Here is a 57,671-nt window from a genome sequence, read left to right as displayed (position 1 = left end):
AATCAATCGTTCAACAGGGTTGATTACTACTGCACGCGAGATGCCTCGGCTGCGCTCGGCATGACGTTCTCACAAGCTCTTTACAAACGTTTGGACAGCTCCTACAAAAAGCCGACAGAAAGCCGCGCTAAAATTGCGGTTTTTAACGCGGAGAATGCGTGGGGCGGGCATGGACTCGCGGCCAGCCAGGCAGGCCATTGGAAGTTTATCGTATGCGGTTTTTTACTGATTATTTGAAGCGGGGCGGGGTAGCGGCGCTGTTTTTTTTCGTGGGCCTGGCCGGGGCCCGGGCCCAGACCGGCAGCGTGCGGGGCACCCTGCTCGACGCCGCCACCCAGCAGCCCGTGCCGTTTGCCGACGTGATACTGCGCCGCGCCGGGGCCGACTCGGCCCTGGTGGCGGGGGCCCAGACCACCGCAACCGGGGCCTTTGCTTTGGAGCGCCTGCCGCTGGGCGCCTACTCGCTGCGGGCCCTGGCCGTTGGCTACCGGCCGGCGCGGATGGCCGTGGCCCTGACGGCCGCCGCGCCCGCCTTGCAGCTGGGGCCCCTGCGGGTGCGGGCCGCGGCCACCCAGCTCAAGGGCGTGGTGGTGACGGCCGAGCGGCCCGCGGTGAGCAACAGCCTCGACAAGCTGGTCGTGGACGTGTCGAAAGACTTGACGGCCACGGGCGGCACGGCCATCGACGCGCTGCAAAACGTGCCCTCCGTGACGGTGGACCAGACCGGGGCCGTGAGCCTGCGGGGCTCGACCAACGTGCAGATTTTCGTGGACGGCAAGCCCACCAACACCACCCTGGACCAGATTCCGGCCAGCAGCATCCAGAGCATCGAAGTAGTCACCAACCCCTCGGCCCGCTACGATGCGGCGGGCTCGGCGGGCCTGCTCAACATCGTGCTGAAGAAGGACCGCCGCGACGGCCTCAACGGCCAGGCCGCCGTGAACGTGGGCACCCAGGACAAGTACAGCACCTCGCTGGGCCTCAACTACCACCGGGGCCGCCTCAACGCGTTTGGCTCGTACGATTTCCGGCAGGACCGCCGCACCAGCTACGGCACCCTCGACCAGACGACGACCTTCGCGCCCACCGACCCCGCCACCGGCCTGCCGGGGGCCCCGCAGACGCTGCTGCTGCACCAGGACCGCAGCGGCGTGGCCTACCAGACCTCGCACGCCGTGCGCCTGGGCCTCGACTTTGAGCTGACGCCCACCCAGACCCTGACGCTGGCCGTGCAGCCGCGCTTCAACCGGCAGGCGGGGGCCGACCAGCTGCTCTCGCGCCAGCAAAACACCGCCGACGGCCGCCCCGTGCTGCTGGGCACCAACGACCGCGCCAACACCAACCAGGGCCACAGCCGCTCGGCCGACGCGACCCTGGACTACCGCCGCACCTGGGGCGACGCGCAGCCCGGCCGCGAGCTGACGGCCAGCGCCACCTACGCCCCGGCGCAGAACGACAACGAAACCAGCGCGCGCATCCGCTACCTGCCCAACGACTCGGCCACCACCCAGCAGCAGCGGCCCACCAACCGCCTGCTCCAGGCCGCCGCGCAGGTCGATTACGTGCACCCGCTGGGCGAGAAGAGCCGCCTCGAAACCGGCCTGCGCAGCACCCTGAACCGCTACGACCTCGACTACTTTTTCCGCAGCGCCACGCCCCTGCGCTTCGACCCCTCGAACCGTTTCGTGTACACCCAGCACGTGCAGGCGGCCTACGCCACCTACGCCGGGGCCCGCGGCAAGCTCCGCTACCAGGGCGGGGTGCGCGCCGAGCTGACGAACCAGGCCGGCGACCAGCAAACCACCGGCGAGCAGTCGGCCCGCCACTACCTCGACCTGTTTCCGAGCGCGGTGCTGGCGTATGACTTTACCGCCGACCGGCAGGTGCGCCTGAGCTATTCGCGGCGCATCCAGCGGCCCGACGCGGGCGAGCTGAACCCCTTCCCCGACCGCTCCGACCAGCTCAACCTCGTGACCGGCAACCCCCTGCTGCTGCCCGAGTACGTGCAGGCCTTTGAGCTGGGCCACCAGCAAACCTTCGCCAGCGGGACTTCACTCAGCTTCAACGGGTTTTACCGGCTCGAATCCAACACCGCCCAGGGCTTCCGCCAGGTGATTACCGACCCGCTCACGGGCTACGTCGTGACCAACACCACCCGCCTGAACCTGGGCACCGAGTACACCGCCGGCCTGGAAGTGGTGGGGGCCACCGCCTTGACGTCGTTCTGGAAGCTGAACGGCAACGCCTCCACGTTCCGGCGCATCATCAAGGGCTCGGGGGCCGGCACGGCCATCAACACCAGCGCCCAGGTGTACACGGCCCGCCTGAACACGGTGCTTACGCCCGTGAAAAAGCTCGACCTGCAGCTGGCCCTCAACTACCGCTCGCCCGTCAACACGCCCCAGGGCCAGCGCCTGGCCTCGTTCAACGTGGACGCGGCGGCCAAGTACACCGTGCTGCACGAGCGGGGCACGATTACGCTGCGCGCCACCGACCTGTTCAACACGCTGCGCTTCGGCTTCGACACGTACAGCCCCGGCTTGACGGCCTTCAACCGGTTCAAGCGCGAGTCGCGCATCGGGTTCCTGGGTTTCAGCTACCGCTTCGGGCAGGCCCAGGCGGGCAAGCCCAAGAAGAACGAGCAGCCCGACGAGGCCGGCGGCGGGTTTGAATAGGCCCCCGGGGATTGGCCGGGTTCTTGTGAAGGGCCCCCGAACCCGGGCGGTAGCCGGCCGTATAGCCTTCGGCCGAACCCGTCCATTCCATCCCTTACCATTTCTTCAACCCACCTTTTTCGATGACTACCAAGCACTTCCTCGCCACCCTCGGCTTCGCTTTCGCCCTCAGCGCGCCGGCTTTTGCCCAAACCACCACCTCGGACGGCGGCGACAAAACCAAAACCGTGGAGGACGGCATGACCACCAAAACCAAGGTGGCCGACGACGGCAAAATGAAGGTGAAGGCCAAAACCGACGCCGGCGACCGGATGAAAGCCACCACCAAGCCCCGCAAAGGCGACATGGCCGGCATGGACATGGGCAAAGGCGTGATGGTGGGCGGGGCCATGATGACCCCCGACAAAGACATCGTGGACAACGCCGTGAACTCGCAGGACCACACCACCCTGGTGGCCGCCGTGAAAGCCGCCGGCCTGGTGGAAACGCTGAAAAGTACCGGCCCCTTCACCGTGTTCGCCCCCACCAACGAGGCCTTCAACAAGCTGCCCGCCGGCACGGTGGACAAGCTGGTGCAGCCCGACATGAAGGACAAGCTCACCACCATCCTCACCTACCACGTGGTGCCCGGCCGCCTTACCGCCGCCGACCTGAAAGACGGCCAGACGCTGACCACCGTGGAAGGCGAAACCCTAAAGGTGTCGAAAAAAGGCAAAAAAGTGATGCTGACCGACGCCAAAGGCGGCACGGCCACCGTTACCATCCCCAACATCATCGACTCGAACGGCGTGACCCACGTCATCGACGCGGTGCTGATGCCGACCAAGTAGGCTGCGGCTTGCCAAGCAATGAAAAGCCCCGCCGGAACCTACCGGCGGGGCTTTTTTGCGTTCGGTGGAGCCCTGATTCAGGCGGCCAGGATATCGACGTACTCGGCGCGGTGGCGCTGGACGAAACCGGCCATGAACTCGCACGAGGTGCGTGCTTTTAGGTGCTGGGCGCGGGCGTAGGCCAGGGCGGCGCGGGCCAGCTCGTCGGCCACGCCCTGGCCGCGCAGGGCCTCGTCGACGAAGGTGTGCACGAAGTCGATAATGTTGGCGGCGGGCAGCTCGTACACCAGTTCGCCGGTGTGGCCGGCCCGGGCAGTGGTGAAGCGGTGGGCGGCGGAGTCGTGGTGGATGGGCATGGGGACGGACTAAAGATTTGGGGATTGGGAGGAAAGCAGTGCCTATTGCCGGCCTTGGGGTGAACGGCCGCGGCCGGTTTGCGTAAGCAAGGGGGCGGCCCGCGCACCGGGCCCACCTTTCGCCTACTTACCCTTCGTTTATATGGATACGCAAAACAACAATCTTTCATCGGCCCCCGACCAGGAGGCCCGCGCCAAGGAAGCCCACCTCAACCCCAACGACCCGGCCAAGGACGCCGAGGCCGGCACGCCCGGCTACGGTGATTTTGGCAAGCCCACCGACGCCAACGCCCCGAAAGGCCGCAGCGGCTCGAACGACAACCCCGACGAGTTCAGCGCCATCCGCGACGAGGCCAAAGCCCAGGACCACCCCGACAACCGGGAGGACCAGCCCGGCCACGTCATGCAAAACCAGGCCACGGAGCTGGTGCGCGAAGTGCAGGCCAGCGGGGCCGAAGCCGAGGAGCTGGACGCCGCCTGGGCCAAAGACGACCCGCGCTACGCCGGCGGCGGCACGCACAACATGCGGACCGCCGGGGCCGACCCCAACCAGGCCAACCGCAACATCGCCGCCGCCGACCAGGCCGCCAGCAAGTAGGGCCCCGGCCCGCCGCGCTTTTTCATTTACCCTTTCCCGAACCCCATGTCCCCCACCACACCCGACGCCAACCACCAGGAGCAGCCCGAGGAAAACGGCCTTTCCACCCCCATGCTCGACGCCGCCACCTACGGCCAGCAGCTCGACAACAACAACTCGTCGGGCCAGGAAATGGCCGACGAGATGGACGACTCGCTGCGCAACGACGAGCAGGAAATGGCCGCCAGCAACCGCGTAAACGGCCAATTCGCGTCGGCGGACCCCGACGAGCTGCCCAAGCAGCTCACCGACCCCAGCGACCGGGCCTTTACGCTGCCCGAAGAGCAGGGCCCCAATTAGGCCCTGGTAGCGCAATGAGCAATGCAGAATGAGCAATTGAAAATGCCCGCCTGAATCACCAGGCGGGCATTTTCAATTGCTCATTCTGCATTGCTCATTTGCTTCAAAAAGCCCAGCCCACCTGGCCGCCGCCGTAGTAGCTGCGGCCCGGCGCGGGCTGGAAGTAGCGGCTCCCGAAGGCATTCAGGTCGTTGCCGAGGCTGTAGCGGCGGTCCTGGGCGTTGTCGAGGCCGGCGAAGAGGTTAAGCTCCAAATGGCCGGCCAGGGTGCGCCGCCAGCCGCCCCGGGCCCCGTACACCCAGTAGCCCGCCGCCGCCGCCGTGTTGGCATCGTTAAGGAAAATACTGGCTTGGTGGCTCAGGTTGGGGCTGAGGTAGAAGCCGGTGCGCTCGCTGAAATCGAGGCCGGCGCTGAGGGTTTGGGGGGCCGTGCCGGGCAGGCGGTTGCCGCTAGCGTCGGCCGCCGGCCCGGCGCAGGAACCGAACCGGAAATCGTTGTAGGCAAAGCTGGCCCAGGCCCGCAGACTCGTGCCGGTGGTTTGCACATCGTCCGTGCCAGGCACTTCCCGCACTTGCCGCCACAGCCAGCCGCTGAGGCCGGCTTCGACGCCGCGCTGGTGGGTGGTGCCGGCGTTGTTGAACACCGCGATGCCCTGGGCCGTGGTGCTGCTGGTAATGGTTTCGCGCAGCTCAAAATCGAACACCGCCACTTCGTAGCGCAAGCGGTTGGCCAGCAAGCTGCCCCGGGCCCCCACCTCGTAGCTCACGCCGCGCTCGGCCTGCAGGCCAGCGTTGAGGCTACCGTCAGAAGGCCGGATTTCATCGACGGTGGGCGGCGAGAAGCCGGCGCTGACGCTGGCGTAGGCCGCCAGGCCCGGGCCAAATTCGCGCAACAGCGCCACGCGGGGCGACACCTCGGGCCGGAAGTCGCGCACGAAGCGGTAGGCGTCGGGCTTGGTCAGCGCGTCGCTCACCCGCTCGATGTTGTAGTGCAGGCGGTTGTAGCTGGCGGCCACCGTGAGGAGCAGGCCGGCGGGCAGCTCGTAGTCGGCCTGCGCGAAGGCGAAGCCGGTGGTGGTCGTGATTTCGTCGTCGTAGCGCAGGGCCCCGGGCGTGCCGCCGTTATTGTCGTAGCTGCGGCCGTCCACAAACCCGAGCTGGTACTCCCCGCCGGCTTGCAGGCGCAGCACCCGCCCGGCCAGGGCGGTGCGGTAGCGCAAGGCCGTGCGCCCGCCCAGCCCCAGCCCGGTGTTGCGCTCGTAATCGACCAGGTAGGGCGTGCGAATGGCCGTGCCATTCGCGTAGAGCGTGGTTTCCAGCCCCAGCGCATCGGTGAACTGGTACGTGTGCGTGAGGCCCAGCAGGGCCGTGCGCGAAGCGTAAAACGCCTGCTGGGCCACCGTGCCGGGCGCGGCGGCGGTGCCCGGCCGGGCCTGGCGCGGGTCGGCCTCGTACTGGGCGCGGGTGAGGCCCCCGGGCAGCTGGTAGTCGATGTCGGTGTAGAGGAAGTGGGCGGCCAGGGTGGCTTTGTCGCCGGTGGTAGTGCGGGCGTCGAGGGCCAGCACGTCGCGGCGCAGGGCGCTTTGCTGGCGGTAGCCGTCGAGCTGCTGGTGGGCGTACTGGGCGCGCACGGCGCTGGTGGGGCCCGCGGCTTCGGCGGTGGCGCCGTAGCGCAGCAGGCCGTAGCTGCCCACGGTGGCCCCGGCGCTGGTGCGGGCGGTGCCGGCCGCCACGGCGGGCGTTTCGAACAGGGCCACGCCGCCGGTGCCGGCCCCGTACACGCTGCCGCCGGGGCCCTTCACCACCTCCAGCCGCCCGATGATGGCGGGGTCGAGCAGGTTGAGCGGGGTGCTGCCGCCGGCCTCCGTGTAGGGGATGCCGTTGTAGTACACCTTCACGTTGCGCACCCCGAAGGGCGAGCGCAGCGTGCTGCCCCGGATGCTGAGGCGGTAGCTGGCCGTGGCCCGCTCCTCCAGCCGCACGCCGGGCAGCGTGTTCACGGCCTGCGTGAGGGCGGCGGGGTTGAAGCGGTCAATCGTCTGGGCGTCAATCACGCCGATGGCGGCGGCGGTGCGGCGCAGCGGCAGCCGCTGGCCGTAGCCGGTCACGGGCACCTCGGCCAGGCGCACGGTGCGAGCGGTGTCGGCGGGGGCCTGGGCGGCGGTTTGGGCCCGGGCCCCCAGCGGGGCCAGCAGCAGCAATAAGGAGTAGCGAGGCATCATGGATGGTTTGTACCGGGGCGGGGGCCGCCTCACCCCCTAGCCCCCTCTCCGAAAAGGAGCGGGGGGAACTAGCGCTAATTCTAGATTTTAGAAGCTAAGACTAGCAGCTAGTTCCCCCTCTCCAACGGAGAGGGGGCTAGGGGGTGAGGCGCTGCATGCGGCGGACCTGGGACGGAAGCCCCTGGGGCCGGTACGGCAATTTTACGCCAACCGCCGCCGTTAGCTTCATTAATTTCACCGCCGGACCCAAAGTTCCTAATTATGCACTTCTACCTGCCGCGCCGCTACCGCCGCCCCCTGCTGTTTCCCCCGGGCCTGCTGGCACTGGCGGGCTTGCTGTGGCTGGGCTGCGTGGCGCTGGGGCCCTGGCGGGAATGGCTGAAATTGAAAAGCGTGATGCAATTGACGATGCCTGTGCTTCCACTTTCTAAACACTCAGAAACTGGGCCTTTTATTCTGCCTTCTTCAGCCAAAGTCCGCTCTATGGGCCCTTGGCGCGATAATTACATTACCGGAAAACCAGAAGGTAAAGCACACGAATATGCTGGTATAACCAATGATGTGCGCACCATGATGGCCGACTCTGCGCATCATGGCGGGGTCCGCGTGCGCTTTGCACCTACGGCCCATTATAAGGATTTGGTCTTCGTATTGGACTTAATGAACCGCGAAAAGAGCAAGCGATATTGGTTAGACATCATTAATAAACCTGTGACTTTTTATACTATTGTTAAGCCCCGTCATCGAGGCGACTATGAATTTGGGTCAGATGTCGTTTGGACTCGGTACACAGCGCCCCAAATTCCATTATGGACTCGTCTTACCGACATAAATAATTGGTGGCCGTTATTTCAAATTCACACCGAGAGCTGGCAAATGCTTTTACAACCCGAGTGGCGCGCCTCCATGTGGTTCCTAGCGGCGATTGTCGCGCTCGGCGGCTGGCGGATAATGGGGCCCCGGCGCAGCACTCAAACGCCGTAATCCGCGTTATTTAGGGCATATTTCCTCCTAGCTGCCTTAATGCCCGCCCTCCCGCCCGACCTGCGCCGAGCCCTGCTCCAACTGCCGCAACGGGAAAAAGACCAGCTCCTCGCCCGCCTCGTGGCGCAGGACGCGGTGCTGACCGAACAGCTCGCCTACCGCCTGCTAGAGGGCCCCGACGCGCTGGACACCCGCCGCGCCGCCCTGCGGGCCCTGGTCGATGACCCGGTGCGGGGCTTCCACCAAACGCCCAACGACTTGCTCGTGGTGCTGCGGCAGGTGCAGGCCCGGCTAGCCTACCACGCCAAGATTACCGAGGATGTATTTGGGGAGGCCGAGCTGAGCTGGCGCCTGCTGGCCAACGTGTTCCGGCACCAGGGCCCCACCGTGGCGCGGCTGCACGGGCCCAGCCAGCCGCTGCTCCAGCACCTGGTGCGCCGCGCCCAGGAGGCCCTCCGGCTCAGCCAGCGCCTGCACGACGATTATCACCTGGAGCTGGCTGCCACTGCCACCGCGGTGCTGGGGGCCCTGTGGCAGTCGGGGGCCGCGCCGCTGGCCCGCGAGGCGGGCCTGCCGCGCACCTGGGGCCCCGGGTAGCGGCGGGCACGTCTTTTCGGGGCCGGCGGCAGTACATTGGTTCTGCCTTTCCCACTCCCCCGCGCCATGTCCAACCCCGCCGCTGCCCCCGCCCCGCACCTTTCCGCCGCCGATTTGCGCCTGGCCCTTGAGGAGTTGGACGCCAAAATCCACACCCTGCGCCAGCGGGCCCACGCCACGGCCGCCGGCTCGCCCGCCACGTACCAGGCCCACGCCGACGCCCTGGAGGCCAAACGCGCCCGCCTCGCCGCCCAACTCACAGAGCACGCCGATGCCGGCGCGGCCGAGCCGGGGACCTGGGCCAGCATCTGGCGCGGTGTTGAGGCGCTGCGCGAGGACTTGCGCAACCTCCTTTAAGCCCCGCCAAGCCCGCCGCGCGGGCCATTTGCCGCGCGGTGCGGCGGGCGGCCCGCGCTTGCCATTACACGTTTCAGAGAAAAAATAGCAGTCCGGCAACAAACGACAAAATATTGCATATTCGCCGGGTGCAGAATTTGCCAACCACTCAAAAAATGCCGTATTTTACCCATAATCAAGGAGTTTAGACGCTTCCTGGTTTTGATAAAATATGGATAAAACATTACGTATCTGCTGGTTGCTATTGCTGCTGTGGGCGCAGGCCGCGCGGGCCGCCGACGGGCCGCCCACCATTCCGGGCCGGCTGGTGGTGAAGCTGCGGCCCGGGGGCGCACCGGCCGCCCTGGCCGGGGCCCTGCGGCAGCTGGGGGCTACCGACTGGCAGCAGAAGTTTCCGCACGCGCTGCCGCAGGACCTGGAGAAGCCCGGGGCCGTGGACCTGCTGGCGGTGTACCAGCTGGCCGTGCCGCCCGGGCTGGCCCTGGCCCGCGCCCGGGCCGTGCTGCTGGGCACCGGGGTGGTGGAGTACGTGGAGCCGCTGTACGTGCGCCAGCCCCTGTACCAGCCCAACGACCCGCTGGCCGACTCGGCCCTGGCCGTCGGGGCCCAGGGCCAGTACTACCTGAAAACCATCCGCGCCTACCGGGCCTGGGACGTGGTGCGCGGCGACAGCACGCTCGTCATCGGCATCACCGACGGCGGGGTGCGCCTCACCCACGAAGACCTGCGCCACCAGGTGAAGCACAACTACGCCGACCCCGTGAACGGCGTCGACGACGACCACGACGGCTACGTGGACAATTTCACCGGCTGGGACCTGGCCGACAACGACAACGACGCGGGTTTCGACCCCGCCATCGACCACGGCTCGCTGGTGGCGGGCGTGGCCACGGCCCAGGCCGACAACGGCCGCGGCATCGCGGGGGCGGGCTTCAACTGCCGGTTCCTGCCCCTGAACATTTACCCGAATACGCCCAATGGCGCGTTCGCCGGCTACGAGGCCATCGTGTACGCTGCCGACCACGGTTGCCAGGTCATCAACATGTCGTGGGGCGGCGCGGGGGGCTACTCCAGGTTCGAGCAGGACGTGTGCACCTACGCCGCCGTGAACCGCGACGCCGTGCTGGTGGCCGCTGCCGGCAACACCAACGCCGATTTGCTCTTTTACCCGGCGTCCTACGACCACGTGCTGTCGGTGTCGGGCGTGGATTACGCGGACCGCAAAAGCCCCAATGCTACCTACTCGCGGCGCCTCGACCTGGTAGCCCCGGGCATTGACATTCTTACCACCTACGGCTACCTGGGCACCAACTCGTCGGGCCCACCCGATGCCGACTACATCGCCGTGGGCGGCACCTCGTTTGCGGCCCCGCTGGTGGGGGCGGCGGCGCTGCTGGTGCGGCAGCGGTTTCCGGCCTACACCGCCGCCCAGGTGGCCGCCCAGCTGCGCCAAACCGCCGACCCCGTGGACGCCGTGCCCGGCAACGCTCCCTACGCCGGCCGCCTGGGCTCCGGCCGCCTGAACGTGTACCGGGCCGTAGTGGCCCCCGCCCGCGAGGTGCGCGTGACGGCTGCCGCCTTCGACCCCGTGCGCCGGGCCTACGCGCCCGGCACGGCCCTGCGCCTGGCGGCCACCGTGCAAAACCTGCTGCTGCCCGTGGCCGACGTCACCGTCACGCTCAGCTCGCTCTCGCCCTACGTGGCCGTCACGCAGGGCTCGTTTGCCGTGGGCAGCCTGGCCACGCTGGCCACCGCCGACAACGCCGCCGCCCCCTTTGCCCTGGCCGTGGCCGCCACCGGCGTGCCGCTGAACACCCTGGCCACCCTGCGCTACCGCATCAGCGGGGCCGGCGGCTACCAAACCGACCAGTACGTGGACCTGCTGCTGAACCCCGACTACGTGACCCTGGACGCCGGCGACCTGCACCTGAGCGTGACCAGCCGCGGCAAGCTGGGCTACGACGACCTCGCCGCCACCCTCGGCGAAGGGGCCTCGTACCAGGACGACGTGCCCCTGCTGAGCGAAGGCGGCCTGTTGCTGGCCACCTCCCCCACCCGCGTGGCCGACCGCCTGCGCAGCACCGGGGCCAACACCCGGCAGTCGTTTTTCAGCACGGCTCAACTGGCCGCCCGCCCGGCCGGGCCCCGCGCCGACCAGCAGTTTCAGGGCACGTTTCAGGACACCGTGCCCGCGGCTGGCGCAGCCGCCCGCTCGGTGGGCGTGCGGGTGCGCCAGCGGGCCTACGCTTGGGCCACGGCCCCCCGCCAAAACTTCGTGGTGCTCGAATACACCTTGCGCAACCTCACCGCCGACACGCTGAAGCCCCTCTGCGCGGGCCTGTTCATGGACTGGGACCTGCCCGGGGCCCCCGGCCGCAACGTGGCCGCCTACGACACGGCCCGGGCCCTGGGCTACTGCTACGACCCCGTGGCGTCCCGCGTATTTGCCGGGGTGCAGCTGCTACGCGGCGGGGCCCCGGCCGTGTACTCGCTCGACAACAACGCCCCCGCCGGCAGCCCCGTGCGCCTGGCCGATGGCTTCTCGCCCGCCGAAAAGTACCTCACCGTGAGCAGCGGCACCGCCCGCGCCCAGCGCACCGCCGGCCTGCCCACCGGGGCCGACGTGTCGCAGGTGGTCGGCACCCGCTTGGCCCACCTGGCCCCCGGCGACTCGGTGGTAGCGGCCTTTGCCGTATTGGCCGCCCGCACTTTACCCGAGCTACAAGCCGCCGCCGACGCGGCCCGCCTCGCCTACGCCACGCTGCTGCCCGCGCGGGCCACGGCCGCCAAGCTTGGCTTCGCCGTGTACCCCAACCCCACCACCGGCCCCCTGCGCGTGGAACTACCTACCGGCTTTGGCCTCACCGAAATCCAGATGCTAAACGCCCTAGGCCAAACGGTGCTGCGCCGCCCCAGCCACGGCGCTTCGACAGACCTGGATTTGACGGACCTGGCCCCAGGTTTCTACACGGTTAGGGCCCTGGGTGTGGGCGGCGTGCTGGCGCGGGGGGTGGTACGGCGGTAGGCAGGCCCAGTTGAACCGAGCCAATGGGTAGCGAAATGATACCGGCCAGGCCGATTATCTTAAGCTATCCTTAAGAACTAGATGAAAGTTTATCCGTTCAAAGGTCTATAATTCATCTAATTATAACCTCAACAATGAAAAAAATCGCCCTCCCCGCTTTGTTAGTTGCCGGCATGTTGTTTGGCACCAGCTGCTCGTCAAAGCCCGATAGCACCGCCACTGCCAAAGACGTGAACGACCAAAAAGTGGACAACGGCACCGTGGCTACCGCCGCCGGCTCTAAAACCGACACCAAGGACGTGACGGACTACATGGTAGACTTGGCCAACACCGGCCGCACCGAATTTGAGCTGAGCCAAGCCGCCGCCACCCGCGCCACCAGCCCCGCCGTGAAACAATACGCTACCCAAACGGTGAGCACTCACGCCAAGGACGAGGCCGCAATGAAGGATGAAGCCGCTAAGCGCAACATCACCCTGCCCCCCACCCTGAACGCCGACAGCCAAGACATGCTGGCCAAGCTTCAGGGCGAAAAAGCCGGTGCGGACTTCGATAAGAAGTACCTCAACGACATGGCCGACGTGAATGACAAGGCCATCAGCAAAGCCCAGGACCTCATCAAAAACTCGCAGGATCCGGCCCTAAAAACCTACGTGCAGAAAATGGTGGACGACGACCAGAAACACATGGCCGAAGCCAAGCAGCTGCTGTCCGCTATGAAGTAAAGAGCCAAACGCTATTATAAGGCCCCCGTTCGTTGCGTCATTCGCAGCGGATGGGGCCTTTTTATTAATTTACAACGCATTGAACATTTCTAAATGCTGCTATTGTAGCCATTGACTCAGATTTTATAATGCCCAACGCCTTAGACAGGTGGTACTGCGCCGCCTCGGAAGCAGCGTTTCGGCGGAGTTATATTTGAGCGGCTTAGCGCCGGCCGTCCACACGGTTAGGGCCCTGGGCACGGGCGGCGTACTGGCGCGGGGGGTGCTGCTGCGGTAGCGCACTCATTACTCTCTTATTATTTACCGTGAGTAAGCCCAATAGTATCAACATTTTTCGCATTCATTGTGATTAAGAACGTCTCACTAAAGCAATCCCGAAGCAATACTTCATTTATCAATTAGTAGATATTAATAAGACACACGCCATTTAGATGCTGTTTCACGATATTTCTCTCGAAAATGACAAAAATTATTAGTTTATCCACTGCAGTTGCTGTCAAGTTATTCTTATTTTAACATTTCCTTGCGTTGGAAAGGCGATGGGCGAAGAGTGCTACTGGCGGCCGGTACGGTAGAAGCAACTCACCGCATCGAGTATTTGCCGCAGGCATTTGCGGTGCACTGGCAGCAACGGAGCAATAACTTGCCATTGCGGGTCAGTAAGAGATTGATGGCATTCAATCTATCATAAAACAAATTGGGGCTCAAGACCTCTGCACGCAACTCACTGATCCTTTTTATTTTACTCTATTTCCTATTTCCCTAAACTTTTCAAGTTACTAACGAGCAATTATAAATATTAATCTTCCATTAAATTTAGGCTAAAGAAGATTGATACCGAAACGCTTCCACAGTGCAAAACGCTCGTGCATGGCCTAATTAGCTGCCACGCCGGGTTGCCAACACGTGACATGAGTTGTTAAATGAAGTTAAAAGTATATCTTTGCAAAAAGATTTTTGAAGTTTTATTTTTATTATTATGAATACAGTTGTTCAGCGCCTAACTTCTAATAAGTATTATATCAAATCTGCTGCATTAGGCAAACTAGCCTTTATCACTGGCAGCATTCAATCGATTATCAGCGCGTTAAGTTTACTAAGCGGAGTTTTGATTATTCGCTTGTTACCAACCAAGGAGTACGCATTATACACCCTCATAAATACCACACTGGGGACCATGCTCATTTTGGCGGACGGGGGAATAACTACAGGAGTATTAGCGCAGGGAGGACAGGTTTGGCAAAGCAAAGAAAAACTCGGTCTGGTAATAGCAACAGGGCTAGATTTAAGGAAAAAATTCGCTATTGGCAGCTTGCTTTTGGCCACCCCTACATTGCTTTATTTGCTACGCTTACATGGAGCAAGCTGGTTAATGTCTGGACTATTAATTTTGGCACTTGTACCTGCATTTATCACATCGCTATCGGACGGCTTGCTTCAAGTAGCGCCTAAATTAAAGCAAGATATTACAAGCGTACAAAAAAATGAATTAGGTGCCAACGTAGGACGCTTAATCATTGTAGTACTAGTCCTGTTCACTTTTCCATTAGCTTTCATGATAATTTTGGCGGCTGGAATACCTCAAATTTGGGTAAACCTAAGGTTACGCAAAATCTCTGCTGGCTATGCCGAAATAAATCAGTACCCTGACCCAGCTATCCGCAAAGAAATTTTAACTTTTGTTAAACGCATACTACCTTATTCCATATACTACTGTGTATCTAGCCAAACAACGATTTGGCTTATTTCAGTTTTTGGCAACACGACTTCTCTGGCGCAAGTTGGGGCTTTAGGAAGGCTGACAATGGTACTTAGTATTTTCACAACTGTGTTCGGAATGGTGATAACTCCCCGGTTCGCAAGACTTGAAAAAAATTCTAAGGACATGCTCCGAAAATTTCTTGCTATTCAAGCGTTATTATTTGCTTTCAGCGCTTGTGTTGTAGGGATAGTTTATTTATTTCCGACGCAAATACTTTGGGTGTTGGGCAAGGGATATGCTGGACTCAGAACAGAACTTCTGTTAAGTGTGATTTCAAGCTGTGGAGCTCTAATTGCTGGTATTTCTTACTCACTTTACACAAGCAGAGGTTGGGCTATCAAACCATTAATTGCGATATCAATTAATATAGCTACTACTATACTAGCTGCCGTTGTATTAAATATTAAAACCTTACGAGGTGTTTTATTCCTAGGTATATCTATCGAGGTAGTCCAAATAGTCATGAATATATTATTTGCAGTGATAAAAATAAAACGCACACTTAAGAATAATCAGTGAGCATTATCTACTTTCACAATAGACCATTCAATTCAGATTACATAATTTTTTATATCGCTTATGAATATTTTGTACCGCATTTATTTTAAATTTGAAAAAATTATAAATAAGAGACGCATGAAGGGCGTCCATGATAAACTTTTATTTTGTGGTACTAACGTAATAATTGACGGTACTTGCCACATAATAATGCCTCAAAGAATGGAAATTGGGGATAACACTTCAATTTCCTCATATACAACTATTTATGCTACTTATGGTGTTAAAATTGGTAAAAATTGCCTAATTTCCAGCAACTGTGGTATTTCTTCTTATAATCATATTATAAACTCTTCTAACAGACACAGAGACGTGGCCGAAGATATTAAATATTCAAAACCGGTGGTGATAGGCGACAACGTTTGGATTGGAATGAATGCTTGCATTTTACCGGGGGTTAAAATCGGTGATGACTCTATCATTGGGTCTGGCAGTGTAGTTACAAAGAATGTTCCGCCCAGAGAAATATGGGCTGGAAATCCAGCTCGTTGCATAAAAAGTATTTAAATATTTATTAACAGATTGACGGTGGTCTATTAAGGAGTAATATTGTGATTTAACACGAGGTTTTTACCCAATATTTATGTACTCGCTGTTGCAGCGCGCATACCCGACGCAACGGCATATAGAGTGGGTAGGCCAAATATTAGTGCAAAGCGTGCCGTTAGCAAGCGCGGTGCATGCCAGTTGCCGTGGCTAAAGCAGTGCAGTAGGCCCGGGTGGCGAAGCTACTGATCGAACGCAATTCGCAGCGAAGTATCGTGCGGGCTACGAGTGTTGCGCGCACGACGATGGCCAAATTGCCAAAGAAAAACGGCCATAGCCGCGCTGATACCGCCGCAACTACGCCCAAAAAAGACGCAACGCAAAAAGCCGGAGGCCCTCAAACTGGATGAAATACGAACCTTTGTCGGCCTGCGTACACGCCAAGCGTAGCTTTGGTTGACCTGACCGTCGAGCGGGCCTCGCGCCGTATCGTGGCACGGGTGCTGGGCTGTCACGACGCCACTGCTCAGCGCTTGCGGGCCGCGCTGCACCGCTACCCACCACTGCCGCCACATGCGGACCAGTGGGAAGCCTACGCCAAGCTCTTGCCCACACACCGGCCCCGGCCCCGACCCAGGCCCAAAGGGAGCGGCAACTCCAGCATCGTGGAGGCGGTCAACCGCTCTTTGTGCCAGCGTTGCGGTGTGCTCGTGCAAAAATCCTGCTCATTCAGCAAAAGCCCGGACAGGCATACAGCACGCATCAAAAATATCATCGATAATTATGCCCTTACCCTAAATTGAGACTACCCTTTTTTGCCGATTCTTTGCCATAAAATTCTTTGTGACTTTAGCCACAATTTTTAATTCGGGTAACCTGTTTGATTTCCTGGCGGTTTTCATCAAATTAGATTTTACCTGAATTGAAAAGGCACTACTTCCGCGCCGGCCGCGCCCCCATCACAAACGCCAACTCCCCACCGCCCATCACCTCCGCTACGGGCAGGAACGGCTGCGTGAGCAGCTTACCATTGAGGCGGGCCGACTGGACGTAGACGTTTTTGGGGCCCTGGTTTTTGACGGTGACGGTGAAGGTTTTGCCGTTTTCGAGGCGGAGCACGGCGCCTTGCACGAGGGGGCTGCCGAGGGCGTACTGGCCCGAGGCGGGGGCCACGGGGTAGAAGCCCAGGGCACTAAAGATGTACCAGGCGCTCATCTGGCCGCAGTCGTCGTTGCCGCCGAGGCCGTCGGGGCCCGGGTGGTACTGGCGGGCCAGGATGTTGCGGACCTGGGCCTGGGTTTTCCAGGGCTGGTCCGTCCAGTTGTAGAGGTAGGCCACGTGGTGGGCGGGCTCGTTGCCGTGCACGTAGCCCCCGATGATGCCCTCGCGGGTGATGTCCTCGGTTTCGGCGAAGAAAGAGTCGGGCAGGGGCGTGGTGAAGAGCGAATCGAGGTGTGGCACGAAGCGGCGGTTGCCGCCCATGTATTCGATGAGCGCCTGCGGATTGTGGGGCACAAAAAGGCTGTAGTTCCAGGCGTTGCCCTCGATGAAGCCCTGGCCGTTGGTGCTGAGCACGTCGAATTTCTCCCGAAAAGAGCCGTAATCTTTTGACGTTGATTTAGTAGCTGCACGGGGGCGCATGAACCCAATACGGGCATCGAACACGTTCTGCCAGTTGTTGGCGCGGTCCCTAAATTCGGTTGGATTATCAAGGGCAGATTCATCGACGAAATTGGCAAGCTGATCAATGCACCAGTCATCGTAAGCATACTCCAGGGTGGTGGACACGGAGGTACCGCTGCGGCCGTCGGGCACATAGCCATAATCTATATAATCACCCAGCCCGTCGAACCAGCGGTGGCGGGCAGTGGCCACGCAAGCATCCAGGGCTCGCCAAGCTTGGTCGCGTGGTACAACGCCACTTATCACGGCGTCGGCAATCACGGAGACGCTGTGGTAGCCGCTCATACACCAGTTTTCGTTGGCGTAGTGGCTCCACACGGGCAGCATGTGCTCGGCGCTCTGGTCGTAGTGGGCCAGCATACTCTGAACCATGTCGGCGTTGCGCCGGGGCTGAATCAGGTTGAAGAGCGGGTGCAGGGCCCTAAACGTGTCCCAGAGCGAGAACGTGGTGTAGTTGGTGAAGCCCTCGGCCTAGTGGTTGTTCTGGTCGAGGCCGCGGTACTGGCCGTCCACGTCCTGGTACATCGTGGGGCTGAGGCAGGCGTGGTACAGGGCCGTGTAGAAGTTGTCCTTGTCGGTTTTCGAGCCCTGGATTTCGACCTTGCCCAGCTCCTGCTGCCACAGGGCCTGGCCCTGGCGGCGCAGGGCGTCGAAGTCTCAGCCCGGGGCCTCGGCCCGCAGGTTGCGCAGGGCCCCGGCGGTGCTCGTGGCGGACAGCGCCATTTTCAGCAGCACCTGCTCGCCGGCCTTGGTGGCAAAGTCGAAGTGCAGGCGCAGCTGGTGGCCGGCCAGGTCGGGCCAGTCGTGGGCCTGGTCGAAGCGGCCCCAGAAGCCGCGGTAGGGCTCCTTGGGGTCGTAGCTGCGGCTGCCGTAGTGGGCGAAGGGCTTGGAAAACGCCAGCGCGAAGTACTCGGTGCGGGTGCGGCCCCAGCCGTTGGTTTGGCGGTAGCCGGTCACCAGCGAGTCGTTTTCCACCCGCACGAACGTCCACACGTTCTTGCCCGGGTAGTTGTAAATGCCGGCCATCAGGTCGAGCACGATGTGCGCGTCGGCGGCCTGCGGGAACGTGTAGCGGTGCACGCCCACCCGGGCCGTGGCCGTGAGCTCGGCCAGCACGCCGGGGCCCTCGAGCTTCACGCGGTAGTAGGCCGGCTCGGCCACTTCCGTTCAGTGCGAGTAGCGCGAGCGTTAGCCGCTGCCGGGCCGGGCGGCGGTGCCGGGGTTGAGGCGCAGGGGCCCCACGGTGGGCATCACCAGGAAATCGCCGAGGTCGGAGTGGCCCGTGCCGCTGAAGTGGGTGTGGCTGAAGCCCACGATGGTGGGGTCGTCGTACTGGTAGCCGGCGCAGCAGCGGTACACGTCCGGGTTGTACTTGCCGTCGGGGGCGGCGTAGCTCAGCGTGTCGGTGTCGGGGCTGAGCTGCACCATGCCGAAGGGCACCGTGGCGCCGGGAAAGGTGTGGCCCATTTTGGCGGTGCCCACCAGCGGGTGGGCGTAGGGCACGAGGTTGGCGGGGCCCTGGGCTTGGGCGGCCCCGGCCAGGCCCAGCAGCAGGGCCAAGGTTGCGGTTTTCATGCCGGTAAGTACGGGCTACCGGGCCAAACACGGGCGGCCGCAAACGGCCGCCGAAGGCACAGCGCCCGCTTATTGGAGCACGGAACCGCTAAATTTATCTACTATTTTATTTAGCAAGCAATGGATGGGTTACCACCAAAATACAACAGCCAAACAAATAGGATATTACCTAATTTCATCCAAAAAACACTATAAATTATCATTATATCAAGAATAAATTGCGGTTGAGCTAATAAAATAGGTTGCCAATTATTTTAGTGGGTCAAAATAATTTCGTATCTTTGGGCATGTCAAACGTCAAGCTCCCGACCCCGCCGCCCGTTCAGCTTTTCGCCCGTTGCGTGAACGCCGACCAGCGCCCCGCCGACTTCATCGGCGACTGGCCCACCGCCGGCCGCGTGTACCCCGTGCGGGTGTTGCCCCACGCGCGCACCGGCCAGCCGCAGGTGCACGTGCTCGGTTTTTATGCCGAGCGGCCCTACGGCGCTTTCGCCGCCCACCGCTTCGAGCAAGTGGCCGAGGTGTGGCTCAACTAACCTTCTTCCCCCACATTCCCGTTGTTGAAACGCCCCGCCGGCCAGCTGCCGGCGGGGCGTTTTCGTGGGCCGGGGCCCCGCTACTGCCCGGTTTCTTCGGGGGGCTTGCCGGTGCGGCCGTACTGGTAGAAGATGCCCGCTTCGAGGGGCGTCCAGAGGCTGGCTTTCTGGCCGGCCGCTTTCAGGGCGTCGTTGGTCCAGGTGTTGCAGGTGTAAAGGATGCTGTAGGTGGAGTTGGCCTCGTAGAAGGCGTCGTCGGCCCCGTAGCTGTGGCCCGGAATCCACTCCACTTGGCCGGCCGCGTCGCGCCGGAAGCTGGCCTGCACGTAGGCGATGAGCCGGGCGTACTCGGCGCGGCTCAGGTGCAGCACGATGCAGGCCGGACCGGGCGCCAGGCCGGCGGCCCGGTAAAAGGTGGCGTGCATGGCCGTGGTGCTCAGCCAGAAACCCGCCTTGAGGGCCGTGCTGGCCTTGAGCTGGGCCCAGGTGGGCGTGTCCATGTAAAAGCCCTTGTCGCCCCAGCCGATGCCCACGTAGTCGAACGTAGAATCGTTCGATTGGGTGTGGTCGTAGGGCAGCTCGCGGCTCCAGTCGATTTGGGTGGAATGCACGGGCAGCACGAGGTCGGAGTGCACGCCGTTGGAGCGGATGAACACGCGCACGTCGGCCGGCGCGGCGGGGTCGGCTTTGGCCACCGGGATGCGCCCCAGCCCGAACGCCGCGCCCAGGTACACGGCCACCACGGCCACCAGCACCACCACGGCCAGGCCGGCTATTTTCAGAATCTTGCGGAGAATGCGGGCCATGTTGCGGTCGGGGGTGGGAAGAAAGTACGGCGTTTGGGCGGCGGCAGATGCGGGGCCGGGGCCCCTACCTTTGGTTTTTTACCCGCGCCATGCCCGCCCCCGAAGAAGTGTACAGCATCCCGGCCGCGTACCGGAAAATGGAGAACACCCACATCCTGTTCTGGCTGCTCAAAGACATCAGCTGGTGCATGATTTGGAAAACGCTGGGCCTGCTGATGATTGCGCCCACGCTGGGCATCGCCATCGTCATCGCCTGGCGCACCCGGGGCCTCAAGTCGGAGCTGGCCCACAACCTGGCCATCGTGTGCTGGATTACCGCCAACTCGTACTGGATGGCCAGCGAATTCTTCAGGTTCGACGCGCTGGTGGTGGCCCCCGGCATCAACGGCAAGCACCTGGCCCTGGTGCCGTTCCTCGTCGGGCTGGGCATTTTGCTCTACTACTACCTCGTGCAAAAGCCCCGCGAAGCGCGGGAAGCGCAGGTGGCCGCGCTCTAGAGCTGGCCGCCCACGGGGCCCGGCCGCTGGGCGTCGCGGGTGTTTTTCTGCACGGCGATGGCGGCGAACAGGGCCAGTAAAAACGACATGCCGTAAAAGCCCTTTTCGCTGAGCGTGAGCGTGGCGTTCCAGAGGCCCACCACCAGGAGCAGCACGGCCAGCAGCGTCGAGAACCAGCTCAGGCCGTAGTAGATGTTGGTGACGGGGATGCCCTCGAGGCGGTCGCGCACGCTTTTTTGCAGCGAAACGGCCGAGAACAGCCCGTACATGAGGATGGTGAAGTAGTAGCCCTTTTCGTTGAGGCCCATCGTGGCGTTCCACAGGCCCACGAGGAAGGCCCCGATGCCCGCCAGCAGGGCCACCCAGGAAGCACCGATAAAAGCAGGCGACGGTTGTTGTTGTTGCGGCGACATGGCGCGGTGGGCGGGGGCTGAGTGAGGAGCTAATGAAGCGGCAAGTAAGGCAGAAACCGGCCAACCCCCGCGCCGGCCCCGGGGCCCCGCCGCAACCTTCGGGCCGCCCCGCCCGAACAATGCCTTCCTATGCACTTCTCCGTCATCACCCCCACCCACCAGCGCCGGGCGCTGCTGCCCGAAGCCGTGGCCAGCGTCCGGGCCAGCATCAGCGCCCCGCTCGACTTCTCCTTTGAGCACCTGGTGTTCGACAACGGCTCGCGCGACGGCACCGCCGCCTACCTGCGCGACGCCGCCGCCCGGCCGGGGCCCCCGCTGCGCCACTGGCACGCGCCGGGGCGGCAGCTGGCCGGCCACGCCCGCAACCAGCTCATCCGGCAAGCGCCGCCCGACGCCTGGCTCGTGCCGCTCGACGACGACGACCTCCTGCTCCAGCGCACCCTGTTCCACTACGCCGCCCAGATTAAGGCCCACCCCGGCCGGCCTTGGTTCGTGGCCGATTTCCTGCGCGTGGACGAGCAGGGCCGATATTTACCCAGCGAGGACTACTACGCCTGGGCGTTCGACAGCCCGTCGGCCATGCTCCGGGCCATCTTCCGGGCCGAGCACTTCCTCCAGGGCAACGTGTGCTACAGCCGGGCCCTGTGCGACCAGGTGGGCGGCTACGACGGCGAACTGGCGATGGCCGAAGACCTCGATTTGTACGTCCGCTTCCTGCTGGCCGGGCACCTGCCCGTGGTGTGCCCGCACGTCAGCCACCTCCACCGCTTCCACGCCCGCAACGTGAGCACCGGCGTGGACGCGGCCCGGCACAACGCCGACCTGCGGGTGATTTACCAGAAGTACCGGGAACCGCTGGGGGCCCTGGGCGTCGCGGAGCCGGGGTAGCCGGGGGGCCGTGCGGGGCTTGCTCATAGGAATTTCACGCAGTGTTCCGCAGTGTAAAAGCGCAGTGTTTCGCGGTGTCGTTGAACGAAAAACACCGCGAAACACTGCGCTTTTACACCCCGCAACACTGCGTGAGAGGCTTTCAGCAAGTTGCCAGCAGGTTCTATAGTAACTTCGGCAGCGCCGTTATTTACCAAACTTATGACGCCCACAACGCCCGAAACGCCGCCCCACGCCGCGCTGCACACCTGGCAGCAGCAGATGCAGCGGCCGCCCTCGCGGCTCGACCGCTTCGCGCGGCGGGTGCAGCTACGGCTCAACGCGCTGCTGCCCGAGCGGGTGCACCGGGCCATCACGGCGGCCATCAGGCAGATGGTGCGGGGCGTGCTCTTTGGCAGCACGCACACCACCCGCCGGCCCCTGGCCGACGCGCCCCTGGCCCGGCGCGAAGCCGAGGTGCGGGCCCGCATCCGCGACTACGGCACCATGGCCACCGCCGAAGGGGCCGTGACGGGCGCGGGCGGCTTCCTGCTCGGCCTGGCCGATTTCCCGCTGCTGCTGGGCTTCAAAATCAAGCTGCTCTTCGACACGGCGGCCCTCTACGGCTACGACGTGCGCGACTACCACGAGCGGCTCTACGTGCTCTACGTGTTCCAGCTGGCCTTCAGCAGCCAGCACACCCGCAACGCCACCTACCAGCGCCTGGCCGACTGGAACGCCTACTGCCAAACCCTGCCCCCGGACGCCGCCGACTTCGACTGGCGCACCTTCCAACAAGAGTACCGCGACTACATCGACCTGGCCAAAATGGCCCAGCTGGTGCCCGTCATCGGGGCCGCCGTGGGGGCCCTGGCCAACTACAAGCTCATCGAACTGCTCGGCACCACGGCCATGAACTGCTACCGGATGCGGTACCTGGCCGCGGAGGAAGCGTTGCTGCTGGAGTAGCAATAATATTTAAGACACCGGATTAGCCACTATACAGACAAATAGTGTGAAAGCATAAACTAAAAGTCTGATTTTTATAATATCACTTTCTATAACAGAATAATGGACAGAATTTTCCAATTCTCTACCGTGTGCTATATCATGTCTTCTTTTAAGAACGCCACTTAAGAAATCATCCCAAAGCGTTAAAGAAGCGCTTTTAGTATCATCTATACCTAAAAAATTAATTTCCGTTGAGTAAGGAAACATCATAGTTGATATTAGTAAATATTGCTCAACCTCAACGCAAATAATATCATTGTCTGATTTAGTATTTGAAAATACCAAATCTAATCGCGATTTTTTTAATTGATTAAAGAAGTTTTTTATACCAAACATTTCAGCGTATTTGTCTAATATAGTTGCTTTAGGATTTGCGTTTTCATCATAGGAAAAATATTCTTTTTTAAATTTTATATCTAAACCACTCAATACTTCTTGTAACTTTTTTATTTTCTCATTACTAACTTTAGAATTTCTATCCTCATTAGGACTAATCACAAAATGCTCACAAAGTCTCCTTTGCAAACCAGGACTAGAAGCACTGAAACTTGAAAAATTATTAATATCATCAAGTGCATTTTTAATAAGGTCTTTCAAATAACCTTCAAAATGCGCCGATAGAAGGACTTGAGCTGATCTGCACAAAGCATCATAAAGAGGTTCGTTTTTATCAAAATGAACTTCTGCCTCTTTAAGTATTAAATCAACCTCGTTGAACCTTTTATTTAACGAAATAAGGCCAGCATTGACAAACGTACTCATGACACAAACACTTCACGTGCCATATCAATACGGCTTATTAGTTTTAAGCTATCTAAATTAGAACCAATAAGATATTCATAGAAAGAAGAATCTTTAAAAAGGTTTTTAAAACCTGAAATTTGCTTCGGATTAATTTTAGGTTTATCAAGATTTATTTCCGCTGCCACAGAGATAGTTAATGCATCATAAACTGCTGCATTAAAATTCGATTGTTTTATTAATTTAGAACCCTCGTATTTATATTTAGCGAAAGCTAGTTCACCAAATGAGTTAATGATAATATCCATTGTTTTTCTAAACAAACTAGCATAATTACGCATTTCTTGCTCTGAAAGTTGATTTTTAGCGTCTAAGCTTTCAGAAAGAAAATCCTTAAACTGCTTACCCTTGGCTTTTTTATAATTTTTATAATTATCATTTATTAATGAAAAAAATCTTAAAACAAGTTCGACATCTTCCATTTTTTGAACTTTTGAATTTTTATCAGAACCTTTCAACGGAATTTGCAATAATTTCTTAAAGTTAAGATCCTCAGAAAGTTCTTTGCATATATTATTAAAAGGACCACGTAAAATAGCATTTCTTAATTCATGAGATTCAAGCCTCACTGAACCAGAATTAAGTCTTTCAAAAATATCATATTTAACCTGGGGATCAACTGTTGAATCAATACGGAGGCACTTGATTGTCCTGTCTTCAAGGCGACGTAGTAGAAATGGTGGTAAATCACGATAAAAGCACCCGTCTAAATCATCTAGAATATCTAGACCTTCTAAAGCAAATTTATTATCAAAGAAATTTGCAATTGCAGTAAGTCGTTGTTGTCCATCAATCACTGAATACCGCGCTCCTTCTTCATTAGCGTCAACATCAATATCGTAAGATAAATATACAATAGGGATAGGTATATTTAATATGAGACTTTCTATCAGTTTTGAAGAAGTTCCAGCAGTCCAACGGTGTCTTCTTTGGTAATCTGGATCAAGCTTAATTATGTTTTGGTTTATCTTTTTAACTAATGTCTCTAAATCATATTCAATGCTCTGAGTTTTGACAGTCCGTTCACGGGCTTTGCTTTGTAAATTATCAAGGTTGAATTTCAGACTCATGGCACTACCTGATTAAATGAAGCTTTTAAAAATTTAGGTTTTACAGAAAGCTTACACTTTCCATAGATTGCGAGTAAAATATACGCAGAGCACAGAAACACAACGGCCGCCCCAGGAACTGAGACGGCCGCGGTTGGATAAGCCACCAATTAACCGCGTTACACCGCCACGCCGCTTTCCTTCAGGCGAATTAGGTTCAGGGCCGAGCCGGCTTTGAACCAGGCGATTTGGCCCTCGTTGTAGGTGTGGTTGAGGGTGATGAGGTCGGTGTCGCCGTCGTCGTGGCGCAGGCGGGCTTGCAGGGGCTGGCCGGGGGTGAAGCTTTCCAGGCCCAGGATGTCAACAAGGTCGCCTTCCTGAATCAGGTCGTAGTCGAGCTTGTTGGCGAAGGTGAGGCCGAGCATGCCCTGCTTCTTTAGGTTGGTTTCGTGGATGCGGGCGAAGCTCTTCACAATCACGGCCCGCACGCCGAGGTGGCGGGGCTCCATGGCGGCGTGCTCGCGCGAGCTGCCCTCGCCGTAGTTCTCGTCGCCGATGACCACCGTGCCCACGTTCATGCTCTTGTAGGCGCGGGCCGACTGCGGCACCGTGGCGTAGCCGTCGCCCTGCACGGCGAAGTTGCGCACCGAGTTGGCCTCGCCGTTGAAGGCGTTGGTGGCCCCGATGAGCATGTTGTTGGAGATGTTGTCGAGGTGGCCGCGGTACTTCAGCCAGGGCCCGGCCATTGAGATGTGGTCGGTGGTGCACTTGCCCTGCGCCTTGATGAGCACCCGCAGGCCGGTGATGTCCTTGCCTTCCCAGGGCTTGAAGGGCTCGAGCAGCTGGAGGCGGTCGGAGGTGGGGCTCACCAGCACCTGCACGCCGCTGCCGTCGGCGGCGGGGGCCTGAAAGCCGGCGTCCTCCACGGCAAAGCCGCGGGGGGGCATCTCCACGCCGTGGGGCTCGTCGAGCCGCACGGGGCCGTTGGTGCCGGGCAGCGTGTCGGTGAGGGGGTTAAACGTCAGGTCGCCGGCGATGGCGAAGGCGGTCACGATTTCGGGCGAGGCCACGAAGGCGTGGGTGTTGGGGTTGCCGTCGTTGCGCTTGGCGAAGTTGCGGTTGAAGCTCGTGATGATGGAGTTCTTGCGCTTGGGGTCGTCGGTGTGGCGGGCCCACTGCCCGATGCAGGGCCCGCAGGCGTTGGCCAGCACCACGCCGCCCATCTCGGCAAACGTGTCGAGCAGGCCGTCGCGGGCCACGGTGTAGCGCACCAGCTCCGAGCCGGGCGTGATGGTGAACTCGGCGGCCACGTGCAGGCCCTTGCTCACGGCCTGCGCGGCGATGGAAGCGGCGCGGGTGATGTCCTCGTAGCTCGAGTTGGTGCAGGAGCCGATGAGGCCCACTTCCAGCTTCTCGGGCCAGCCGTGCTCGCGCACCGCGGCGGCAAACTCCGAGATGGGCCAGGCGGCGTCCGGCGTGAAAGGGCCGTTCACGTAGGGCTCCAGCGTGTTGAGGTCGATTTCGATGAGCTGGTCGTAGTACTTGCCCGGGTCGTTATACACCTCGTCGTCGGCCCGCAGGTGGGCCCCCACGGCGGCGGCGGCTTCGGCAATTTCGGCGCGGCCGGTGCCGCGCAGGTAGTCGCCCATCTTCTCGTCGTAGCCAAACACCGAGGTGGTGGCCCCGATTTCCGCGCCCATGTTGCAGATGGTGCCCTTGCCGGTGCAGCTCAGGCTCTCGGCACCTTCGCCGAAGTACTCCACGATGGCCCCGGTGCCGCCCTTCACGGTGAGGATACCGGCCACCTTCAGAATCACGTCTTTGGCCGAGGTCCAGCCGCTCATCTTGCCGGTCAGCTTCACGCCAATCACCTTCGGAAACTTCAATTCCCAGGGCATCCCGGCCATCACGTCCACGGCGTCCGCGCCGCCCACGCCAATGGCCACCATGCCCAGGCCGCCCGCGTTGGGGGTGTGCGAGTCGGTGCCAATCATCATGCCGCCGGGAAAGGCGTAGTTTTCAAGCACCACCTGGTGAATGATGCCCGCGCCGGGCTTCCAGAAGCCGATACCGTACTTGTTCGACACCGAGGCCAGGAAGTCGTACACTTCCTTGTTTTCGGTATTGGCTTCGGCGAGGTCTTCCGTCGCGCCGTCCTTGGCCTGGATGAGGTGGTCGCAGTGCACGGTGCTGGGCACGGCGGCCGTGGCCTTGCCGGCCTGCATGAACTGGAGCAGCGCCATCTGGGCGGTGGCGTCCTGCATGGCCACGCGGTCGGGGGCAAAATCAACGTAGGAAACGCCGCGCTCGTAGGCTTGCTTCACGTCGCCGCCGTAGAGGTGGGCGTAGAGAATTTTCTCGGTGAGGGTGAGCGGGCGGCCCACGGCGGCGCGGGCCGCCTCGATGCGGGCCCCCATGCCGGCGTACACGCCGCGAATCATTTCCAGGTCAAAAGCCATAAGAAGAGTATATGAGAGTGGTTGTGCAAATGTAGCATCCCCATCAGGGAACGCCTAATCCGGCCATTGGCCGTTATTTAGCCGTTGCGCTCGGCCTCGGACAGCAAAAAAGGACCGTCATGCCGAGCGCAGCCGAGGCATCTCGCGTGCTTCGTTGCTCCGATTGAGTTACTGCCGCACGCGAGATGCCTCGGCTGCGCTCGGCATGACGGCCTGTTTGAGACGTTTTTTATTGGGGGGCAAGCCCGCTGCGCTTGTTCTTCTAACTTACCCGGCCCGGGCCGGGTTGTGCGGGATTCACCTTTGTTTTTTACTTGTCACCATGAAGAATACCACGCTCGCCCTGCTGGCCGGGGCCGCACTCAGCCTGGCGGGCTGCCAGGGAAATTCCACTAAAACCGAAACCGCCGCCACCACCGGCACCCCGGCCGCCGCGCTGCTCACCCCGGGCCCCTGGCGCGGCGAGCTGGCCGCCCAAGGCCAGAAAATTCCGTTCCTGTTCGAGGTGAAAACCGAAGCCGGCCAGCCCGTGGTGTACCTCATCAACAAGGGCTTGAACGGCGAGGAACGCCTGCGCTGCCCCGAAATCTCGGCCGCCGGCGACTCGGTCACCATCAAGCTCCACGTGTTCGACGCGGCCCTAGTGGTGCGGGCCGACGGGGCCGGCAAGCTCAAAGGCACGTGGGTGAAGTACGACGCCAAGGGACCGTATAGGGTGCCGCTGGTGGCCTCGGCGGGCGCGCAGCCGCTATTTGCTGATGATGATAGTGGCGAAAAAAAGTTTATAGTTAGAGTGTCTGGCGGACAAAAAGATATCACTCTGAAGGTTTTATTTAAAGACGAAAAAGGAAATTCGTACCGAGCCGTTGGTATCCTTGATTACACCGGCAAGAACTACACAGGAACGTTTTTAACTTCAACTGGAGACTACCGATATTTAGCGGGCAATATAGTGGGCCGAGAAGACGGTTCGCACATTTTTTTATCAACATTTGACGGAAGTCATGCCTTCCTTTTCGATGCAAAAGATGCTAGTCACGGTAACGGTGCTTTCTCAGATATAAAAGGCGACTTTTACTCCGGCAAATCGGGCCACGAGACTTGGACGGCCACCCTCGACCCTAAGGCCAAGCTGCCCGACGCCGACACGCTCACCTACCTGCGCAAGGGTGAGTCGCGGCTGAATTTTAAGTTTCCAAGCATCGCGCAGGGCAGCATCTCCCCCACCGACGCCAAGTACCGGGGCAAGGTGGTGGTGGTGCAGGTGCTGGGCTCGTGGTGCCCCAACTGCATGGACGAAACCGCCTACCTGGCCCCCTGGTACGATAAAAACAAGCAGCGCGGCGTCGAAATCATCGGCCTCGGCTACGAGCGGATGCCCGAGTACGACCGGGCCGCCGCCCGCCTGCGCAAGCTGAAGGAGCGCTACCACATCGGCTACGACCTGGCCGTGGCCGGCGTGTCGAACAAGGATTCGGTGGCCAAGTCGATGCCGCAGCTGGCCAAGTTCCTGGGCTTCCCCACCACCGTGTTCATCGACAAGAAAGGCGCGGTGCGCAAGATTCACACCGGCTTCTCGGGCCCCGGCACGGGCAAGTATTACGCCGAAGAAACGGCCGCTTTCAACCAGGAAGTGGACAAATTATTGAAAGAATAGGCGGGAACCACGGCCGAAAAGCACGCGGGGAGGACGGGGAAATATTCGCAGTATATTACTAATCAAACCCCGGCCGTTGTCCACGGCCGGGGTTTGATACGGCCATTTTCCCACCCACCCCTATTTCGTTTCGGTCATGAAAAACATCCTGGTTGCCACCGATTTTTCCCCCGAGTCACACCACGCCTTTAGCGTGGCCGTGCAACTGGCCCGGCACACGGGCGGGCAGCTCACGCTGCTGCACGTGCTGGAAGCGGCCGAAGGCGCGGCGGGCGGCTTCAGTACTGTGGGCGGGCCGGTGAGCGGCCACAGCATCGACGAAATCTTCGTCATCAAGCTGATGGAGGCCACCAAGCGCCGCCTGCACGCCCTGCGCGACGAGGCCGCCCAGCTGGCCCCCGGCGTGCCGGTGCACGACGAGGTGGAAATGGCCCGCGTGGGCGACGGCATCCTGGCGGCCGTCCAGCGGCTCGGCACCGACCTGGTGGTGATGGGGGCCCGCGGCCACGGGGCCGTGGAACACTTTTTCGTCAGCTCCACCACCGAGCGCCTCATCCGACTGGCCCCCTGCCCGGTGCTCACCGTGAAGCACCCGGCGGCCGACTTCGCCGTGCGTAACATTGTGTTTCCCTCCGATTTTTCGGGCGAGGCCGCCGGGGCCCTCGACGGCCTGCGCCAGGTACAAGCCGCTTTCCCCGGCGCAACGCTGCACCTGCTGCACGTGGCCGCGGGCGCGGACGGCCACGTGGCCCAGCAGCAGATGCAGGATTTCGCCAACGAGCACCGCCTCGCCAACTGCTTGGCGGCCGAGGTAGACGCCGGCCAGGTCAGCGCCGGCATCGAGGCCTACGCCCAGCGCGTGGCGGCCGACCTGGTGGTCATCCCCACCTACGTCCGCTCGGGCCTGAGCCACTTCCTGCGCGCCAGCATCGCCGAAACCGTGGCCACGCACGCCTTCCCGCCGGTGCTGACGTACCATTTGGCAGGGTAGGCCACACTATCTTTGAAAAAAGCACTTTCTATGGAAACGCAAGCCATCGAGATTATCGAAACCGAAATCGTTCTGGAGAAAGCTATGTCGTTGAACTACTCCCGGTTAATTCACCGCATAAGCACCGCCTTGCTTCCTTACGAAGAAAAATACGACATCCTGCCCGAACTAGAATTTGAGCTGAGCGGCGGACGGTTGAAGCCCGACGTAGCCATTTTGCCGCGCTTGGCTTACGATTGGGAAGCGGACATTATTCGTTACCCAAACCCGCCCATTACGGCCATCGAAATCTTATCACCGACGCAATCGTTCGATTTTCTGGCGAACAAAATTCGGCATTTATATTTTCCAAGCGGGGTGCAGTCAGCTTGGTTGGTGATACCAACGGTACGAACCATCGTGCTTTTCCTACCCGGAACCCCTCCCAAAGTAATTTCCGACGGGACCCTGAACGACCCGGCTACGCAAATAGAAGTGCGGTTGGACGTTATTTTTCGGTAAAACAGGTAGCCCGGTATCCATTCCTAAATTGCCGTTGAAGCGCTTTAGCACGGCAATGTGGGGGATGTACTCGTCCAACAACCGGCTATGCCGGGCGCAGCCGCAGCCGCACCTGGAAGTCGCCGCGGGGGCGCAGGGTGATGAGCGGCTGCTCGACGACCGGCGGCTGGCCTTCGGGCCACTCCACGTCGAAGGTGCGCAGCAGCTCCACCGCCACCAGCTGCATTTCGGTGAGGGCGAATTGCAGGCCCACGCACAGGCGGGGCCCCCCGCCAAAGGGCGCGTAGGCAAAGGGCACCAGCGGGCGGGGCGCGTCGGGCGCGAAGCGGGCGGGCCGGAACTCGGCGGGGGCGTCCCAATGCTGGGCGTCGCGGTGCAGGCCGTAGAGGAAGAGCGAAAACAGCGTGCCTTTGGGGATGCGCAGGCCCTGGTAGTCGTCGTCGGCCAGGGCCACGCGGTCCACCATCCAGGCGGGCGGGTAGAGGCGCATGGTCTCCTGCACGGCGCACAGGGCCCGGCCCAGGCGGGGCAGGTCGGCAAAGGCGGGGCCCCGCGCACCGAGCGCGGCGGCGGTTTCGGCCTGGATGAGGCGTGCCTCGGCCGGGTGGTGGGCCAGCAGGTAGAGCAGCCAGGTGAGGGCGTTGGCGCTGGTTTCGTGGCCGGCCACGAGCAGAATCAGGGCCTCGTCGAGCACCCGGGCGGGGGCCATCGGCTCGCCGGTGTCTTCGTAGCGGGCGTCGAGCAGCATTTGCAGTAGGTCGTCGGGCGGGGCGGGGGCCCTGGGCGCGGCGCTGGCCGCCTGGCGCTGGGCAATGTAGCGGCCCAGCAGCGCCCGCAGCTCGGCCGTGCGGGCATCGGCGCGGCGGAACCGGCCCCGTAGCCGCCGCCAGAAGTTGAAATAAGGCTGGCGGATGGTGCCGATGTAGAACGCCTGGATTTCGGTGATGAGCTGGGCCAGGCGGTCCAGCTCGGCCTCGGCGAAGCTGGTGCTGAACACCGAGCGGGCGATGATGCGGAACGTGAGGCGCGTCATCAGCGCGTGGGCGGGCACGGCCACGGCCCCGCCGCTGGCGGCGGCTTGCTGCGCCAGCGGGGCCAGGGTTTCGGCCACAATTTCCTGCATCAGCCCGGTGAGGCCCGCCACCCGCTGGCGGTGGAAGCCGGGCTGGATGAGCCGGCGCTGGCGCAGCCAGTCGGGGCCCTCGTTGGTGAGCAGGCCGTGGCCGATGTAGCGCGCGAAGCCCAGCGTGAAGGCCGATTTGGCGTAGTTGCGGTGGTTTTTCTGCAACACGTGCTGCACCAGGCCGGGGTCGCGGGTGAGCACGCTGGGCTGCACCCCGCCGATGTAGAGCCGGGCCGTGTCGCCGTAGCGGGCGTGGATGGCCCCGAGGGCCCCGAGGGGGTCGGCCGCCAGCTTCAGCGAGTTGCGCAGCGACTGCCAGCGCGGCACCTGGGGCAGGGCCCGCGGCGGGCGGGCCCCCAAATTGTCGTCGGCCATGGCGTGCAAACGGCCCTGTTGGGCCGCGGCGCAAAGGTACGGCGGCGGCGGGCCCACCCTTTTCCCGGTCCGCCGCGTACACCCCCGCAGCCCCGCCCCGGGGCCCTACCCTTTCTTCAAAACCAACCCGCTTGCCCATGTGGATTACCCAGAAGCCCGACCAGAACGCCCCCCTCGACGAATTGCAAGGCCGCGCCGTCGGCCTCAAGTTTGAGTGCAACCACTGCCACACCGAAGTTTTCACCGACCTGCTCGGCGTACCCACCCCCGACCCGATGGCCGACTCGCTGGCCGACACCGACCAGTACGAAAAGGAAGAAGTGAAATGCCCCGGCTGCGGCATGGTGCACACCCTGGAAGTGGACGCCACCTTCGATGGCGTAAAATTCAAAGTGAGCGACGTGGCCCCGGGCAGCGTCAGCTACCAGGTGGCCGAGCCCAAAGGGTAAGCGCTAGAAAGCCCGCGCTGCCCGCAGTTTAGCGCGGAGCGCGTAACTGCGGGGTGGTAAATGGGGCGAGTTTGTAACTCGCAAAATTGAACGGCCCGCCCGGCGCAACCCGCCGGGCCGCTGCGCGGCCGTGAGTCGCAGACCCACCCCGTCACCCGGCCAGCAGTTACGCGCTCCGCGCTAAACTGCGGCCAGTACAAGGCTATTTTTCCCGCTCAATGGTGTAGTTAATCAGCTGCTCCAGCGAGGTGCGACTGGCCGAATCCGGGAAGGTGTGCAGGATGGCAAGGGCCTCGTCGCGGTACTTTTTCATCGTGGCAATGGCGTAGTCCAGGCCCCCCGACTGCTTCACGAACTCGATGACCTGCTGCACCCGCTCGCGGTGGCCCTCGTTGTTTTTTACGTTGAAAATCATCCGGCGCTTTTCGAGCCAGCCGGCCCGCTGGAGGGCGTAAATCAGCGGCAGCGTCATCTTTTTTTCCTTGATGTCGATGCCCACCGGCTTGCCGATTTCGGCCGTGCCGTAGTCGAACAGGTCGTCTTTTATCTGGAAGGCCATGCCCACTTTCTCGCCGAAGAGGCGGGCCCGCTCCACGGTTTCCTTGTCGGCCCCGGCCGAGGCGGCCCCCACGGCGGTGCAGGAGGCGATGAGCGAGGCCGTTTTTTGGCGGATAATTTCAAAATAGACGTCCTCCGTGATGTCGAGCTTGCGGGCTTTTTCGATTTGCAGCAGCTCGCCTTCGCTCAGCTCGCGCACGGCGTTGTTCACGATTTTCAGCAGGTCGAAGTCGTCGTGGGCCAGGGCCAGCTGGAGGCCCCGCGAGAGCAGGTAGTCGCCCACCAGCACGGCTATCTTATTCTTCCACAGCGCGTTGATGGAGAAAAACCCCCGGCGGTAGTTGCTCTCGTCCACCACATCGTCGTGCACGAGCGTGGCCGTGTGCAGCAGCTCAATCAGGGTGGCCCCGCGGAAGGTGGCTTCGGGCAGCGGGCCGGCCGCGTCGGGCAGGGCAATGCGGGCCGAGAAGAACACGAACATGGGCCGGATTTGCTTGCCCTTGCGCTTCACGATGTAGCCCATAATCTTGTCGAGCAGCAGCACGTTGGTGCGCATCGACTGGCGAAATTTGTGCTCAAACTCGTCCATTTCGGCCGCGATGGGGGCCTGAATCTGGTCGAGGGAAACGGAAGAAAGCTGCGGCATGGCGCGGCAATGATACGGCACAACGGCCGAGGCTGGGCCGGGCGGCGCGGCAAACCTTTTGCGCCGCCAACGCATTAATTGCGGGCCCCGGCCGCGCCGTGCATCGCCGGGCCCGCCCGGCTTCCCTCATTTTTGCTCATGCTCGTCCACGCTTCGTTCACGCTCACCGGCTTGCGCCACGGCCGCCCCTTCGCCGCCGACGCCACCTACCGCCCCGACGGCCGCCCCAAGCCGGTGGTGGTGTTCGTCCACGGCTTCAAGGGCTTCAAAGACTGGGGCCATTTCCCGCTGCTGGCCGATTTTTTTGGCGAACGGGGCTTCGTGTTCGTTAAGCTGAACCTGTCGCACAACGGCCTGGTAGTGGGCGGCACCGGTGACCTAGAGGATTTGGACGCCTTCGGCCGCAACAATTTCAGCATCGAGCTGGACGACCTGGGACAGCTGCTGGACGCCCTGCACGCGCCCGGTACCACGCCCCTGCCCCCCGCCGAGCTGGATCTGCGCCAACTGTACCTCGTGGGCCACAGCCGGGGCGGGGCCCTGGTGCTGCTCAAAGCCGCCGAAGACGTGCGGGTGCGGGCCGTGGCCACCTGGGCCGCCATCGCCGACATCGACCAGCGCTGGGACCCGGCGGTGCTGGCCGAGTGGCGGCGCACCGGCCAGCTGTGGGTGCCCAACAGCCGCACCGGCCAGCCCCTGCCCATGCACTACCAGATTGTGGAGGACTACCAGGCCCACCGCCCGCGCCTCGACGTGCTGGCCAACGTGGCCGCCCGCCTGCCCCAGCCCCTGCTGCTCGTGCACGGCGACGCCGACGAAACCGTGCCCCTGGCCGCGGCCCACGCCCTGCGCCAGGCCAAGCCCGCCGCCGAGCTGCTGGTGGTGCCGGCGGGCACGCACATGTTCGGCGGGGCCCACCCCTGGCCCGGCCCGGCGCTGCCCGCGCCGGCGGCCCTGGTGGCCCAGCGCACGGCCGAATTTTTCGCCCGGCAGGCGTGAGTGCGCCGGTCCTGGCCTACCTGCTGCTGGGCAGCAACCTCGGCGACCGGGCCGCCTACCTGCGCAGGGCCCGCGCCGGCCTGGCCGCAGCGGGCGAAATCGTGGCCGTTTCCGGCCTTTACGAAACCGCCGCCTGGGGGCGGGCCGACCAGCCGGCCTACCTCAACCAGGCCGTGGCCCTGCGCACGGCCCTGGCCCCGGCGGCTTTGCTGGCCCACTGCCTGGCCACCGAAGCCGCCGCCGGCCGCGAGCGGCACGAGCGCTGGGGCAGCCGCACCCTCGACGTGGACATTCTGCTCTACGGCAACGAAATTATTGACAGCCAAGACCTAACGGTGCCCCACCCGCGCCTGCCGCTGCGCCGCTTTGCGCTGGTGCCCCTGGCCGAAATTGCTGCCGCGGCCGTGCACCCGCAGCTGCACCAAACCGTGGCCGAGCTGCTGGCGGCTTGCCCCGATGAGTTGGCCGTGCGGCCGTGGCCAGGGGAATAGGTACTACGGCAAAACCCGGGGTCGGGGTACCACCCCCATCGCCCGGCACCCAGCTTCCTCCCTCAATGCTGGGGCCCTACAATGGGCGGGCGGTGGCGCAGCTCGGCCACGTTGTGGCCCACGCGCAGGGCCGAGTAGCCGAGCCAGGCGGCCAGCACGCAGCCATTCAGCACCTGCCGCCAACGCACTGCCCCCGCAGTGGGCCAACGGGCCAGTACCAGCAGTAGCACGGGGCCGGTCACCGGGGCCATGTAGCGTTCAGCGTCGTGCACGCCGCCAGTGCCTAGCCGGTAGGTCACGGCCACCACGTGGCCCAGCACATTGGCCACCGTCAGCCACCAACACAGCTGCAGGGCGGCCGTAGGGGTGGCCAGCCCCACGCGCCACGGCCGGCCCGCGGGCCACAGCCACGCCAGCAGGCCCACCATGCCCAGCGCCCAAAAAGCGAAGGGCAGGGCCCCGTACCATCCCGCGGCCAGCGGACTGAACCAGCGTAGCACCACAAAGCCGTACTGGGCCTGCAATTCGGCCAGCATCGACCACCCGCCGGGCACCCTAACGACGCGAGGGCCGGCCAGCGCCGTGTGAATGTTCCAGAGCATCGCCCCGCTTGCGCAAACGAAGCCGTGCGCCACCAACTGCCAGCGGTTGCGCGTGCGCCAGGCCGCGTTAGCCAAGAGGCCTGCGCCGGCTCCGAGCAATAAAAACGCCCCGGAAGTTCGCTGCAAAGGCAATAAGAAACCGGCCAGTGTGGCCCAACCCAACCAGCGGCCGTTGTTGGTCCGCAGCCAGGCTAGCAGCGCGCCGCTGTAAGCCGCTACTAAAAAAAAGAACACCGTTTCCGACCAGATGAACTTGGCCGGCACCAGTATGGCCGTGCTCAAGGACAGTGCGAGGGGCAATACCCAAGCCCGGGGGGCAGGCAGCAAATGATTGCCGGCCCGGCTCCAGAGCAATAAGTGGCCCAGCAAAGCCAGTGCGTACAAGCAGCGAAGCGAAGCGAAGGAGCTGAATACGCTCAACAGGGCCGGGTACAGGGGCCCCCACAGGCGGTAAGGAAGCCCATCGGGGCCCAGCATCTGGCCGCTGGTGCGCAGGCTACGGGCCGCAGATAGGTAGCTGAACGAATCGCCGGTGCCACCGAAACCGCCCTGACTGAGCACCCAGTACAAGCCCAGCACCACCACGGCGGCCACGGCTCCGGCAAACTTTGCCCGCGCTGGCGCGGCGCCCAGCTCGGACGGCCTGCTCACGGCGCCGAGGCGACGGTGGCCGTGGGCACAATCTTTTTCACCAGGCCCTGGAGCACTTTGCCGGGGCCGCACTCCACGAATTCCAGGGCCCCGTCGGCGGCCATGTGCTGCACCGATTGGGTCCAGCGCACGGGGGCCGTGAGCTGGGCCAGCAGGTGGGCCTTGATTTCGGCTGGGGCCCGGTGCGGCCGCCCGTCCACGTTCTGGTACACGGGGCAGCGGGCCTCGCTGAACGGAGTGGTTTCGATGGCCGCGCCCAGCGCCGTGGCCGCCGACTGCATCAGCGGCGAGTGGAAGGCCCCGCCCACTGGCAGCAGCAGGGCCCGCTTGGCCCCGGCGGCTTTCAGCTGCTCGCAGGCCCGCCCCACGCCGCGCACCGCGCCCGACACCACCAGCTGGCCGGGGCAGTTGTAGTTGGCGGCCACCACCACGTCGCCCCCGGCGCTGATTTCCTGGCAGATGCGCTCCACCACGTCGTCGGCCAGGCCCAGGATGGCGGCCATCGTGCCGGGCTGCTCCTGGCAGGCGGCCTGCATGGCCTGGGCGCGGCGGGCCACCAGGCGCAGGGCATCGGCGAAGGTGAGCACCCCCGCCGCCACCAGGGCCGAAAACTCGCCCAGCGAGTGGCCGGCGGCCATGCCCACGGCCCGGTCGGGCACGGCCACGAACTGGGCCACCGAATGCACAAAAATGGCCGGCTGCGTCACGTCGGTGCGGCGCAGGTCCTCTTCCGAGCCGTTGAACATCAGCTCCGTGAGCGAAAAGCCCAGGATGTCGTTGGCTTGGGTAAGGAGCTGGCGGGCCGGCTCGCTCTGCGCAAACAGCTCGCGGGCCATGCCCGGAAACTGGCTGCCCTGGCCGGGGAAGATAAAGGCGGTCTGAACCACGGATTTAGCGGATTTAGCGGGTTGGTCGGATTTTGGGAACGGCCCGCCGGGGGCGGGGGCGTTGCCAAACGGGGCCGCAAGCTGCACAAAAAGCGCGGTTGGGCAAAAAAAAGAGGAGGCCCGGGGCCTCCTCTTCCTGCTTGTTCAAGGCCCGGGAGGTTCGTCCGGGGCCGCGCCGGCCTAGCGGATAATCTGCACCCAGCCCTTGTAGGTGCGGGTGGTGCTGGCGGCGTCGGCAAACTGCACCTCGGCCAGGTAGTAGTACAGGCCTTCGGACACCTTGCCGCCGGTGCCGGCCTCGCCCGGGCCCCCGCCGCTCCAGTTGATGAAGACGCGGCCAGTGGTGGTGTTCTCAAAAACCTTCACGCCCCAGCGGTTGAAGGCCTGGAAGTGCACGCTGCGCAGCGGGCTGGCCGTTTTGGGCTGGAACGTATCGTTCTGGTTGTCGCCGTTGGGGGTGAAGATGTTGGGCAACAGGAAGAACACGCACTCGGTCTGGCAGGCCACGTTGCTCAGGGCCGAGCGCACGCCGCCCGCGCCCACGGCCTGCACTTCGTAGCAGCCGGCCGGGTCGGGCAGGTTGCGGTGCACGTAGCTCAAAGCGGTGGTCGAGTCGATTAGCGCAAACGCCCCGTCGGCGGTGGGCCGGTAGAAGATGCGGTAGTAGCTGGCCGCGGCGTTGCAACCGGTGGGCAGGCTGCCCACCGTCCAGCGCAGGGCGTTGCTGTAGCGCTGGTTGGGGTCCGGGTAGCTGGGCAGCGCGGCCAGGCTGTCGCAGTTGGCCGGGGCCAGCGTGAGCACCGGCACGCAGGGCTGGTCGAGCAGCGTGGCGCAAATAATTTGGCTCTTGTTGAGCAGCCCGCTCAGGTAGCCCGTGGGGTTGTACTGGCCCGTGGTCAGCACGTAGTAGCAGTAGCTCTGGCCCTTCACCAGGGCGGGGTCGCTGTCGGTGAAGGTGCCGCCGGTGGCCGCGGTGGCCGGGGCCCCCACCTGCGCAAAGGGCCCGGCGGGCCCCGTGCCGCTGCGGAACACCCGCGCCGGCTGGGCCGTGTTGTCCCAGGGCGTTTGGTAGGTCCAGCTCACGGCCACCGTCTTATTCAAGCCGTTGGCGACGACGCTGGTGCGCACGCTGCTGGCCGTGGGCGAGGTTTCGACGGTTTGCGTCGCGCCGGGCTGGGCCGACGAAGCATAAAACAGCTCCAGCTTGTACGTGTACTGGTTGGCCGTCGTGTTCAGGCCCATGTCCACGTACGACGAGTCGGTGAGGGCAAACGGATCCGGGCGCACCAGCGCGTAGGTGGTGGGGGCCAGGCCCACGCCCCGCGAGAGCCGGTAGCCGGCGGGCGCGGCCAGCGTCTGGCTGAGGCCGGCGCGGGCCGGCGTCCAGCGCACGGTAATTTGCCCGGTGGTGGGGTCGGTGCGGTCCACGTCCACGTTTTTGAGGCGGGCCGCCAGGCCGGTGAGGGTCACGCAGGCCTCGGCCGAGGGCAGGCTGGCCCCCAGGCCCGGCAGCGGAAAATCGGCGTAGATGCGGTAGCTGTAGGTTTTGCCGCGCACCAGGCCCGCGCCGTTGTTGTCGTCCTTAAAAGCCGACAAGTTGGCCGCTACCGAGCCAATCAGCGCGTAGCCCGTCGAGGCGGGCAGGCCCGTGTCGCAGGGCCCCGGCGTGTAGGCCAGGCAGCCCTCGCGGCGGTAGATGCGGATGAAGCTGGCGTTGGCGCAGGTGTAGCGGTCCCAGGTCAGGTTCACCTGGTTCACGGCCCCCACCACGGGCGTAGCCACCAGGCTTTGCGGCGGGGGCCCTACCACGGTGATGCGCCACACCTGCTCATCGATAAGTGGGAACTCGGGGGTCGGCGGGCTGTCCTGGGCCTTGAACACCACCGAGTACGGCTCCTTGGCCACGTTGCTGCAATCCGTGGTCCAGGTAAACGTGCCGCTGGCCGTGGGCGGCCCCGTGGCGGTTTGCACGAAGCGGGCCGGCGGAATGACGCCCGAGAAGGCCGAGAGCGTCACAGGCGTTTGGGCCGCCGCGCCGGGGGCCGTACCGTCGGTGGCCGTCACCGCGCCCGTTACGGTAGTGCCCGCCACCACGCAAAGGTCGGGCGGGATGGTGAGGATGGGCCGCAGGTTGTTGGTCGCCACCACGATAATCTGCATGTCGCGGACCACGTTGCCAATTAGCCGATGACCAAATTCGGTTCTGCGCCATTCTTCCACGTTAAAGGCCACGTTGTACAGGCCTACCTGCAAGGGCGTATTCCAGGTAAGTTGGCCAGTGTGCTCGTCCTGCACAAAAATAGCAGATGCCCCGGGCTGACCAGCCGGTACCCCGTTGTAGGCTACTTGTTTAGCCCCAGCATTGGCAGGTATTTGTTGGGGAAAAACAAAGCCTGTGCAGGTGGTGGGCGCTGGCATATTGCTGGCACCCGGTACGGCAGACTGCTGACTGGTGCGCAAATGAAAAGCCAACGAGTCGCCGTCGGCATCGTAAGCCCCGGGGTTGTGCAAAAACACTTGGTTTTGGCCCGCTTTATCGACAGCTGGGGCCCTCAGAATTGGCGAATGGTTTACGCCCAGGGCGGGGTCTATGGTAACGTTGGCGCTGATGTAAAAGGTCTGGTTGACCGAGTTGGTCATATTCAATACCGACTTGTTACGATTTTCGCCGATGAAGCTAACCAAGTACAACGGCTTGGTGGCCGGGTACGTGTGCTCGAACAGGTAGATGTTCAGGCCGGTGTCGGGGTTTTTGGCCAGCGGCACGGCATTCGGAGTAGTCCGCCGGATGGCGTGCTGCACCGTACCGTCGCCAAAGTAAATAGTCACCGTGTCCTGCACCACGGGGCTGCTCAGGTCGGTGTAAAGAATCATGCGGAAGAATATCCGCCGCGGGTTGTGGCTGGCGGTGGTGTCCACTTTGGCTTCGATGTTGCCGGCCCGCAGGTGGGTGGCCCGGGCCGTGCCCGGCAGCAGGGCCCCCAGCGCCAGCAGCAGCCCCATTGCCGCCGGCCGCCAGTTGTGCCAATTAGTGAAAAGTGCCGTCATAGCCGTTGATTGAAATAAGTCCCGCCAGCGTCGGGAATAAACCGCTTTGCGAAGCTAACTTTTTTTTACCCTCGCGGGTTATCCACATGTTCCGCCACGCTGCCAACGCTTGTCTCAGCCGATAGATTCACTTCGGCAGGCGGGGCAGAGAAAGGGTTAGGTTTTTTGCCTGGGCGTCCCTCCGGCCCTACCTTTGGGCAGCACACATTTACTTTTTTCCGCCGTGCGGACCGTTTTATGAGTTGGATTTCCAAAACTTTTTCCAGTAGCATCGGGCGCAAGATTGTCATGTCCCTCACGGGCTTGTTCCTCTGCACGTTCCTGGTGGTCCACCTCGTGGGCAACTTGCAGCTCTTTAAACACGACGACGGTGCGGCCTTCAACACGTATTCGCACTTCATGGGCACCAACCCCGTTATCCGCACCATCGAGTGGGGCCTGGTGCTGGGCTTCGGCTTCCACATCTACGAAGCCTTGATGCTGACGCGCCGCAACCAGACGGCCCGCCCCCAGCGGTACGTGGCTAACCACTCGGAGCAAAACTCGGAGTGGACCTCGCGCAACATGGGCATCCTGGGCAGCATCATCTTGGTTTTCCTGATTGTGCACCTGTACAACTTCTTCTGGCGGGCCCGCTTCGGCACGCTCGACCCGGACATCAACCAAAACGACGACCTGTACACGCTGGTCGTCAGCTCGTTTAAGCAGTGGTGGTACGTGCTGCTCTACGTGGCGGCGCAAGCCTCGCTGGGCTACCACCTGTGGCACGGCTTCGGCTCGGGCTTCCAGACGCTGGGCCTGAACCACCGCAAGTACACGCCGCTCATCAAGGCCGTCGGCTACGGCTTCGCCGTGGTGGTGTCGGCCGGTTTCGCCGCCATGCCCTTGTATTTCTTCTTGTTTACCGATGCCCAGGGTCATTTATCTTCGACCGTGGCACCGCTGGTCCATTCCCTCACGCTAGCCCTGAAATAATGTTTCTGGATTCGAAAGCTCCCGAAGGCCCCCTCGCCGAGAAATGGGACCAGCACAAGTTTAACGTCAAGCTCGTCAACCCCGCCAACAAGCGCAAGTACGACGTCATCGTGGTCGGCACCGGCCTGGCCGGGGCCTCCGCGGCCGCCTCGCTGGCCGAGCTGGGCTACAACGTGCACGCCTTCACGTACCACGACTCGCCGCGCCGGGCCCACTCCATCGCGGCCCAGGGCGGCATCAACGCGGCCAAGAACTACCAAAACGACGGCGACTCGGTGTTCCGCCTGTTCTACGACACCATCAAGGGCGGCGACTACCGGGCCCGCGAAGCCAACGTGTACCGCCTGGCCCAGGTGTCGGTGAGCATCATCGACCAGTGCGTGGCCCAGGGCGTGCCCTTCGCCCGCGAGTACGGCGGCCTGCTGGCCAACCGCTCGTTCGGCGGGGCCCAGGTGAGCCGCACGTTCTACGCCCGCGGCCAGACCGGGCAGCAGCTGCTGCTGGGGGCCTACTCGGCCCTGAGCCGCCAGGTGGCCTACGGCAAAGTGAAGCTGCACACCCGCTCGGAGATGCTGGACCTGGTGGTGGCCGACGGCAAAGCGGCCGGCATCGTGACGCGCAACCTGCTGACGGGGGCCGTCGAGAACCACGCCGCCCACGCGGTGGTGCTGGCCACCGGCGGCTACGGCAACGTGTTCTACCTGAGCACCAACGCCATGTACTGCAACGTGACCGCCGCCTGGCGGGCCCACAAGCGCGGCGCGTACTTCGCCAACCCCTGCTTCACGCAAATCCACCCCACCTGCATTCCGGTGTCGGGCGACTACCAGTCGAAGCTAACGCTGATGTCGGAGTCGCTGCGCAACGACGGCCGCGTGTGGGTGCCCGCCACCAAAGAGTTGGCCGAGCGCCTGCGCAAGGGCGAAATCAAGGTGAGCGACCTGAAGGAGGACGACCGCGATTACTTCCTGGAGCGCAAGTACCCCGCCTTCGGTAACCTCGTGCCGCGCGACGTGGCCTCGCGCAACGCCAAGCAGATGTGCGACGAGGGCCGCGGCGTGGGCAGCACCGGCCTGGCCGTGTACCTCGACTTTGCCGATGTTATCGGCCGCATCGGGGCCGACGCGGTGAGCCAGAAGTACGGCAACCTGTTTGCCATGTACGAGAAAATCACCGACGAGGACCCCTACAAGCTGCCGATGCGCATCTACCCGGCGGTGCACTACACGATGGGCGGCCTGTGGGTCGACTACAACCTGCAAACCACCGTGCCCGGCCTGTACGCCACCGGCGAGTCCAACTTCTCCGACCACGGGGCCAACCGCCTCGGCGCGTCGGCGCTGATGCAGGGCTTGGCCGACGGCTACTTCGTGATTCCGTACACCATCGGCGACTACCTGGCCCGCACGGCCCCCAAGCCCGTGGACACCAGCCACCCCGCCTTTGCCGAAGCCGGCCAGGCGGTGCAGGAGCGCACCGCCAAGCTACTCAGCATCAACGGTAACCGTACGCCCGACCAGTTCCACAAAGTGCTGGGCCACATCATGTGGGAGTACTGCGGCATGGCCCGCAACGCCGAGGGCCTGACGTTTGCCAAAGCCGAAATTCAGAAGCTGAAGCGCGAGTTCTGGCAGGACTTGAAAATCACCGGCACCAACGAGGAGCTGAACCAGGCTTTGGAGAAGGCCGGCCGCGTGGCTGACTTCATCGAGCTGGGCGAGCTGATGATTGACGATGCCCTGGACCGGAACGAGAGTTGCGGCGGCCACTTCCGCGAAGAGTACCAGACCCCCGAGGGCGAGGCCCTGCGCGACGACGAGAACTACGCCTACGTAGCGGCCTGGGAGTTCATGGGCGAAAACGAGCCCGAGCGCCTCAACAAGGAGGAGCTGCAATTCGAAAACGTTAAGCTGACCCAGCGCAGCTACAAATAATTATTGTGAGCTGTTAGCCATTAGCTGTTAGCTGTTAGCTCTGTGCCAACGGTTTAGCCGCTTTGATAAAAGCTAACAGCTAATAGCCAACAGCTAACAGTTAGAGAGAAAATGGCCGGTTCCAACCCCAACGCTAAACCGATGAACCTGACCCTGAACGTGTGGCGGCAGCCCAGCCGCACCGCGCAGGGAAACATGGTGAAGTACCAGGTAAAAGACATTTCGCCCGAAATGTCGTTTCTGGAAATGCTCGACGTGCTGAACGAAGACTTGCTGCATAAGGGCGATGACCCGGTGGCCTTCGACCACGACTGCCGCGAGGGCATCTGCGGCTCGTGCGACCTATTCATCAACGGCCGTTCGCACGGCCCGGAGAAGGGCACCACCACCTGCCAGCTCCACATGCGCAAGTTTTCGGACGGCGACACCATCACCATTGAGCCCTGGCGGGCCAACTCCTTCCCGATAAACAAGGATTTGAGCGTGGACCGCTCGGCCTTTGACCGCATCATCCAGGCGGGCGGCTACGTGAGCGTGAACACCGGCGGCGCCCCCGACGGCAACGAGATTCCGATTCCGAAGGACATCGCCGACCGCGCCTTCGAGGCCGCCACCTGCATCGGCTGCGGCGCGTGCGTAGCGGCTTGCAAAAATGCCTCGGCCATGCTGTTCGTGTCGGCCAAGGTGTCGCAATTGGCCCTGCTGCCCCAGGGCGACGTGGAGCGCAAAACCCGCGTCGAGAACATGGTGGCCCAGATGGACAAAGAAGGCTTTGGGGCCTGCTCCAACATCGGCTCGTGCGCCGCCGAATGCCCGGTGGGCATCTCGCTGGAAAACATCGCCATTCTGAACCGCGAGTTCCTCTCCGCCAAAGCCACGTCGAATAACCTGGCGTAAAACGCTTTTTTTGTAAAAAAGCGCACCGGGCAACTGGTGCGCTTTTTTTATGCGCTCCGGGCCTTGCGCCAACGGTTATGACCAGTGGAACAAGAGATTATGTATAATATATATTATTTTCAACTGTTTAGCAGTCGCTTAATAGCCCGAAGCAATTGAGAGTTGTTGTTCAGTTCACCCAATTTATTCTAAGCGCCACCTGGGAACCCAATTCGAGCAAATACGCGAACAGCAACTCGCCGGGTTGGAAAAAGTGGGATGCTTAAAACATGGCGTTACCGGGGCCCCGGGCATGTTCCGCTGCGCCGCGCCCGGCATACTGGCCGATTTGCTGCACGGGGCCTTGCGAGCGTGGCGGAGCAGGTAGTAACGGACAAATCAGAATACGGCACCGCCGACATGTACCGGCAAATCATGAACGAAGTGGGCGCGCCCATTGAGGCGGCCATGAGCAAAGCCAGCGAAGCAGTAAAAGCAATTACCAAGGCCCAGACATTCATCGGCGTGGGCCAGCGATGCCCCGACGGCCTCGTGGCGCTCGGCTATGGGAGTCTGGCGCTGTGCGACGAAAAACAAGGATGACTCCGCGGCCCGCGAGCAGGCTGCCTACAATGCATTGGACCAGTGCTGGCGGGCCACCCGGACTCTGCCGCGCAACCAACGGCGGCGGGTGCGGTTTAACTGCTTTACCGGTACCATTTCTTCCCATCCCGCTTTGATTACCCTGCTCGTCGGTACCAACCGTCCCAATTCCCGTGCCCGCCGCGTGGCTACCCTCTACGCGTCCTTACTGCACACACTGGGGGCCGAAACCCAATTTCTGGACCTGGCCGACCTGCCCACCGACGTGCTGGAAAACGCCCTGTACCACAACACTGGCAAGCACGAAGCCTTCAACCAGCTCGCCGCCCGCCTCGACGCCAGCGACAAAATCGTGTTTCTCATTCCCGAGTACAACTGCTCGTTTCCAGGCGTGTTGAAGCTGTTCATCGACGCATTACCGTACCACGGGGGCCTGCGCGGCAAAAAAGCGGCCCTGGTGGGCCTCGGTACGGGCAGCCAGGGCGGGGCCCTGGCCCTGGGCCACCTCACCGACGTGCTCATGTACCTCAACTCGGCCGTGCTGCCCCAGCGCGTGCGCCTGCCCTTCATCGATAAGGAGCTGACCGCCGACAACCAGTTGGCCACTCCCTTGCTGGCGCAGCTGCTGCGCGAGCAAGCGGCGGCGCTGCTGGCGTTTTAGCTTTGCAGCGCCCGTCAAGTCCCGTTTTCTTTGGCTGATACCGTTCCCTTTGCGCCGGCCATTGCCGATTACACCGTTCCCGGCAGCCTGCCGTCGGGCTACCGCCCAGCCCTAAACGGGGTGCGCGCGCTGGCTGTGTGGCTGGTGGTGCTAGGGCACTGGACGCTCGCGCCCTTTCCAGTGGGCGAAATGGGGCGCCTCACGTTTTTCGTACTCAGTGGCTACCTTATTTCGGGCATCGCCTGGAAGCAAGGCTTGTACCAGGGGCCCCCAGGCCGGTGGGGGGGCCCGTTGCGCACGTTTTACCTGCGGCGGGCACTGCGCATCATTCCTCCTTATTACCTGGCGTTAGCCTTGGGGGCCTTGTTGCCCCTGGCTACGCTACGCGAGTACCCGGCCTGGTTTTTACTCCCGGTTTCCAACTTGCTGTTTTACCGCATGCACCACTGGGGCGAGGGCGTGGGCCACTACTGGACAATGGCCGTCGACGAACAGTTTTACTTGCTCTGGCCCCCGTTGTTATTCTTACTTGGCAAGCGCAACGCTTGGCTGCTGGCCTTGGCCGGGGCCAGCTTGGTGTTTCGCATCGTTTGGAGTGCTCACGACGGGCCCGACTTTGTGCTGGTACTGCTCCCCGCTTCCCTCGATTTGTTCGCCCTCGGCGCTGTGCTGAAGCTGATTGAGCGGCGGCCCCGGGCCCACCGGCTGGCGCGGGGCCAATGGGCCGCACTGGCCTGGGCCTTGTGGGTGGGCTTGTGGCTCCTCACCCACCTTACCAACCACCATTACCTGTGGCTGCTCGTTTACCCCAGCGTGGGCGGCGTGGCGGCGTTTGTCACCCTGAATTGGGTACTGAACCTGCCCGTGCGGACCCCACGACGCCCCAGCCTGTTGCTGCACCCGGCCCTGCAATGGCTGGGCCAGCGCAGCTACGGCTGCTACCTCTACCACTTACTGCTGCCAGTATTCTACCAGCGGGCTGTTTATCATGTAGTTGCCGATGAGCACTTGCGGGCCCGGCTGCTGGGGCCGTTGCCCACTGTGCTGGTGCTCACGCCACTGCTGCTGCTGCTAGCCGCCGCCTCCTGGGCCTGGCTGGAGGCCCCCCTCGACCGGCTCAAGCACCGGATTTCCTACCCGCCTGCCAGCGCGGGCAATTAACCCAGATGAAGGGAATTCAACGCAAAGCCCGTTCCGAATGCATTCGGAACGGGCTTTGCGTTGGTAATGCGAAATAACAATTAGTCCACGTTGTCGTGCAGGAAGCGGTTGTCGCCCAGCAGCTCATTGTCGTCGGAGAGGTTGAAGCGCGAGATGTTCTGCTCTGAGCTGGGCACCACGGTTTCCAACTTCACCTGGCGGCGCAGGTAGGCCGGGGCCTCGTACTGCGTCACGGCGTCGGGGGGCAGGCCGTGGCTCAGCTCCTGCAAGCGGCGGCGGCGCTCCTCGGCGTGGGCGTCGAGCGGGCGCGGGCGCGGCGGGGCCGTGGTGTGGTTGGCCGGTAGCAGCACCGGCTCGCCGGGGGCCGCGGCGGGCTGGCCCGTCAGGGGCGGCACGTTGCCAGGGACCGACGGGCCGTCGAGGGCGTAGCGCCGGGCGGGCTCGCCCGCCGGGGCCCCGAAGCTGGGCACGAACGGCGCGGCGGGGGCCCCGGCGGGGCCCGCGGCGGCCTCGGGTTGGTGCCCGGCAGGATCGCCGGCGGCCTCGGCGGGGCGCTGGCCGGGCGTGGCGATGGTGTGCGCCTCGCGGGCAAAGCCCGTGGCAATCACCGTCACCCGGATGCTCTGGCCCAGGGTTTCGTCCACGCCGTGGCCGAAAATCATCTCCGCGTCCTGCCCGGCCTTGTCCTGGATGTACTGCGTGATTTCGGTCAGCTCGTCCATTTCCAGCTCATGCTCGGCTCCCGACATGATGGAGAGCAGAATCTTTTGGGCCCCGTGGATGTCGGTGTTATTGAGCAGCGGCGAGTTCAGGGCCTCCTCGGCGGCGCGGCGGGCGCGGTTTTCGCCGTCGGTGATGCTGCTGCCCATCACGGCGGCCCCCGACTGCTTCATGGTCGTTTTCACGTCCTCGAAGTCCACGTTCACGTCGCTCGTCACGGTGATGATTTCGGCAATCGACTTAGCCGCCGTGGTCAGCACCGTATCGGCCTTGGCGAAGGCGGCGCTCATCGTCAGGTTGCCGTAAATCTGGGGCAGCTTGTCGTTGAGAATCACCAGCACCGTGTCGCAGTGCGCGCTCAGCTCCTTGATGCCTTCCTCGGCCTGCAAGCGCTTCTTCTTACCTTCGAACAAAAACGGGGCCGTGACGATGCCCACCGTGAGGATGCCCAGTTCCTGGGCCACCTGCGCGATGACCGGGGCCGCGCCCGTGCCCGTACCGCCGCCCATGCCGGCCGTGATGAAGAGCATTTTGGTGCCCTGGTTCAGCAGCTCGCGGATTTGCTCCTTGCTTTCCAAGGCCGCCTGCCGGCCGCGCTCGGGCTTGGCCCCCGCCCCGAGGCCCTCGGTCAGGTCCACCCCAATCTGAAGCTTGTTGGGCACCGTCGAGCTTTGCAGGGCCTGCTGGTCGGTGTTGCAAATGATGAACTCTACGTCCTTGATGCCCTGCTTGTGCATGTGCTTCACGGCGTTAGAGCCGCCGCCGCCCACCCCAATCACCTTAATGATGGACTTCGTTTGGGCAGGGATATCGAATTTGTAATTCATGGGGAATAATTGTTTAATTGTTGGTGGTTGAATTGTTGAAGCGCTGATGCGTCCGACAACCAACTGCACACATGTTAATCAACGTCGACTCATAATATTGAACGACAACAATTTAACTATGCAACCATTTAACAATTAATAAGATTTGTCGTCGTAATCGTCAATCAGCAGCCCCTTGGTGCGGCTGAGGATGTCTTTGAAGAAGCGGCTGGCGGCCCCGGGCTCCTTGGGCTCTTTCTTGGCTTCGGGGGCCGGGGCGGCCAACGGGCGCGGCGGCGCGGCGGCCACGGGGGCCGGGGCCATTGGCAGCGCGGGCTGCGGCACCACGTAGGCGGCGGGCTCCTGCTCGTACACGGGGCGCGGGCTGCGCTCTTCCAGGCCGTGGTAGCCCGAGAGCACGAGGCCCACGGTGGTGGCGTACATCGGCGACTTCACGGCCTCGATGCGGCTCTTGCCCAGGTGCTGGTTGGGGTAGCCGATGCGGGTGTCGAGGCCGGTGATGTACTCGGTGAGCTGCTCCAGGTTCTGGAGCTGCGAGCCGCCGCCCGTCAGCACGATGCCGGCCGAAAGCTGGTCGTGCAGGCCCATGCGGTAGATTTCGGCGTACACCAGCTCCATGATTTCCGACATCCGGGCCTCGATGATGTAGGCCAGGTTTTTCAGCGAAACCTCTTTGGGCGGGCGGTTGGGCAGGCCGGGGATGCTCACGATTTCGTGGTCGCTGGCTTCCTCGGCAATGGCCTTGCCGAACTTCACCTTCAACTGCTCGGCCTGGCCGGGGGCCACGTTGCAGCCCTGCTTGATGTCCTGGGTGATGATGTTGCCCCCGAACGGCAGCACCGCCGCGTGGCGGATGATGCCGTCCTTGAAAATGGCCAGGTCGGTGGTGCCGCCCCCGATGTCAATCAGGGCCACGCCGGCCTCTTTCTCCTCCTCCGAGAGGATGGACATGGCGCTGGCCAGCGGCTCCAGGATGAGGTCGGCAATTTCCAGCCCCGCCTTGGTCACGCACTTGTTGATGTTGTTGATGGCCGTGCTCTGGGCCGTGATGATGTGGAAGTTGCCCTCCAGCCGCACGCCCTCGTAGCCCACCGGGTCCACAATGCCTTCCTCGTAGTCCACCTTGTAGTCCTGGGGCATTACGTGGATGATTTGGGAGCCGGGCTGCGTCACGAGCCGGTACATGTCCTGGGTGAGGCGGTTCACGTCGTCGGGCCCGATGGTGTCGGCCGAGTTGCGCGTGATGCTGCCGTTGTGGCGCAGGCTTTTGATGTGCTGCCCGGCAATGCCCACGTTCACCACGCCGATGCTGATGCCCGACTGCTCCTCGGCCTGGCGGATGGCCCGCCGGATGGCGTCCACCGTCTTGTCGATGTTGAGCACAATACCCCGCGACACCCCCTCCGACACGGCCTTGCCCATGCCCAAAATCTCGAGTTTGCCGAATTCGTTTTTACGGCCCACCAGGGCGCAAATTTTTGTGGTGCCAATGTCGAGCCCGACGACGATTTTGTCTTGTTGCATGAGGGGGGTGCCTGGTGAAAGCAGTGGGGGCGGGAAAAAAGAAGGACGGGCCAAGGCCCAATGTAGCTATATATCAGCGAATTATTATTCGCAAATGATTTGATTTTGGTATTCCACGTTCACGCGGTGGTAGGTGTCCCAACCGAGTACTGATGGAATTTGGCGGTAAAATACCATAAGCTTGGCGAATTTTTCGGGAATGGCATCCGGTGGGCCGAATTCGATGCGTTGGTCGCCCACCTGTTGGGTGAACGAAAGCCGCCCGTCGGCCCCGATGGCCACCTCCGCCACCTGCGCCCGCCAGAAGGGGTGCTCGTCCACGAAACGCAGGAATTCGAGGTAGCGTTGCCCCGTGCTGTCGCGGAAAAAAGTGGCCGGCAGGGCCGCCCCGCCGGGCCGGGCCACCGTGGCCACGCGCGCCGTGTAGAGGGGCGAGAGCGGCAGCGGCTGGCCGGCGGCGTCCACGTAGGTGTCGAGGCGGGCGTCGGGGTGCGTGAGGCGGGCAATGGGCCGGTTCTGGGTGATGTCGGCGTGCAGGTCGCCGGCCAGGTCGCGGTACACCTGGGCGGTGCGCACAAACGGGTGGGCCGCCAGGCGGGCCTCCAGCACGCGCAGCCGGGGGCCCGCGGGGCGGGTGCCCAGCACCGGCTCCTGCCCGCCCTTGGTGAGCAGGGCCGTCACGCCCCGCTCGCTGATGAAATAATTATCGACCTCGTTGGTAATGCGCACGTCCACGGCCCCCACCGGCCGCCGGGCCTGCCGCACGGCGGCGAAAACGCCCAGCCCGCCCAGCACCAACAGGCAAACAAAAGCAACCAAAAAATTACGAATGGTACGGTGCATAAAAACAAATAAGAATTCCAGCCAATGGCGTGGGCAGGTCAGAAATTTATTAAACCAAATGCGGTGAGAAAATCGAATAATTTATTAACTCAGGTTTTCCCCTGCATTGGGACGGACGGGTTATTATTCCACCTTTCCCCAAAAATTAATTTCAACTCCGGCACCAGCGTATCCACGTCGCCAGCTCCCACGGTGGCCATTATTTCGACGGCATCGGCGCGGGCCGCGGCCAGCACCTGGGCTTTGGTCTGAAGGGATTTTACCGGGCTGGTAATGTTGGCCAAAATAATTTCCGAAGTGACGCCGGGCAGCGGTAATTCGCGGGCGGGGTAAATATCCAACAAAATCACCTCATCTGCAATACTTAAGCTGCGCGCGAAGCCCTCGGCAAAGTCGCGGGTGCGGGTAAACAGGTGGGGCTGAAACACCACGCGCAGCCGCCGCCCCGGGTACAGGGCCCGCACCGAGCGCAAAAACGCTTCGATTTCGCGCGGGTGGTGGGCGTAGTCGTCGAGGTACACTTGCCCGCCGGGGCCCGTGGCCACGAACTCGAATCGCCGCTTCACGCCCCGGTAGGCCGCTACGGCGGCAATTAGCGGGGCCCCGCTCACGCCTTCGAGCTGCGCCACGGCGGCGGCGGCCAGCATGTTTTCCACGTTGTGGAAGCCCGGTACGGCCAACGCCAGGCCGGCCACGTCGCCCAGGGGCCCCTGCAAATCAAAGTGAAACTCGTGGCCCCGGGCCGTTACGTGGGCGGCAAATAAATCTATCCCTGGCGCGGCGGCCAGGCCGTACTGAATGATTTGCGTGCCAACCGGCGCGGCCTGGGCCACGCTCGGGTGGGCCGTACAATTAACGAGCAGCGTGCCGCCGGGCTTAATTTGGCGCACGAACTGCCGAAACGATTCAATCAGCGCCTCCTGGTTGCCGTAAATGTCGAGGTGGTCGGCGTCGGTGCTGGTCACGATGGCCACGTCGGGGCGCAGCGTGAGGAAGCTGCGGTCGTACTCGTCGGCCTCCACCACCACGGGCGCATCGGCCGCGCGCGACAGCAGCAGGTTGCTGCCCAAATTTACGGCGATGCCGCCCAGGAAGGCCCCGGCGTCGTGGCCGGCGTGGTGCAGCAAGTGGGCCACCATGCTGCTGGTGGTGGTTTTGCCGTGGGTGCCGGCCACGGCAATCGTGCGCCGGCCCTGCGTGAGCACCCCCAACACCTGGCTGCGCTTGCGGATGTCGTAGCCCTCGGCGCGCAGCCAGGCCCACTCGCGGCTGTCGGCCGGAATAGCGGGCGTGAGCACCACCAGGGTTTGCGGTTTATTCTCCCGAACTACGGCCGGAATATTTTCCACCGCATCGGCGTAATGCACGTCAATTCCTTCCGCTTGCAAAGCTTGCGTCAGCGGCGTCTCGGTTTTATCGTAGCCGCTGACCTGGTGGCCATTGGCTTGGAACCAACGCGCCAGCGCCGACATGCCGATACCGCCAATACCGAGAAAAAAGACGTAGGGGAATTGGTCCAAATTATAATTTAAAATATTCGCGCAAAGTCTCGCAAAGTGGAAAATAAGTTTCGCTTAAACGAAGCGGTTTTATACTTTAATTAATTTCAGCAACTCGTCCACGATGGCCGTGGTGGCGTTGGGGCGGGCCAGCTCCCGCACCCGCGTTTGCAGCTGCTGCTGGCGCTCGGGGTCGGCCAGCAGGCGCAGGGCTTCGTCGTAGAGGCGCTCGGGCGCGTGCTCATCGGTGATGAGCACGGCAGCGCCCTTGTTCATCAGCGCCAGGGCGTTTTTGGTTTGGTGGTCTTCAGCCACGTTGGGCGACGGCACCAGGATACTGGCCTTGCCCGTGAGGCACAACTCGCTCACCGACAGGGCCCCGGCACGACTCACCACCACGTCGGCGGCGGCGTAGGCCAGGTCCATGCGGCGGATGAATTCGAGGGCGTGCAGGCCGTCGGCGGCGTAGGGCGCGGCTTGCGTTTCGGCCTCGGGGAAGTAGAGCTTGCCGGTTTGCCAGAGCAGCTGCACGCCAGCCGCTTGCAGGCGCGGCAGGGCCGCCGCCGTGGCCAGGTTGAGGGTACGGGCCCCCAGGCTGCCGCCCACCACGAGCAGCGTCTTTTTGGCCGGGTCGAGGCCGAAAAATTGCAGGGCTTCGGCCCGGTCGCCGCCCTCAATTTCGGCCCGCACAGGGTTGCCGGTAAGCACAATTTTATCCGCCGGGAAGAACTTCTCCATGCCGTCGTAGGCCACGCAAATGCGGCCCACGCGGCGGCTCAGCAGCTTGTTCACCAAGCCGGCGTAGGAGTTTTGCTCCTGGATGAGCGAGGGCACGGCGCGGCTGGCGGCGGCCAGCAGCACCGGGGCCGAGGCGTAGCCCCCCACCCCCACCACAGCGTCGGGCAAGAACTCCTCAATCAGCTTGCCCGCCTTGCGCACCGAGCGGAATACCTTCACTGGAAACAACAGGTTCTGGGGCGTGAGGCGGCGCTGCAAGCCGCTGATGTCGAGGCCCACGATGTCGTAGCCGGCCTCCGGCACGCGCGTCATCTCCATGCGGCCGTTGGCTCCCACGAAGAGGATGGCCGCGTCGGGGTAGCGGCGGCGCAGCTCGTTGGCAATGGCCACGGCCGGGAAGATGTGCCCGCCAGTGCCCCCGCCGCTGATGATAATACGCAAGGGAGTCGTATTTGACATTTCGCGCAAGGTTTCGCGAGGTTTAAATTTAAGTTTCGCTGCGTGTTTGTACGTGGTAGCTGGCGCGAGCGCACACTGCTAATTATTCATTGCTCATTCCTCATTGATTTCACGCATACGCCCCGCGCTGGCTCGGGATGCGGGGCGCGTTGGGGTCGGAGCCCACCACGGGGCGTATTTCGGGCTCGCCCCGGCTCACGGCCAGGATGATGCCGATGCTGATGCCGGTGAATATCAACGAGGTGCCGCCCATGCTCAGCAGCGGCAGCGGCAGGCCGGTGATGGGGCCCAGGCCCACGGCCACGCCCATGTTCACGAGGGCTTGCAGCACCAGGCTGAAGCTGAGGCCCGCCGAGAGCAGGCCCCCGAAGGCGCCGTAGCTGTTCATCACCGTTTTCAGGCCCCGGTACAGAAAAGCGAGGTAGAGCAGCAGCACCACGGCCCCGCCCAGCAGGCCGTATTCCTCGATAATGATGGCGAAGATGAAGTCGGAGTACGGGTGGGGCAGGATGTTGCGCTCGGTGCTTTTGCCGGGCCCCTTGCCGGCAATGCCGGCCGTGGCAATGGCAATGTAGCTGTGCTCCAGCTGAAACGGCGTTTTTTTGTTGGGGTCGGAGAAGCTCGACACCCGCGACATCACCGTGCCCAGGCGCTGACCGGCGGCCAGGCCGGCCCCGCCCAGCACCACGCCGATGGCCACCATCACGGCCATTTGCTTGAGCGGCACGCGCCCGATGAACATCAGCAGCATGCACGTAGCAAACAGCAGCAGCGCCGTGGACGCGTTGCTCAAAATAATTAATCCGCAAATCACCCCCACCCACAGCATCACCGGCAGCAGCGTCGATTTAAAATCGTGCAAGTGCTGCTGGCGGCGGCTGAGCATGCTGGCCAGGTGCGAAATCAACGCCAGCTTGGCCAAATCCGAGGGCTGGAACGTCTGGTTGATGACCGGGATGGTGAGCCAGCGCGACGCCTCGTTAAGCGTGGTGCCGCCCACAAAAAACGTGTACAGCAGCAGCGGCACCGAAACCAGCAGCGCGTAGAGCGACAGCCGCGAGTAGTGGCGGTAATCGACGCGGTGGGCCGCAAACATAAACCCCAGCCCCACCAGAATCAGGCTGGTGTGCTTGAAGAGGAAATGCTCGGTGTTGCCGTCGCTTTTCTTGTACGCCAGCGTGCCGGTGGCCGAGTACACCACGGCGATGCTGATGACGGAAAACAACAGCACGATGGCCCACAAAATGGGGTCGCCTTTCAGGTTGCGCTGGAGCCAGTTGTGGCGGGGGGTAACAGCTTCCATAAATCGCAGATTTGGCAGATTATAATTAATTTACGCGGGTTCGGAGGCAATTAATTCCTGCACCGCGGCGGCGAACTGGCGGCCCCGGTCTTCGTAGTTCTTAAACAGGTCGAAGCTGGCGCAGCAGGGCGACAGCAGCACCACGTCGCCGGGGGCGGCCAGGGCGGCGGCGCGGCGCACGGCGTCGGCCATGCTGTGGGTTTCTTCGAGGTGCGGCACCACGGTTTCGAACGCTGCGCGCAGCTTGGCGTTGTCCACCCCCAGGCAGACGAGGGCCCTGACTTTCTGGTGGGCCAGGTCCACGAGCGACGAATAGTCGTTGCCCTTGTCGGTGCCCCCGGCAATCCACACGATGGGGGTTTTAATGCCTTCGAGGGCGTACCAGGCGGCCTCCACGTTGGTGGCTTTGCTGTCGTTGATGTACTCCACGCCGGCCACGTGGCCCACGGCCTGCAAGCGGTGGTCGGCGTTTTGGAAGGTGGCCAGGGCCCCTTCGATTTGGGCAATGCCGACACCCGCCACGCGCGCGGCCAGCACGGCGGCCAGCACGTTCTGACGGTTGTGCTCGCCGATGAGCGGCGACTGCGCCGTGCTGATTATTTCCGTCTGGCTGTAGTAGCCGGGCAGCAGGTCCACGCAGAGCCGCGTCGCCGCTTCGTAGTAGCCCGCTAGGTGCAGGTCGGGCCGGCGCTCCAGGCCGAACGGCATTTTCAGCATCGGCCGCAGCGCGGCCTGGAAATAGCGCGTGATGTTCTCGTCGTCGGCGTTGTAAATAAAATAGCCGCTGCTGTCCTGCTTGCGGGCGATGCGCAGCTTGGCGTGGGCGTACTCGCTGAGCGAGTAATTGTAGCGGTCGAGGTGGTCGGGGGTGATGTTGAGCAGCACGGCAATCCAGGGCCGGAACTCGTGCGTGTCGTCGAGCTGAAAGCTGCTCATTTCCAGCACGTAATAGTCGTGCTCGTCAGCAATAACCTGCTCGGCAAAGCTGCGGCCCACGTTGCCACCCAGGCCCACTTTCAGGCCTGCTTCCAGTAGCAAGTGGTGGGTAAGGAGCGTGGTGGTGGTTTTGCCGTTGGTGCCGGTAATGCAAATGCACTTAGCAGCGGTATAGCGGCCGGCGAATTCTATTTCGGAAATAACCGGCGTTTTCTGCTCGCGCAGGGCCTGGATGACCGGCGCTTTCTCGGGAATGCCAGGGCTTTTAATTACCTCATCGGCGGCCAGAACCCGGGCCAGCGTGTGCTGGTTTTCCTCGAATTCAATCCCGGCCTGGACTAATTTCTCCCGGTAGCTGGCCTGAATGGTTCCGCGGTCCGACACGAACACGGCGTGGCCCTTGGCCTGCGCGAGCAGCGCCGCCCCTACCCCACTTTCGGCCGCGCCGAGGATGACGATGTTCATGGTTAGCGCAGCTTTAGCGTGACCAGTGTGATGACGGCCAGCATGATGCCGACAATCCAGAAGCGCGACACGATTTTGGATTCGTGGTAGCCCAGCTTTTGGTAGTGGTGGTGCAGCGGCGACATGCGCAGCAGGCGGCGGCCCTCGCCGTACTTCTTGCGGGTGTACTTGAACCAGCCGACCTGCACGATGACCGACAGGTTTTCAATTAGAAACACGCCGCACAGAATGGGAATTAATAATTCTTTGCGCACGATGAGGGCCAGCACCGCGATGATGCCGCCCAGGGCCAGCGAACCGGTGTCGCCCATAAAAACCTGCGCCGGGTATGAATTATACCACAAAAAGCCAATGCAGGCCCCCACGAACGCCGTGCAAAAAATAACTAATTCGCCCGAGTCGGGAATAAACATGACGTCCAGGTAATCGGCCAGTAAAGCGTTGCCGCTCACGAAGGCGAAAATGGCCAGCGTGATGCCGATGATGGCCGAAGTGCCGGCCGCCAGCCCGTCGAGCCCGTCGGTAATGTTGGCCCCGTTGCTGACGGCCGTTATCAGAAAGATGACAATTGGGATATAAAAAATACCGTAGAGGCCGTTGAAAAACGTGCCCGCCGTGGCAAATAAATCGCCGTAATTCAGCTCGTTGTTTTTCAGGAACGGCACGGTGGTAATCATCAGGTGCACGTCGTGGTACACCTTGCTGGCATCTACCTCCGAAAGGGTACCATTGGCCAGCAGGTACTGGCGCACGGTCACCTCGTTGGAGAAAAACAGCACCCAGCCCACCGTGAGGCCCAGGCCCACCTGGCCCAGCACCTTGAAGCGCCCGCTCAGGCCCTCTTTGTTCTTGCGGAAAATCTTGATGTAATCGTCCAGAAACCCTATCAGGCCCAGCCACACGGTGCTCAGCAGCATGAGGATGATGTAGATGTTGCGCAGCCGGGCCAGCAGCAGGACGGGGACCAGAATGGCCAGCAAGATGATGAGGCCGCCCATCGTGGGGGTACCTTTTTTCTCGTTCTGCCCTTGCAGGCCCAGGTCGCGGATGGTTTCGCCCACCTGCTTGCGCTGGAGCAAGCGGATGAGGCGGGCCCCGAAAAACTGGGCGATGAGCAGCGACACCACCACCGCCAGGCCGGCCCGGAACGTGGTGTACTGAAACACCCCGGTACCGGGCACGTGAAAATGGTCGTGGAGGTAGCGGAAGAGGTAATAGAGCATAGGGCAATCCGGGTACTTAAACTAAAAACAGAACGTCATGCTGAGCGCAGCGCAGCGGAGTCGAAGCATCTCTCCCGCTGACTAATCCTGATTACTGCTGCGGGAGAGATGCTTCGGCAAGCTCAGCATGAGGTTCTATTTATTCAATCCTAAAAAAATCTCAATTAATACTTCCTTGTCGTCGAAGTGCGTTTTCACGCCCTGCGCGTCCTGGTAATTTTCGTGGCCTTTGCCGGCTACCAGCACAATGTCTTCGGGGCCGGCCCAGGCCACGGCGGCCCGGATGGCGGCCCGGCGGTCGGGCTCGGTGGCCACGCGGGCGGCGTCGGGCGGCAGCACGCCGGCCTGCATCTGGGCCAGGATGTCGAGCGGGTCCTCGAAGCGCGGGTTGTCGGCGGTGAGCACGACTTTGTCGGAGAAGCGGGCGGCGAGGGCGGCCATTACGGGGCGCTTGGCGGCGTCGCGGTTGCCGCCGCAGCCCACCACCGTCACGATGCGCTGCTCGGGCCGCCGAATTTGGTGCAGGGTCTGGAGCACGTTTTCCAGCGCGTCGGGCGTGTGGGCGTAGTCGACGATGGCCGTGATGCGCTGGCGCGGCGACACCACCGGCTCGAAGCGGCCGGGGGCCGTGGCGAGGCCCGAGAGGACGGTGAGCACCTCCGTGGGGTCTTCGCCGAGCAGCACGGCGGCCCCGTACACGGCCAGCAGGTTGTAGGCGTTGAACACGCCGATGAGC

General features: G+C 62.5%; 47 protein-coding genes and 3 pseudogenes (1 of these 50 only partly in view). 27 read left to right on the top strand and 23 right to left on the bottom strand.

The features are described 5' to 3' along the window. Nucleotides 1-212: 212 nt before the first annotated feature. Both HNP98_RS14910 and HNP98_RS14905 read left to right on the top strand, forming a co-directional pair. On the top strand, nt 213-2,675 hold the full coding sequence (locus HNP98_RS14910; RefSeq protein WP_173810960.1) for a TonB-dependent receptor domain-containing protein: 2,463 nt from the start codon (nt 213-215) through the stop codon (nt 2,673-2,675). A 311-nt stretch (nt 2,676-2,986) separates the two neighbouring features. Continuing rightward, nucleotides 2,987-3,505, top strand: a complete 519-nt coding sequence (locus tag HNP98_RS14905; RefSeq protein ID WP_246275153.1) for a fasciclin domain-containing protein — start codon at nt 2,987-2,989, stop codon at nt 3,503-3,505. A 77-nt stretch (nt 3,506-3,582) separates the two neighbouring features. On the opposite strand, the gene HNP98_RS14900 is transcribed toward HNP98_RS14905, so the two are convergent. Further along, nucleotides 3,583-3,861 carry a GNAT family N-acetyltransferase gene (locus HNP98_RS14900; protein ID WP_173810958.1) on the bottom strand — a complete coding sequence of 93 codons (279 nt, stop codon included), beginning with the start codon at nt 3,859-3,861 and terminating at the stop codon, nt 3,583-3,585. A 142-nt stretch (nt 3,862-4,003) separates the two neighbouring features. Between HNP98_RS14900 and HNP98_RS14895 the strand changes: the two genes are divergently transcribed. Both HNP98_RS14895 and HNP98_RS14890 read left to right on the top strand, forming a co-directional pair. Then, the gene (locus HNP98_RS14895; RefSeq protein WP_173810957.1) at nt 4,004-4,459 is read left to right on the top strand and encodes a hypothetical protein; all 456 of its coding nucleotides are present in this window, start codon (nt 4,004-4,006) and stop codon (nt 4,457-4,459) included. Nucleotides 4,460-4,504: 45 nt separating this feature from the next. After that, nucleotides 4,505-4,798 (top strand): hypothetical protein, encoded by a 294-nt coding sequence (locus HNP98_RS14890; protein ID WP_173810956.1) that lies wholly within the window; start codon nt 4,505-4,507, stop codon nt 4,796-4,798. Nucleotides 4,799-4,901: 103 nt separating this feature from the next. On the opposite strand, the gene HNP98_RS14885 is transcribed toward HNP98_RS14890, so the two are convergent. Continuing rightward, nucleotides 4,902-7,019, bottom strand: a complete 2,118-nt coding sequence (locus HNP98_RS14885) for a TonB-dependent receptor family protein (protein ID WP_173810955.1) — start codon at nt 7,017-7,019, stop codon at nt 4,902-4,904. Nucleotides 7,020-7,280: 261 nt separating this feature from the next. Between HNP98_RS14885 and HNP98_RS14880 the strand changes: the two genes are divergently transcribed. The 7 genes and pseudogenes from HNP98_RS14880 to HNP98_RS22460 form a co-directional block, all read left to right on the top strand. Beyond that, on the top strand, nt 7,281-8,003 hold the full coding sequence (locus tag HNP98_RS14880; protein WP_173810954.1) for a hypothetical protein: 723 nt from the start codon (nt 7,281-7,283) through the stop codon (nt 8,001-8,003). A 39-nt stretch (nt 8,004-8,042) separates the two neighbouring features. Further along, the gene (locus tag HNP98_RS14875; protein ID WP_173810953.1) at nt 8,043-8,600 is read left to right on the top strand and encodes a hypothetical protein; all 558 of its coding nucleotides are present in this window, start codon (nt 8,043-8,045) and stop codon (nt 8,598-8,600) included. A 66-nt stretch (nt 8,601-8,666) separates the two neighbouring features. Then, a complete protein-coding gene (locus tag HNP98_RS14870) occupies nt 8,667-8,957 on the top strand; it encodes a sll1863 family stress response protein (RefSeq protein ID WP_173810952.1) in 291 nt (96 codons plus the stop codon). A gap of 211 nt (nt 8,958-9,168) precedes the next feature. Then, on the top strand, nt 9,169-11,982 hold the full coding sequence (locus tag HNP98_RS14865; RefSeq protein WP_173810951.1) for a S8 family peptidase: 2,814 nt from the start codon (nt 9,169-9,171) through the stop codon (nt 11,980-11,982). A gap of 134 nt (nt 11,983-12,116) precedes the next feature. Further along, nucleotides 12,117-12,707 (top strand): DUF4142 domain-containing protein, encoded by a 591-nt coding sequence (locus tag HNP98_RS14860; RefSeq protein WP_173810950.1) that lies wholly within the window; start codon nt 12,117-12,119, stop codon nt 12,705-12,707. Between the two features lie 979 nt (nt 12,708-13,686). Further along, on the top strand, nt 13,687-14,988 hold the full coding sequence (locus HNP98_RS14855; protein ID WP_173810949.1) for an MATE family efflux transporter: 1,302 nt from the start codon (nt 13,687-13,689) through the stop codon (nt 14,986-14,988). 384 nt (nt 14,989-15,372) lie between these two features. Continuing rightward, nucleotides 15,373-15,525: pseudogene (locus tag HNP98_RS22460) on the top strand (DapH/DapD/GlmU-related protein); the annotation flags it as partial. 921 nt (nt 15,526-16,446) lie between these two features. Here HNP98_RS22460 and HNP98_RS22000 read toward each other — a convergent pair. Further along, nucleotides 16,447-17,841: pseudogene (locus HNP98_RS22000) on the bottom strand (GH92 family glycosyl hydrolase). Between the two features lie 12 nt (nt 17,842-17,853). After that, nucleotides 17,854-18,771: pseudogene (locus tag HNP98_RS21995) on the bottom strand (hypothetical protein). A gap of 287 nt (nt 18,772-19,058) precedes the next feature. On the opposite strand from HNP98_RS21995, the gene HNP98_RS14835 reads away from it, so the two are divergent. Continuing rightward, nucleotides 19,059-19,307 (top strand): hypothetical protein, encoded by a 249-nt coding sequence (locus HNP98_RS14835; RefSeq protein WP_173810948.1) that lies wholly within the window; start codon nt 19,059-19,061, stop codon nt 19,305-19,307. Nucleotides 19,308-19,387: 80 nt separating this feature from the next. Here the strand turns inward: HNP98_RS14835 and HNP98_RS14830 are convergent, their stop codons facing one another. Further along, entirely contained in the window at nt 19,388-20,113 is a 726-nt protein-coding gene (locus HNP98_RS14830) for a TIGR02117 family protein (RefSeq protein WP_173810946.1), read from the bottom strand. Nucleotides 20,114-20,202: 89 nt separating this feature from the next. Between HNP98_RS14830 and HNP98_RS14825 the strand changes: the two genes are divergently transcribed. After that, the gene (locus tag HNP98_RS14825; RefSeq protein WP_217425785.1) at nt 20,203-20,610 is read left to right on the top strand and encodes a hypothetical protein; all 408 of its coding nucleotides are present in this window, start codon (nt 20,203-20,205) and stop codon (nt 20,608-20,610) included. Here HNP98_RS14825 and yiaA read toward each other — a convergent pair. Beyond that, nucleotides 20,607-21,023, bottom strand: a complete 417-nt coding sequence (gene yiaA / locus HNP98_RS14820) for an inner membrane protein YiaA (protein ID WP_173810944.1) — start codon at nt 21,021-21,023, stop codon at nt 20,607-20,609. The two genes, HNP98_RS14825 and yiaA, sit on opposite strands and share 4 nt — an antisense overlap. Nucleotides 21,024-21,152: 129 nt before the next feature. On the opposite strand from yiaA, the gene HNP98_RS14815 reads away from it, so the two are divergent. Next, nucleotides 21,153-21,911 (top strand): glycosyltransferase family 2 protein, encoded by a 759-nt coding sequence (locus tag HNP98_RS14815; protein ID WP_173810942.1) that lies wholly within the window; start codon nt 21,153-21,155, stop codon nt 21,909-21,911. Nucleotides 21,912-22,112: 201 nt separating this feature from the next. Continuing rightward, the gene (locus tag HNP98_RS14810; RefSeq protein WP_173810940.1) at nt 22,113-22,859 is read left to right on the top strand and encodes an EcsC family protein; all 747 of its coding nucleotides are present in this window, start codon (nt 22,113-22,115) and stop codon (nt 22,857-22,859) included. Between the two features lie 9 nt (nt 22,860-22,868). Here HNP98_RS14810 and HNP98_RS14805 read toward each other — a convergent pair whose 3' ends face one another. From HNP98_RS14805 to HNP98_RS14795, 3 genes are all read right to left on the bottom strand, one after another. Beyond that, nucleotides 22,869-23,663 carry a HEPN domain-containing protein gene (locus HNP98_RS14805; protein ID WP_173810938.1) on the bottom strand — a complete coding sequence of 265 codons (795 nt, stop codon included), beginning with the start codon at nt 23,661-23,663 and terminating at the stop codon, nt 22,869-22,871. Then, entirely contained in the window at nt 23,660-24,772 is a 1,113-nt protein-coding gene (locus HNP98_RS14800) for a DUF262 domain-containing protein (protein ID WP_173810936.1), read from the bottom strand. Before HNP98_RS14800 ends, HNP98_RS14805 begins: the two co-directional genes overlap by 4 nt. 158 nt (nt 24,773-24,930) lie before the next feature. After that, entirely contained in the window at nt 24,931-27,210 is a 2,280-nt protein-coding gene (locus HNP98_RS14795) for an aconitate hydratase (protein WP_173810934.1), read from the bottom strand. A 322-nt stretch (nt 27,211-27,532) separates the two neighbouring features. Between HNP98_RS14795 and HNP98_RS14790 the strand changes: the two genes are divergently transcribed. The 3 genes from HNP98_RS14790 to HNP98_RS14780 all read left to right on the top strand — a co-directional run bounded on the left by HNP98_RS14790 (nt 27,533) and on the right by HNP98_RS14780 (nt 30,359). Continuing rightward, nucleotides 27,533-28,867: a TlpA disulfide reductase family protein gene (locus HNP98_RS14790; protein WP_173810932.1), complete on the top strand. Its 1,335-nt coding sequence runs from the start codon at nt 27,533-27,535 to the stop codon at nt 28,865-28,867. Between the two features lie 136 nt (nt 28,868-29,003). Further along, nucleotides 29,004-29,858: a universal stress protein gene (locus tag HNP98_RS14785; protein WP_173810930.1), complete on the top strand. Its 855-nt coding sequence runs from the start codon at nt 29,004-29,006 to the stop codon at nt 29,856-29,858. Between the two features lie 30 nt (nt 29,859-29,888). Further along, a complete protein-coding gene (locus tag HNP98_RS14780) occupies nt 29,889-30,359 on the top strand; it encodes a Uma2 family endonuclease (protein ID WP_173810928.1) in 471 nt (156 codons plus the stop codon). An 85-nt stretch (nt 30,360-30,444) separates the two neighbouring features. Here HNP98_RS14780 and HNP98_RS14775 read toward each other — a convergent pair whose 3' ends face one another. Further along, nucleotides 30,445-31,857, bottom strand: coding sequence for a cytochrome P450 (locus HNP98_RS14775; RefSeq protein WP_173810926.1), 1,413 nt, complete (start codon nt 31,855-31,857; stop codon nt 30,445-30,447). Nucleotides 31,858-31,994: 137 nt separating this feature from the next. Here HNP98_RS14775 and HNP98_RS14770 point away from each other — a divergent pair, with 137 nt between their 5' ends. Next, nucleotides 31,995-32,306 (top strand): hypothetical protein, encoded by a 312-nt coding sequence (locus HNP98_RS14770; RefSeq protein ID WP_173810924.1) that lies wholly within the window; start codon nt 31,995-31,997, stop codon nt 32,304-32,306. 202 nt (nt 32,307-32,508) lie between these two features. On the opposite strand, the gene HNP98_RS14765 is transcribed toward HNP98_RS14770, so the two are convergent. Further along, nucleotides 32,509-33,510 (bottom strand): polyprenyl synthetase family protein, encoded by a 1,002-nt coding sequence (locus tag HNP98_RS14765; RefSeq protein ID WP_246275148.1) that lies wholly within the window; start codon nt 33,508-33,510, stop codon nt 32,509-32,511. A 138-nt stretch (nt 33,511-33,648) separates the two neighbouring features. On the opposite strand from HNP98_RS14765, the gene HNP98_RS14760 reads away from it, so the two are divergent. Both HNP98_RS14760 and folK read left to right on the top strand, forming a co-directional pair. Then, complete coding sequence (locus HNP98_RS14760; RefSeq protein WP_173810922.1) at nt 33,649-34,509, top strand: alpha/beta hydrolase family protein; 861 nt, start codon at nt 33,649-33,651, stop codon at nt 34,507-34,509. Continuing rightward, the gene (folK, locus tag HNP98_RS14755; RefSeq protein ID WP_173810921.1) at nt 34,506-35,000 is read left to right on the top strand and encodes a 2-amino-4-hydroxy-6-hydroxymethyldihydropteridine diphosphokinase; all 495 of its coding nucleotides are present in this window, start codon (nt 34,506-34,508) and stop codon (nt 34,998-35,000) included. Before HNP98_RS14760 ends, folK begins: the two co-directional genes overlap by 4 nt. A gap of 62 nt (nt 35,001-35,062) precedes the next feature. On the opposite strand, the gene HNP98_RS14750 is transcribed toward folK, so the two are convergent. The 3 genes from HNP98_RS14750 to HNP98_RS14740 all read right to left on the bottom strand — a co-directional run bounded on the left by HNP98_RS14750 (nt 35,063) and on the right by HNP98_RS14740 (nt 40,188). Beyond that, nucleotides 35,063-36,253, bottom strand: a complete 1,191-nt coding sequence (locus HNP98_RS14750) for a hypothetical protein (protein WP_173810919.1) — start codon at nt 36,251-36,253, stop codon at nt 35,063-35,065. Beyond that, nucleotides 36,250-37,140 carry an ACP S-malonyltransferase gene (gene fabD, locus HNP98_RS14745; protein ID WP_173810917.1) on the bottom strand — a complete coding sequence of 297 codons (891 nt, stop codon included), beginning with the start codon at nt 37,138-37,140 and terminating at the stop codon, nt 36,250-36,252. Before fabD ends, HNP98_RS14750 begins: the two co-directional genes overlap by 4 nt. A 180-nt stretch (nt 37,141-37,320) precedes the next feature. Continuing rightward, the gene (locus HNP98_RS14740; protein ID WP_173810915.1) at nt 37,321-40,188 is read right to left on the bottom strand and encodes a T9SS type B sorting domain-containing protein; all 2,868 of its coding nucleotides are present in this window, start codon (nt 40,186-40,188) and stop codon (nt 37,321-37,323) included. 237 nt (nt 40,189-40,425) lie between these two features. On the opposite strand from HNP98_RS14740, the gene HNP98_RS14735 reads away from it, so the two are divergent. The 6 genes from HNP98_RS14735 to HNP98_RS14710 all read left to right on the top strand — a co-directional run bounded on the left by HNP98_RS14735 (nt 40,426) and on the right by HNP98_RS14710 (nt 46,398). Continuing rightward, the gene (locus HNP98_RS14735; RefSeq protein WP_173810913.1) at nt 40,426-41,163 is read left to right on the top strand and encodes a succinate dehydrogenase cytochrome b subunit; all 738 of its coding nucleotides are present in this window, start codon (nt 40,426-40,428) and stop codon (nt 41,161-41,163) included. Next, nucleotides 41,163-43,097, top strand: a complete 1,935-nt coding sequence (locus tag HNP98_RS14730) for a fumarate reductase/succinate dehydrogenase flavoprotein subunit (protein ID WP_173810911.1) — start codon at nt 41,163-41,165, stop codon at nt 43,095-43,097. The genes HNP98_RS14735 and HNP98_RS14730 overlap by 1 nt, the downstream gene beginning before the upstream one ends. 141 nt (nt 43,098-43,238) lie before the next feature. Then, the gene (locus HNP98_RS14725; protein WP_173810982.1) at nt 43,239-43,994 is read left to right on the top strand and encodes a succinate dehydrogenase/fumarate reductase iron-sulfur subunit; all 756 of its coding nucleotides are present in this window, start codon (nt 43,239-43,241) and stop codon (nt 43,992-43,994) included. Between the two features lie 351 nt (nt 43,995-44,345). Next, nucleotides 44,346-44,576, top strand: a complete 231-nt coding sequence (locus HNP98_RS14720) for a hypothetical protein (RefSeq protein WP_173810909.1) — start codon at nt 44,346-44,348, stop codon at nt 44,574-44,576. Nucleotides 44,577-44,709: 133 nt separating this feature from the next. Then, nucleotides 44,710-45,237 (top strand): NADPH-dependent FMN reductase, encoded by a 528-nt coding sequence (locus HNP98_RS14715; protein WP_173810908.1) that lies wholly within the window; start codon nt 44,710-44,712, stop codon nt 45,235-45,237. A 30-nt stretch (nt 45,238-45,267) separates the two neighbouring features. After that, on the top strand, nt 45,268-46,398 hold the full coding sequence (locus HNP98_RS14710) for an acyltransferase family protein (protein WP_173810906.1): 1,131 nt from the start codon (nt 45,268-45,270) through the stop codon (nt 46,396-46,398). A gap of 80 nt (nt 46,399-46,478) precedes the next feature. On the opposite strand, the gene ftsZ is transcribed toward HNP98_RS14710, so the two are convergent. The 9 genes from ftsZ to HNP98_RS14665 form a co-directional block, all read right to left on the bottom strand. After that, on the bottom strand, nt 46,479-47,945 hold the full coding sequence (gene ftsZ, locus HNP98_RS14705) for a cell division protein FtsZ (RefSeq protein WP_173810904.1): 1,467 nt from the start codon (nt 47,943-47,945) through the stop codon (nt 46,479-46,481). A 135-nt stretch (nt 47,946-48,080) separates the two neighbouring features. Then, complete coding sequence (gene ftsA / locus HNP98_RS14700) at nt 48,081-49,469, bottom strand: cell division protein FtsA (protein WP_173810902.1); 1,389 nt, start codon at nt 49,467-49,469, stop codon at nt 48,081-48,083. A gap of 84 nt (nt 49,470-49,553) precedes the next feature. After that, nucleotides 49,554-50,312: a cell division protein FtsQ/DivIB gene (locus HNP98_RS14695; protein ID WP_173810900.1), complete on the bottom strand. Its 759-nt coding sequence runs from the start codon at nt 50,310-50,312 to the stop codon at nt 49,554-49,556. An 89-nt stretch (nt 50,313-50,401) separates the two neighbouring features. Next, entirely contained in the window at nt 50,402-51,832 is a 1,431-nt protein-coding gene (gene murC, locus HNP98_RS14690; protein WP_173810898.1) for a UDP-N-acetylmuramate--L-alanine ligase, read from the bottom strand. Between the two features lie 69 nt (nt 51,833-51,901). Continuing rightward, complete coding sequence (gene murG / locus HNP98_RS14685; protein WP_173810896.1) at nt 51,902-53,008, bottom strand: undecaprenyldiphospho-muramoylpentapeptide beta-N-acetylglucosaminyltransferase; 1,107 nt, start codon at nt 53,006-53,008, stop codon at nt 51,902-51,904. 109 nt (nt 53,009-53,117) lie between these two features. Further along, nucleotides 53,118-54,311, bottom strand: coding sequence for an FtsW/RodA/SpoVE family cell cycle protein (locus HNP98_RS14680; protein ID WP_173810895.1), 1,194 nt, complete (start codon nt 54,309-54,311; stop codon nt 53,118-53,120). A 30-nt stretch (nt 54,312-54,341) separates the two neighbouring features. Next, a complete protein-coding gene (gene murD / locus HNP98_RS14675) occupies nt 54,342-55,712 on the bottom strand; it encodes a UDP-N-acetylmuramoyl-L-alanine--D-glutamate ligase (RefSeq protein ID WP_173810893.1) in 1,371 nt (456 codons plus the stop codon). Between the two features lie 2 nt (nt 55,713-55,714). Beyond that, nucleotides 55,715-56,935: a phospho-N-acetylmuramoyl-pentapeptide-transferase gene (mraY, locus tag HNP98_RS14670; protein WP_173810891.1), complete on the bottom strand. Its 1,221-nt coding sequence runs from the start codon at nt 56,933-56,935 to the stop codon at nt 55,715-55,717. Nucleotides 56,936-57,070: 135 nt separating this feature from the next. Next, a protein-coding gene (locus tag HNP98_RS14665; protein ID WP_380267294.1) for a UDP-N-acetylmuramoyl-L-alanyl-D-glutamate--2,6-diaminopimelate ligase crosses the window boundary here: on the bottom strand, nt 57,071-57,671 show its final stretch. 869 nt of this gene lie beyond the right edge of the window; 601 of the gene's 1,470 nt are visible here — the last part of the coding sequence; its start codon lies beyond the right edge, outside the window; it ends in the stop codon at nt 57,071-57,073.

It is taken from the genome of Hymenobacter caeli (assembly GCF_013294115.1).
In the GTDB taxonomy this organism is placed as follows: domain Bacteria; phylum Bacteroidota; class Bacteroidia; order Cytophagales; family Hymenobacteraceae; genus Hymenobacter; species Hymenobacter caeli.
The sequence above is the reverse complement of the archived record's forward strand: the minus strand, read 5'-3'. Positions and strand labels throughout refer to the sequence as shown.

Bases quoted from the DNA above. Each gene is read 5' to 3' on its own strand.
- HNP98_RS14910 (WP_173810960.1), top strand. From the start codon at position 213: ATGCGGTTTTTTACTGATTATTTGAAGCGGGGCGGGGTAGCGGCGCTG.
- HNP98_RS14905 (WP_246275153.1), top strand. From the start codon at position 2,987: ATGAAAGCCACCACCAAGCCCCGCAAAGGCGACATGGCCGGCATGGAC.
- HNP98_RS14900 (WP_173810958.1), bottom strand. From the start codon at position 3,861: ATGCCCATCCACCACGACTCCGCCGCCCACCGCTTCACCACTGCCCGG.
- HNP98_RS14895 (WP_173810957.1), top strand. From the start codon at position 4,004: ATGGATACGCAAAACAACAATCTTTCATCGGCCCCCGACCAGGAGGCC.
- HNP98_RS14890 (WP_173810956.1), top strand. From the start codon at position 4,505: ATGTCCCCCACCACACCCGACGCCAACCACCAGGAGCAGCCCGAGGAA.
- HNP98_RS14885 (WP_173810955.1), bottom strand. From the start codon at position 7,019: ATGATGCCTCGCTACTCCTTATTGCTGCTGCTGGCCCCGCTGGGGGCC.
- HNP98_RS14880 (WP_173810954.1), top strand. From the start codon at position 7,281: ATGCACTTCTACCTGCCGCGCCGCTACCGCCGCCCCCTGCTGTTTCCC.
- HNP98_RS14875 (WP_173810953.1), top strand. From the start codon at position 8,043: ATGCCCGCCCTCCCGCCCGACCTGCGCCGAGCCCTGCTCCAACTGCCG.
- HNP98_RS14870 (WP_173810952.1), top strand. From the start codon at position 8,667: ATGTCCAACCCCGCCGCTGCCCCCGCCCCGCACCTTTCCGCCGCCGAT.
- HNP98_RS14865 (WP_173810951.1), top strand. From the start codon at position 9,169: ATGGATAAAACATTACGTATCTGCTGGTTGCTATTGCTGCTGTGGGCG.
- HNP98_RS14860 (WP_173810950.1), top strand. From the start codon at position 12,117: ATGAAAAAAATCGCCCTCCCCGCTTTGTTAGTTGCCGGCATGTTGTTT.
- HNP98_RS14855 (WP_173810949.1), top strand. From the start codon at position 13,687: ATGAATACAGTTGTTCAGCGCCTAACTTCTAATAAGTATTATATCAAA.
- HNP98_RS14835 (WP_173810948.1), top strand. From the start codon at position 19,059: ATGTCAAACGTCAAGCTCCCGACCCCGCCGCCCGTTCAGCTTTTCGCC.
- HNP98_RS14830 (WP_173810946.1), bottom strand. From the start codon at position 20,113: ATGGCCCGCATTCTCCGCAAGATTCTGAAAATAGCCGGCCTGGCCGTG.
- HNP98_RS14825 (WP_217425785.1), top strand. From the start codon at position 20,203: ATGCCCGCCCCCGAAGAAGTGTACAGCATCCCGGCCGCGTACCGGAAA.
- yiaA (WP_173810944.1), bottom strand. From the start codon at position 21,023: ATGTCGCCGCAACAACAACAACCGTCGCCTGCTTTTATCGGTGCTTCC.
- HNP98_RS14815 (WP_173810942.1), top strand. From the start codon at position 21,153: ATGCACTTCTCCGTCATCACCCCCACCCACCAGCGCCGGGCGCTGCTG.
- HNP98_RS14810 (WP_173810940.1), top strand. From the start codon at position 22,113: ATGACGCCCACAACGCCCGAAACGCCGCCCCACGCCGCGCTGCACACC.
- HNP98_RS14805 (WP_173810938.1), bottom strand. From the start codon at position 23,663: ATGAGTACGTTTGTCAATGCTGGCCTTATTTCGTTAAATAAAAGGTTC.
- HNP98_RS14800 (WP_173810936.1), bottom strand. From the start codon at position 24,772: ATGAGTCTGAAATTCAACCTTGATAATTTACAAAGCAAAGCCCGTGAA.
- HNP98_RS14795 (WP_173810934.1), bottom strand. From the start codon at position 27,210: ATGGCTTTTGACCTGGAAATGATTCGCGGCGTGTACGCCGGCATGGGG.
- HNP98_RS14790 (WP_173810932.1), top strand. From the start codon at position 27,533: ATGAAGAATACCACGCTCGCCCTGCTGGCCGGGGCCGCACTCAGCCTG.
- HNP98_RS14785 (WP_173810930.1), top strand. From the start codon at position 29,004: ATGAAAAACATCCTGGTTGCCACCGATTTTTCCCCCGAGTCACACCAC.
- HNP98_RS14780 (WP_173810928.1), top strand. From the start codon at position 29,889: ATGGAAACGCAAGCCATCGAGATTATCGAAACCGAAATCGTTCTGGAG.
- HNP98_RS14775 (WP_173810926.1), bottom strand. From the start codon at position 31,857: ATGGCCGACGACAATTTGGGGGCCCGCCCGCCGCGGGCCCTGCCCCAG.
- HNP98_RS14770 (WP_173810924.1), top strand. From the start codon at position 31,995: ATGTGGATTACCCAGAAGCCCGACCAGAACGCCCCCCTCGACGAATTG.
- HNP98_RS14765 (WP_246275148.1), bottom strand. From the start codon at position 33,510: ATGCCGCAGCTTTCTTCCGTTTCCCTCGACCAGATTCAGGCCCCCATC.
- HNP98_RS14760 (WP_173810922.1), top strand. From the start codon at position 33,649: ATGCTCGTCCACGCTTCGTTCACGCTCACCGGCTTGCGCCACGGCCGC.
- HNP98_RS14740 (WP_173810915.1), bottom strand. From the start codon at position 40,188: ATGACGGCACTTTTCACTAATTGGCACAACTGGCGGCCGGCGGCAATG.
- HNP98_RS14735 (WP_173810913.1), top strand. From the start codon at position 40,426: ATGAGTTGGATTTCCAAAACTTTTTCCAGTAGCATCGGGCGCAAGATT.
- HNP98_RS14730 (WP_173810911.1), top strand. From the start codon at position 41,163: ATGTTTCTGGATTCGAAAGCTCCCGAAGGCCCCCTCGCCGAGAAATGG.
- HNP98_RS14725 (WP_173810982.1), top strand. From the start codon at position 43,239: ATGAACCTGACCCTGAACGTGTGGCGGCAGCCCAGCCGCACCGCGCAG.
- ftsZ (WP_173810904.1), bottom strand. From the start codon at position 47,945: ATGAATTACAAATTCGATATCCCTGCCCAAACGAAGTCCATCATTAAG.
- ftsA (WP_173810902.1), bottom strand. From the start codon at position 49,469: ATGCAACAAGACAAAATCGTCGTCGGGCTCGACATTGGCACCACAAAA.
- HNP98_RS14695 (WP_173810900.1), bottom strand. From the start codon at position 50,312: ATGCACCGTACCATTCGTAATTTTTTGGTTGCTTTTGTTTGCCTGTTG.
- murG (WP_173810896.1), bottom strand. From the start codon at position 53,008: ATGTCAAATACGACTCCCTTGCGTATTATCATCAGCGGCGGGGGCACT.
- HNP98_RS14680 (WP_173810895.1), bottom strand. From the start codon at position 54,311: ATGGAAGCTGTTACCCCCCGCCACAACTGGCTCCAGCGCAACCTGAAA.
- murD (WP_173810893.1), bottom strand. From the start codon at position 55,712: ATGAACATCGTCATCCTCGGCGCGGCCGAAAGTGGGGTAGGGGCGGCG.
- mraY (WP_173810891.1), bottom strand. From the start codon at position 56,935: ATGCTCTATTACCTCTTCCGCTACCTCCACGACCATTTTCACGTGCCC.